47 protein-coding genes and 2 tRNA genes (1 of these 49 running past the window's edge) are annotated in these 57,671 nt (G+C 66.0%); 16 read left to right on the top strand and 33 right to left on the bottom strand.

Features of this window, described 5'->3' with window-relative positions; translation table 11 throughout:
* Positions 1-61: 61 nt before the first annotated feature.
* The 21 genes from rnhB to AC3WJE_RS10015 form a co-directional block, all read right to left on the bottom strand.
* A complete protein-coding gene (gene rnhB, locus AC3WJE_RS09915; protein WP_493730626.1) occupies positions 62-697 on the bottom strand; it encodes a ribonuclease HII in 636 nt (211 codons plus the stop codon).
* Positions 694-2,001 carry a lipid-A-disaccharide synthase gene (lpxB, locus tag AC3WJE_RS09920; RefSeq protein ID WP_493730627.1) on the bottom strand — a complete coding sequence of 436 codons (1,308 nt, stop codon included), beginning with the start codon at positions 1,999-2,001 and terminating at the stop codon, positions 694-696. The genes rnhB and lpxB overlap by 4 nt, the downstream gene beginning before the upstream one ends.
* Positions 1,998-2,789 carry an acyl-ACP--UDP-N-acetylglucosamine O-acyltransferase gene (gene lpxA / locus AC3WJE_RS09925; protein WP_493730628.1) on the bottom strand — a complete coding sequence of 264 codons (792 nt, stop codon included), beginning with the start codon at positions 2,787-2,789 and terminating at the stop codon, positions 1,998-2,000. Before lpxA ends, lpxB begins: the two co-directional genes overlap by 4 nt.
* A 25-nt stretch (positions 2,790-2,814) precedes the next feature.
* On the bottom strand, positions 2,815-3,273 hold the full coding sequence (gene fabZ, locus AC3WJE_RS09930; RefSeq protein ID WP_493730629.1) for a 3-hydroxyacyl-ACP dehydratase FabZ: 459 nt from the start codon (positions 3,271-3,273) through the stop codon (positions 2,815-2,817).
* Complete coding sequence (lpxD, locus tag AC3WJE_RS09935; protein ID WP_493730630.1) at positions 3,270-4,292, bottom strand: UDP-3-O-(3-hydroxymyristoyl)glucosamine N-acyltransferase; 1,023 nt, start codon at positions 4,290-4,292, stop codon at positions 3,270-3,272. The genes fabZ and lpxD overlap by 4 nt, the downstream gene beginning before the upstream one ends.
* A 244-nt stretch (positions 4,293-4,536) precedes the next feature.
* Complete coding sequence (gene bamA / locus AC3WJE_RS09940) at positions 4,537-6,879, bottom strand: outer membrane protein assembly factor BamA (RefSeq protein ID WP_493730631.1); 2,343 nt, start codon at positions 6,877-6,879, stop codon at positions 4,537-4,539.
* Between the two features lie 158 nt (positions 6,880-7,037).
* Positions 7,038-8,393 carry an RIP metalloprotease RseP gene (rseP, locus tag AC3WJE_RS09945; protein WP_493730632.1) on the bottom strand — a complete coding sequence of 452 codons (1,356 nt, stop codon included), beginning with the start codon at positions 8,391-8,393 and terminating at the stop codon, positions 7,038-7,040.
* A 40-nt stretch (positions 8,394-8,433) separates the two neighbouring features.
* A complete protein-coding gene (locus AC3WJE_RS09950) occupies positions 8,434-9,606 on the bottom strand; it encodes a 1-deoxy-D-xylulose-5-phosphate reductoisomerase (RefSeq protein ID WP_493730633.1) in 1,173 nt (390 codons plus the stop codon).
* Positions 9,607-9,613: 7 nt separating this feature from the next.
* On the bottom strand, positions 9,614-10,468 hold the full coding sequence (locus AC3WJE_RS09955) for a phosphatidate cytidylyltransferase (RefSeq protein ID WP_493730634.1): 855 nt from the start codon (positions 10,466-10,468) through the stop codon (positions 9,614-9,616).
* Complete coding sequence (gene uppS, locus AC3WJE_RS09960; protein WP_493730635.1) at positions 10,465-11,226, bottom strand: polyprenyl diphosphate synthase; 762 nt, start codon at positions 11,224-11,226, stop codon at positions 10,465-10,467. Before uppS ends, AC3WJE_RS09955 begins: the two co-directional genes overlap by 4 nt.
* An 18-nt stretch (positions 11,227-11,244) precedes the next feature.
* Positions 11,245-11,802, bottom strand: coding sequence for a ribosome recycling factor (gene frr, locus AC3WJE_RS09965; protein WP_493730636.1), 558 nt, complete (start codon positions 11,800-11,802; stop codon positions 11,245-11,247).
* A 154-nt stretch (positions 11,803-11,956) separates the two neighbouring features.
* Positions 11,957-12,679, bottom strand: a complete 723-nt coding sequence (pyrH, locus tag AC3WJE_RS09970) for a UMP kinase (RefSeq protein WP_493730637.1) — start codon at positions 12,677-12,679, stop codon at positions 11,957-11,959.
* A gap of 124 nt (positions 12,680-12,803) precedes the next feature.
* Entirely contained in the window at positions 12,804-14,309 is a 1,506-nt protein-coding gene (locus tag AC3WJE_RS09975) for a sensor domain-containing diguanylate cyclase (protein WP_493730638.1), read from the bottom strand.
* 126 nt (positions 14,310-14,435) lie between these two features.
* Positions 14,436-15,311, bottom strand: a complete 876-nt coding sequence (gene tsf / locus AC3WJE_RS09980; RefSeq protein WP_493730639.1) for a translation elongation factor Ts — start codon at positions 15,309-15,311, stop codon at positions 14,436-14,438.
* 138 nt (positions 15,312-15,449) lie between these two features.
* Positions 15,450-16,247 (bottom strand): 30S ribosomal protein S2, encoded by a 798-nt coding sequence (gene rpsB / locus AC3WJE_RS09985; protein ID WP_493730640.1) that lies wholly within the window; start codon positions 16,245-16,247, stop codon positions 15,450-15,452.
* Between the two features lie 247 nt (positions 16,248-16,494).
* Positions 16,495-17,178 (bottom strand): fimbrial biogenesis chaperone, encoded by a 684-nt coding sequence (locus AC3WJE_RS09990; protein WP_493730641.1) that lies wholly within the window; start codon positions 17,176-17,178, stop codon positions 16,495-16,497.
* Between the two features lie 33 nt (positions 17,179-17,211).
* Positions 17,212-17,481 (bottom strand): hypothetical protein, encoded by a 270-nt coding sequence (locus tag AC3WJE_RS09995; protein WP_493730642.1) that lies wholly within the window; start codon positions 17,479-17,481, stop codon positions 17,212-17,214.
* A 91-nt stretch (positions 17,482-17,572) separates the two neighbouring features.
* Positions 17,573-18,586, bottom strand: coding sequence for a Csu type fimbrial protein (locus AC3WJE_RS10000; protein ID WP_493730643.1), 1,014 nt, complete (start codon positions 18,584-18,586; stop codon positions 17,573-17,575).
* On the bottom strand, positions 18,583-20,877 hold the full coding sequence (locus AC3WJE_RS10005) for a fimbria/pilus outer membrane usher protein (RefSeq protein WP_493730644.1): 2,295 nt from the start codon (positions 20,875-20,877) through the stop codon (positions 18,583-18,585). Before AC3WJE_RS10005 ends, AC3WJE_RS10000 begins: the two co-directional genes overlap by 4 nt.
* Positions 20,878-20,962: 85 nt before the next feature.
* Positions 20,963-21,730 (bottom strand): fimbrial biogenesis chaperone, encoded by a 768-nt coding sequence (locus AC3WJE_RS10010; RefSeq protein WP_493730645.1) that lies wholly within the window; start codon positions 21,728-21,730, stop codon positions 20,963-20,965.
* 26 nt (positions 21,731-21,756) lie between these two features.
* Positions 21,757-22,281, bottom strand: a complete 525-nt coding sequence (locus AC3WJE_RS10015) for a Csu type fimbrial protein (RefSeq protein WP_493730646.1) — start codon at positions 22,279-22,281, stop codon at positions 21,757-21,759.
* Positions 22,282-22,508: 227 nt separating this feature from the next.
* Here AC3WJE_RS10015 and map point away from each other — a divergent pair, with 227 nt between their 5' ends.
* The 5 genes from map to dapE all read left to right on the top strand — a co-directional run bounded on the left by map (position 22,509) and on the right by dapE (position 28,542).
* On the top strand, positions 22,509-23,285 hold the full coding sequence (gene map / locus AC3WJE_RS10020) for a type I methionyl aminopeptidase (RefSeq protein ID WP_493730647.1): 777 nt from the start codon (positions 22,509-22,511) through the stop codon (positions 23,283-23,285).
* The gene (locus AC3WJE_RS10025; RefSeq protein ID WP_493730648.1) at positions 23,282-25,894 is read left to right on the top strand and encodes a [protein-PII] uridylyltransferase; all 2,613 of its coding nucleotides are present in this window, start codon (positions 23,282-23,284) and stop codon (positions 25,892-25,894) included. The genes map and AC3WJE_RS10025 overlap by 4 nt, the downstream gene beginning before the upstream one ends.
* Before the next feature lie 20 nt (positions 25,895-25,914).
* Positions 25,915-26,913, top strand: coding sequence for a 2,3,4,5-tetrahydropyridine-2,6-dicarboxylate N-succinyltransferase (gene dapD, locus AC3WJE_RS10030; protein WP_493730649.1), 999 nt, complete (start codon positions 25,915-25,917; stop codon positions 26,911-26,913).
* Positions 26,914-26,962: 49 nt separating this feature from the next.
* Positions 26,963-27,319 (top strand): arsenate reductase, encoded by a 357-nt coding sequence (locus tag AC3WJE_RS10035; RefSeq protein ID WP_493730650.1) that lies wholly within the window; start codon positions 26,963-26,965, stop codon positions 27,317-27,319.
* Between the two features lie 95 nt (positions 27,320-27,414).
* A complete protein-coding gene (dapE, locus tag AC3WJE_RS10040; RefSeq protein ID WP_493730651.1) occupies positions 27,415-28,542 on the top strand; it encodes a succinyl-diaminopimelate desuccinylase in 1,128 nt (375 codons plus the stop codon).
* Between the two features lie 4 nt (positions 28,543-28,546).
* Here the strand turns inward: dapE and AC3WJE_RS10045 are convergent, their stop codons facing one another.
* On the bottom strand, positions 28,547-29,230 hold the full coding sequence (locus AC3WJE_RS10045; RefSeq protein ID WP_493730652.1) for a pentapeptide repeat-containing protein: 684 nt from the start codon (positions 29,228-29,230) through the stop codon (positions 28,547-28,549).
* Between the two features lie 443 nt (positions 29,231-29,673).
* Between AC3WJE_RS10045 and asnB the strand changes: the two genes are divergently transcribed.
* The gene (gene asnB / locus AC3WJE_RS10050; protein WP_493730653.1) at positions 29,674-31,389 is read left to right on the top strand and encodes an asparagine synthase B; all 1,716 of its coding nucleotides are present in this window, start codon (positions 29,674-29,676) and stop codon (positions 31,387-31,389) included.
* A gap of 197 nt (positions 31,390-31,586) precedes the next feature.
* Here asnB and AC3WJE_RS10055 read toward each other — a convergent pair whose 3' ends face one another.
* Both AC3WJE_RS10055 and AC3WJE_RS10060 read right to left on the bottom strand, forming a co-directional pair.
* Entirely contained in the window at positions 31,587-32,600 is a 1,014-nt protein-coding gene (locus tag AC3WJE_RS10055) for a right-handed parallel beta-helix repeat-containing protein (RefSeq protein WP_493730654.1), read from the bottom strand.
* A gap of 272 nt (positions 32,601-32,872) precedes the next feature.
* Positions 32,873-35,251, bottom strand: coding sequence for a penicillin acylase family protein (locus tag AC3WJE_RS10060; protein ID WP_493730655.1), 2,379 nt, complete (start codon positions 35,249-35,251; stop codon positions 32,873-32,875).
* Between the two features lie 158 nt (positions 35,252-35,409).
* Here AC3WJE_RS10060 and bfr point away from each other — a divergent pair, with 158 nt between their 5' ends.
* Positions 35,410-35,895: a bacterioferritin gene (gene bfr, locus AC3WJE_RS10065; RefSeq protein ID WP_493730656.1), complete on the top strand. Its 486-nt coding sequence runs from the start codon at positions 35,410-35,412 to the stop codon at positions 35,893-35,895.
* A 150-nt stretch (positions 35,896-36,045) separates the two neighbouring features.
* On the opposite strand, the gene parC is transcribed toward bfr, so the two are convergent.
* Both parC and AC3WJE_RS10075 read right to left on the bottom strand, forming a co-directional pair.
* Positions 36,046-38,289, bottom strand: coding sequence for a DNA topoisomerase IV subunit A (parC, locus tag AC3WJE_RS10070; protein WP_493730657.1), 2,244 nt, complete (start codon positions 38,287-38,289; stop codon positions 36,046-36,048).
* Between the two features lie 66 nt (positions 38,290-38,355).
* Positions 38,356-39,216: a helix-turn-helix domain-containing protein gene (locus tag AC3WJE_RS10075; RefSeq protein WP_493730658.1), complete on the bottom strand. Its 861-nt coding sequence runs from the start codon at positions 39,214-39,216 to the stop codon at positions 38,356-38,358.
* A 137-nt stretch (positions 39,217-39,353) separates the two neighbouring features.
* Here AC3WJE_RS10075 and AC3WJE_RS10080 point away from each other — a divergent pair, with 137 nt between their 5' ends.
* From AC3WJE_RS10080 to AC3WJE_RS10100, 5 genes are read left to right on the top strand one after another with little or no spacing between them, the layout of a single operon-like run.
* Complete coding sequence (locus AC3WJE_RS10080; protein WP_493730659.1) at positions 39,354-39,800, top strand: MarR family winged helix-turn-helix transcriptional regulator; 447 nt, start codon at positions 39,354-39,356, stop codon at positions 39,798-39,800.
* A gap of 26 nt (positions 39,801-39,826) precedes the next feature.
* On the top strand, positions 39,827-41,293 hold the full coding sequence (locus AC3WJE_RS10085) for an efflux transporter outer membrane subunit (protein ID WP_493730660.1): 1,467 nt from the start codon (positions 39,827-39,829) through the stop codon (positions 41,291-41,293).
* Positions 41,294-41,304: 11 nt separating this feature from the next.
* Positions 41,305-42,495 (top strand): HlyD family secretion protein, encoded by a 1,191-nt coding sequence (locus AC3WJE_RS10090; RefSeq protein WP_493730661.1) that lies wholly within the window; start codon positions 41,305-41,307, stop codon positions 42,493-42,495.
* 8 nt (positions 42,496-42,503) lie between these two features.
* On the top strand, positions 42,504-44,075 hold the full coding sequence (locus tag AC3WJE_RS10095; protein ID WP_493730662.1) for a DHA2 family efflux MFS transporter permease subunit: 1,572 nt from the start codon (positions 42,504-42,506) through the stop codon (positions 44,073-44,075).
* Between the two features lies 1 nt (position 44,076).
* The gene (locus AC3WJE_RS10100) at positions 44,077-44,571 is read left to right on the top strand and encodes a GNAT family N-acetyltransferase (protein WP_493730663.1); all 495 of its coding nucleotides are present in this window, start codon (positions 44,077-44,079) and stop codon (positions 44,569-44,571) included.
* Positions 44,572-44,699: 128 nt separating this feature from the next.
* On the opposite strand, the gene AC3WJE_RS10105 is transcribed toward AC3WJE_RS10100, so the two are convergent.
* Positions 44,700-45,194 (bottom strand): lipocalin-like domain-containing protein, encoded by a 495-nt coding sequence (locus tag AC3WJE_RS10105; RefSeq protein WP_493730664.1) that lies wholly within the window; start codon positions 45,192-45,194, stop codon positions 44,700-44,702.
* Between the two features lie 240 nt (positions 45,195-45,434).
* Positions 45,435-45,521: transfer RNA gene (locus tag AC3WJE_RS10110), tRNA-Leu, on the bottom strand.
* Between the two features lie 153 nt (positions 45,522-45,674).
* Here AC3WJE_RS10110 and AC3WJE_RS10115 point away from each other — a divergent pair.
* A complete protein-coding gene (locus AC3WJE_RS10115) occupies positions 45,675-47,165 on the top strand; it encodes a GDSL-type esterase/lipase family protein (protein WP_493730665.1) in 1,491 nt (496 codons plus the stop codon).
* Here the strand turns inward: AC3WJE_RS10115 and AC3WJE_RS10120 are convergent.
* The 3 genes from AC3WJE_RS10120 to AC3WJE_RS10130 all read right to left on the bottom strand — a co-directional run bounded on the left by AC3WJE_RS10120 (position 47,149) and on the right by AC3WJE_RS10130 (position 51,463).
* Positions 47,149-48,180, bottom strand: a complete 1,032-nt coding sequence (locus AC3WJE_RS10120; RefSeq protein WP_493730666.1) for a response regulator — start codon at positions 48,178-48,180, stop codon at positions 47,149-47,151. The genes AC3WJE_RS10115 and AC3WJE_RS10120 overlap by 17 nt on opposite strands.
* A gap of 13 nt (positions 48,181-48,193) precedes the next feature.
* Positions 48,194-51,112: an MHYT domain-containing protein gene (locus AC3WJE_RS10125; protein ID WP_493730667.1), complete on the bottom strand. Its 2,919-nt coding sequence runs from the start codon at positions 51,110-51,112 to the stop codon at positions 48,194-48,196.
* A gap of 266 nt (positions 51,113-51,378) precedes the next feature.
* Positions 51,379-51,463: transfer RNA gene (locus AC3WJE_RS10130), tRNA-Leu, on the bottom strand.
* Positions 51,464-51,556: 93 nt separating this feature from the next.
* Here AC3WJE_RS10130 and rnr point away from each other — a divergent pair.
* From rnr to rlmB, 3 genes are all read left to right on the top strand, one after another.
* Positions 51,557-54,049, top strand: a complete 2,493-nt coding sequence (gene rnr / locus AC3WJE_RS10135) for a ribonuclease R (protein WP_493730668.1) — start codon at positions 51,557-51,559, stop codon at positions 54,047-54,049.
* 29 nt (positions 54,050-54,078) lie between these two features.
* Positions 54,079-54,543 carry a GFA family protein gene (locus tag AC3WJE_RS10140; RefSeq protein ID WP_493730669.1) on the top strand — a complete coding sequence of 155 codons (465 nt, stop codon included), beginning with the start codon at positions 54,079-54,081 and terminating at the stop codon, positions 54,541-54,543.
* A 205-nt stretch (positions 54,544-54,748) separates the two neighbouring features.
* Positions 54,749-55,495 carry a 23S rRNA (guanosine(2251)-2'-O)-methyltransferase RlmB gene (gene rlmB / locus AC3WJE_RS10145; protein ID WP_493730670.1) on the top strand — a complete coding sequence of 249 codons (747 nt, stop codon included), beginning with the start codon at positions 54,749-54,751 and terminating at the stop codon, positions 55,493-55,495.
* A gap of 230 nt (positions 55,496-55,725) precedes the next feature.
* Here rlmB and AC3WJE_RS10150 read toward each other — a convergent pair whose 3' ends face one another.
* The gene (locus tag AC3WJE_RS10150; RefSeq protein ID WP_493730671.1) at positions 55,726-57,147 is read right to left on the bottom strand and encodes an efflux transporter outer membrane subunit; all 1,422 of its coding nucleotides are present in this window, start codon (positions 57,145-57,147) and stop codon (positions 55,726-55,728) included.
* Positions 57,144-57,671 carry the final stretch of a MacB family efflux pump subunit gene (locus AC3WJE_RS10155; protein ID WP_493730672.1) on the bottom strand. It continues 1,428 nt past the right edge of the window, so 528 of the gene's 1,956 nt are visible here — the last part of the coding sequence; the start codon falls outside the window, past its right edge; the stop codon is at positions 57,144-57,146. Before AC3WJE_RS10155 ends, AC3WJE_RS10150 begins: the two co-directional genes overlap by 4 nt.

A 57,671-nucleotide genomic window follows, 5' to 3' on the forward strand; every position in this document is an offset into this window, starting at 1 on the left:
GTCAGATGGGGATAAGAGACAGGGGCTTACCGGTAAAGCCCCATCGCGGCTGAAGCCGCTCCTACGGGGCTACTCCCAGGCAATCGCGTACTGGCGCGAAACTGCGCCGATGCTCAGGGCAGGGGCCGTGCGTGCGCAATGCGCGCAAGTGGGCCGGCGTGCCGTAGCCCTTGTGCTGGTCGAAGCCGTATTCCGGATGGCGCTGGTGCAGTTCGTGCATGTAGCGGTCGCGGGTGACCTTGGCGACGATCGAGGCCGCCATGATCGCGCGATCGAGTGCGTCGCCGCCGACCAGCGCCTCGGCCGGGCAGGGCAGCGCCTTGGGCACGCGGTTGCCGTCGATCCGGGCGTATCCGGCCACATGCGCAACGCCTTCCACCGCGCGACGCATGCCGAGCATGGTCGCCTGGAAGATGTTGAGGCGGTCGATCTCCTCCACCGTTATCAGCACCACGCTCCAGGCGAGCGCGCGTTCGACGATGCGGGGATAGAGCGCTTCGCGGCGTTCGGCGCTGAGCTGTTTGGAATCGTCCAGTCCGTTGATGCGTGGCTTGGATGGATCGAACACCACCGCTGCTACCGCGACCGGGCCAGCCAATGGGCCGCGACCGGCTTCGTCTACGCCGGCGTAGAGCAGGGATTCGGGATTGGGAATTGGGGATTCGTTGAACAGCGAGTAGCTGGTGGGGGATTTCATCGCGACTTCTCTTGCGAATCCCCACTCCCGAATCCCGAATCCCGTTGCTGCACCAGCAGCTCCCCCACCGCTTCGGCCGCGCGCGCGGAGGCGTCGCGGCGCAGTTCCGCATGCAGTCGCAGGTACTTGGGCTGCAACCGGGCAACGTCTTCGGGGTGTTCGAACCAGTTCAGCACCGCCGCCGCCAGTTGCTCGGGCGTGCAGTCATCCTGCATCAGCTCCGGCGCCAGATCCTCGCCTGCCAGAATGTTGGGCAGCGCGAAGCGGTCGACCTTGATCAGCTTCAGCGCCTTGACGATGCGGTAGGTCAACGGCGCGACCTTGTAGCCGACCACCATCGGGCGCTTGACCAGCATCGCTTCCAGCGTGGCGGTGCCGGACGCGAGCAGCACCACGTCGGCGGCGATCATCGCGGTGCGCGCCTGGCCGTCGAGGATGTGCGAGTTCAACACCGGCAGCGCCGAGCGCGACAACTGTTCGGCGATCAGCGACCTGCAGCCGGGATTGGCGGCCGGGATCAGTACCTGCAAACCAGGCAGTTTCTCGGCCACCTGCCAGGCGGCTGCAAGGAACGTGTCGCCCAGGCGGTTGATCTCGCCATGGCGGCTGCCAGGCAGGAGCGCCAGCACCGGACTGGATGAAGACAACCCGAGCGTGGCGCGTGCCGCGTCGCGGTCGACCTGGTAGGAAATCGCATCGGCCATCGGGTGGCCGACGAAGCGTGCGTCCACGCCGTGGCGGTGATAGATCGCCGGCTCCATCGGGAACAGGCACAGCACCATGTCCGCGCTGGCACCGATCTTCTCGGCGCGCTTTTCCTTCCATGCCCACACCGATGGGCTGACGTAGTGCACGGTGCGCACGCCGCGCTGCTTGAGCCAGCGCTCGACCGGGAGGTTGAAGTCCGGTGCGTCGATACCGATGAACACATCCGGCTGCCAGGCCAATGCACGCTCGCGGAACTCGCGACGCAACTTCAACAGGCGCGGCAGATGCCGCAGCACTTCGACCAGCCCCATCAGCGACAGTTCGCTGGCGTCGAACCAGGTCTCGCAGCCGGCATTGCGCATGGCATCGCCGCCGATGCCGGCGAATTCGGCATCGGGATAACGCTTGCGCAATTCCTCTATCAGCCCGGCACCGAGCAGGTCGCCGGAGGTTTCACCGGCGAGCAGTGCTACGCGCAGCGGCGCTGCGCGGGGATTCGGGATTTGGGATTCGGGATTCGCAACCAAGCCATCGTTCGGGCCGCTGCCGGCGCCGTTACGAATCCCCAATCCCGAATCCCGAATCCCGACGCTCATCGCAACAACGGCCGCTCGGTGTGCTCGATGAACTCAAGCATGTTGCGCACATCCTCGCTGTTGCGCGCCTGGTCGGCCAGTTCCTGCTTGGCTTCGGCCAGCGGCAGGCCGGCCACGTACAGCGTGCGGTAGGCGCGCTTGATCGCGGCGATGCGCTCGGGCGAGAAGCCGCGACGCTTGAGGCCTTCGCTGTTGATGCCGCGCGGGCGGCCGAGCGAGTCGGTGCCGACCATCGTGAACGGCGGCACGTCGCCATTGGTCAGTGCGCCCATGCCGAGGAAGGCGTGCGAGCCGATCCGGCAGAACTGGTGGGCGCCCGAGAAGCCGCTGATGATCACCCAGTCGCCGACCACGACATGACCAGCCAGCGTGGTGTTGTTGGAGAACACGCAGTGATTGCCGACATGGCAGTCATGGGCGACATGGGTGTAGGCCAGCATCCAGTTGTCGTTGCCGATCGTGGTGATGCCGCCGCCGCCACTGGTGCCGCGGTTGATCGTGACGAACTCGCGGATCAGGTTGTTGTCGCCGATCACCAGCTCGGTGCGCTCACCGGCGAACTTCTTGTCCTGCGGTTCGCCACCGATCGCCGCGTGGCCGATCACGCGATTGTTGCGGCCGATGCGGGTCGGGCCATGCACACTGCAATGCGGACCGATCTGCGTGCCTTCGCCGATCTCGACATCCGCACCGATGATGGTGAAGGCGCCCACGCGGACATCGGCCGCCAGCTTGGCCGACGGATCGATGACGGCGGTGGGATGGATCAGGGGGGTATCGTTGCTCATCGTTCCTCCAGATACGCTCAGGCACTCAGCCCTTGGCGCCGGCGCACATCACTTCGGCACTGGCGACCACTTCGCCGTCCACCTTGGCCTCGCCGTAATACCAGCCCATGTTGCGGATCAGCCGTTTCATCTGCACGTCCAGGATCAACACGTCGCCGGGCACGACCTGCTTGTTGAAGCGCGCATTGTCGACCTTGACCATGTAGAACAGCGTGGACTCCGCATCGCGGTCCAGGCACAGCTGGGTCATCACGCCGCCGGCCTGCGCCAGCGCTTCGATGATCAGCACGCCAGGCATGACCGGCCGGGTCGGGAAATGGCCCTGGAAGAACGGCTCGTTGATGCTCACGTTCTTCTGCGCCACGATGCGGCGGGCTTCCCGGTCCAGTTCCAGCACCCGGTCCACCAGCAGAAACGGGTAGCGGTGCGGAAGCAGTTCTTGAATGCGGGTGACGTCGATTGGCAACTGCAGCGTATCGTTCATTCTTTCTCCTTGCCCACAGCCAGAATGCGCCGGGCAAGGGCATCGAGCTGCTTGAAGCGCGCAGCGTTCTTACGCCACGTACGGTTGTCGGTAAGCGGGGTTCCGGACGAATATTCGCCCGGCTCGTGGATGGAATTGCGCACCACCGATTTGCCGGTGATGATGACCTTGTCGCAGATTTCCAGATGGCCAACCACGCCGACGTGGCCGCCGAGCAAGCAGTAGCGGCCGATCCTGGCGCTGCCGGCAATGCCGGTGCAGCCGGCGATCGCGGTATGTGCGCCGATGCGGCAGTTGTGGGCGATCTGCACCAGGTTGTCGATGCGCACGTCCTCTTCGAGCACGGTGTCTTCCAGCGCACCGCGATCGATGCAGCTGTTGGCACCGATCTCGCAGTCGTCGCCGATCACCACGCCGCCAAGCTGCGGCACCTTGATCCAGCGGCCGGCGTCCATCGCCAGGCCGAAGCCGTCGGCACCGAGCACCGCGCCGGGGTGCACGCGCACGCGCTTGCCCAGCCGCACGCGGGTGACCAGGGTGACGCGTGCGATCAGTTCCGTACCGTCGCCGACCACACAGTCCTCGCCGATCACGCTGCCGGTGCCGACGATGCAGCCGTCGCCGATCACGCTGCGCGCGCCGATGCTGACGAAGGCGCCGATATGCGCGGTAGGCGAGACAGTGGCGCTCGGGTCGATGCTCGCCATCGGGTGGACACCGGCCTCGCGTGCCGGTGGCACGTCGAACAGCGCGGAGATCTTGGCGAAGGTGGTGTAGGGATCTTTCGCGATCAGCGCGGTGCCCGGCGCAGCCTCGGCGTCATCGGCACGCAGCACCACGATCGAGGCCTGGCTGTCGGCGAGCTGCGCACGGTAGCGCGGATTGGCCAGGAAGCTGAGCTGGCCGGTACCGGCCTGGGCCAGGGTGGCGACACCGTGGATGGCCACGCCGCCGTCGCCGTGCACCTGCAGGCCGAAGCGCTCGGCGATGTCCTGAGCGGTATAGGTAGGAGTATTCACGCCGGGATTCTACTGTGCGCGGGGATAGCGGTCATGCTGCGTGGTGCGAACGGGTACGGCACGGGCTGGATGTCCCATCCGTGCAGCTGGCGGTCGACGAAATGGAAAAAAGCCCCCTTTAGTAAAGGGGGCGCGCCGACAGGCGCGGGGATTTGGCAAGCCAAGACGCGGGACCCATGCGCCCTGCTTCTCGGGCGTATGGGCCGGCGGGGGGCGAGGTCCCCGCCGGGCGCCGGGCAGTTCGCTAGAACTGCCCGCCAAAGGTGAACTGCAGGCGTTCGATCTCGTCGCCGTCTTCCTTCTTGAGCGGGAACGCGTAGCTGATCGAGATCGGGCCGACCGGCGCGCGCCACAGCAGGGCGATACCGGTGGAGACGCGAAGATCGCTGGCGCTGAAGTTGCTCCAGCCGTCGTAGACGTTGCCGTAGTCGACGAACGCGGAAACACGCGCCGACGGGCTGTCGAACAGCTTCGGGAAATACATTTCGAACGAGCCGACCGTCTTGACCGAGCCACCCAGCGGCTGACCCTTGCTGTAGTAGTAGGTCGCTTCCGAACGCGGGCCGAGCGTGTTGTCTTCGAAGCCGCGCACGGAGTTGGTGCCGCCGGCGTAGAAGTTCTCGAAGAACGGCAGGCCGGAGGCGGTCACGTGGCGGACCAGGTTGGTTCCGTCGCAGGTTTCGGCGGTGAAGACGGAATCCACTGTCTCACCGCAGATATCGCGCGAGTAGGTCTTGCCGTAACCTCCGCCGTAGCCCAGGTCCAGACGCGAGTTCAGCACGATCGACGGGATGATCGGCCAGTACTTGGAGAACGAGTAGGTGAGCTTGTAGTACTCCGCCGTCGAGCCAGGCAGCGCCACTTCCGCGCCCAGGCGCTGATAGGTACCGCGGGTCGGCATGAAGTAGTCGTTACGGGTGTCGCGCGCCCAGCCCACCTCGGTCCGCCAGGTATGGAAGGTCTTCTGGCCGACCGCGTCGATGTAATTGATGATCGCGGTCGGCGTGTAGCCGGCGTAGGTGGTGATCTGGTTGCTGTCGATGCCGAACATCACCGAGAACGCATCGTTCTCGGTGATCGGAATGCCGAAGATCGCCTGCGCCGAGCCCTTCTTGCTGTTGTACTGCGCGGCGTTGTAGTCGGAGTAGTCCAGCTTCTGCCACGCCAGGTTGTAGCCCAGCGAGATGCCGTCGTCGGTGAAGAACGGATTGGTGTAGGAGAACGAGTAGCGGTCCTGGTAGCTGCTGCGCGAGGCTTCCACCGACACGCGGTTGCCGCCGCCGAGGAAGTTGTTCTGCGACAGCTGCACCGAGGTGGTCACGCCGTAGGTCTGCGAGTAACCCAGGCCGATCTGGAAGCTGCCCGAGGTGGTCTCCTTGACGTTGTAGACCACGTCGACCTGGTCGTTGCTGCCCGGCACGGCCGGCGTTTCGACGTTGACGGTCTCGAAGTAGCCCAGGCGCTGCAGGCGGATCTTGGAGCGGTCGATCGCCGCCTGCGAATACCAGGTGTTCTCGAACTGGCGCATCTCACGACGCAACACCTCGTCGGAGGTGCGGGAGTTGCCCTTGAAGATGATCCGGCGCACGGTGACGCGTGGACCCGGCACGACCTGCAGGTTGACCGCGACGGTGCGGTGCTCGCGGTCGGGAACCGGAATCGGGTTGACCTTGGCGAAGGCATAGCCGACGTTGGCCAGGGTGTTGGTGATCGCGTCCGAGCTGTACTCGAGCAGGGCGCGCGAGAAGATGTCGCCGGCCTTGGGGATCACCAGCTTCTCGACGTCTGCCTGCGGCAGCACGGTGTCGCCGGTGACCTTGATCTCCGAGATCTTGTAGCGCTCGCCTTCGGTGACGCCGGCGCTGATGAACATGTCGCGCTTGTCGGAGCTGATCGCGACCTGCGTGGAATCGATGTTGAAGTCGATATAGCCACGGTCCAGGTACCAGGAGTTGAGCTTTTCCAGGTCGCCGGACATCTTTTCCTTGGAGTACTGGTCATCGCGGCTGTACCACGACTTCCAGTTGTGCTCCTTGGACTCCCACTGGTCGGTGATGTCCTTGTCCAGGAACTTGTCGGTGCCGACCAGGTTGACGTGGCGGATCTTGGCCGCCTTGCCTTCCTTGATCGCGATCGCCACGTCCACGCGGTTGCGGTCCAGCGGACTTACCGTCGGGGTGATCTGGACGTTGTACTTGCCGCGGTTGTTGTACTGACGGGTCAGCTCCTGGGTGACGCGGTCCAGGCTCAGGCGGTCGAAGGTGCCGCCCTCGCTCAGGCCGATGTCGCTCAGGCCCTTGAGCAGTTCCTCGGACTTGATGTCCTTGTTGCCGGTCACGGTCAGCTTGTTGATCGCCGGACGCTCCTTGACCGTGATCACCAGGATGCTGCCCTGGCGGTCGAGCTGCACGTCCTCGAAGAAGCCGGTGCGGTACAACGCACGGATCGACTCGGCCACCTTGGAATCGTCGACGGAGTCGCCACGATTGACCGGAAGGTAGGTGAAGACGGTGCCGGAGGAAATGCGCTGCAGGCCGTCGACGCGAATATCGCTGGCGACGAAGGGCTCGGCCGCGACCGCGAGCATAGGCAGGCTCAGGCCGGTGGAAAGGGCTAGAGCGAGGAGGCGGCGAGTGGGAAATCTCGTCATGTCACATCCGGTTGAAGTCGAATTCGTGGGTTGCAGGTTGCCGGCGTATGACGACGACATGAGGGGCTTGTGTTCTTTTGCAGCAGGTTTTTTCGTCACGGGACCTGGCCGAGGATGTCGTTGTAGAACGCCAACCCCATCAGCCCGGCGAGCACCGCCAGGCCCGCGTATTGCCCGGCGGCCATGGCTCGCTCACTGAGCGGGCTGCCCTTGACCAACTCGATAAGGTAATACAGCAGGTGTCCCCCGTCCAAGATCGGGATCGGGAGCAGGTTGACGATCGCCAGGCTCAGCGACAGCAGGGCGAGGAAGTACAGGAACCAATCCACGCCGCGCTTGGCCGAGGCGTTGGCGACCTTGGCGATGGTGATCGGGCCGGAAATGTTCTTGACCGAGGCATGCCCGGTCAGCATGCGCCGGATCATGCCGAGCGAGTCGCCGGCCAGGCGGCCGGTCTCGCGGATCGCCGCCGGCACCGCGGCGAACACGCCGTACTGCAGGCGGGCGTCGTAGGGCGGGGCCGCCCCGCGCCCCAGCGCGATGCCGATCCGGTAGGCCGGCTGGCCATCGGTGCCGGCTTCGCGGGTCGGCAGCAGTTCCAGTGCCAGCCGGTCGCCGTTGCGCTCGACCTCGATCATGCCCTGACCACCACGCTCACCCAGCGTCTGGATCTGCGGGGCGACCTGGTCGGATGAATCCACCGGGTGGCCGTCGATCGCGACAATCCGGTCCCCTGGCTTGAGCACGCCATCGGCAGCCGAACCGGGGACGATCTCGGAAACCTGCGCCGGCTGGTTCATGAATTGCCAGCTGAAACCCGCCAGTTCCGGCGCGCGCTGCTCGGAGAAGCCGGCCGGCAGCTGCGACATGCGCACGGTGACGGCCCGCTCGCCACCATCGGCGTCGACCGCCTGGACGCGCACGTCGCGCTGGTCCATCGCGGCGGTGGTCAGCAACATGCTGGTGTCGGCCCAACTGGTCACGGTGCGGCCATCGACCGATTGCACGCGGTCACCCGACCTCAGCCCGGCTTGCGCGGCCAGGCCTTCGACATGGCCGAGCGTGGCCGAATAGTCCTGCTTGCCGATCACGAACATCGCCCACAGCAGCAGCATGCACAGCAGCAGGTTGGCGATCGGGCCGGCCGCGACGATCGCGATCCGCTGCCAGACGTTCTTGCCATTGAAGGCCATCGCGCGTTCGGCCGGATGCACGTTGCCTTCGCGCTCGTCGAGCATCTTGACGTAGCCGCCGAGCGGGATCGCGGCGATCGCGAACTCGGTGCCATGGCGGTCGCGGCGCAACCACAGCGGGCGGCCAAAGCCGACCGAGAAGCGCAGCACCTTCACGCCACAGCGGTGCGCGACCCAGAAATGGCCGAATTCGTGAAACGTCACCAGCACGCCCAAGCTGACGATCATCCACCAGATGGATCCGAGCAGGTCACTCATGGGTGGCGGCCGTGGAAGGGCAAGTGCAAGGGCATCGGGCTCAATGGCGGGCGAGGGCTGCTTCGGTCACCTGGCGGGCCTGGGCATCCACTGCCAACAGGTGTTCCAGCGTATCCGCATTTTCCCCGGGAAGCGTGGAGAGCGCGTGCTCGACCAACGCAGGGATAGCTAGGAAACCGATCCGGCCCTGAAGAAAGGCTGAAACCGCGACTTCGTTGGCAGCGTTCAGGATCGCCGGCGCGCAACCGCCGGCATTCATGGCATCCCATGCCAATTTAAGGCAGGGAAAGGCATCCAGATCGGGGGCTTCGAAGTCCAGTCGTCCCTGCTGGCGCAGGTCCAGACCGGCCACGCCGGAACCGATCCGTTCCGGCCACGCCAGGCCCACTGCCAGGGTGGTGCGCATGTCGGGCAGGCCGAGCTGGGCCAGGGTGGAGCCATCGACGAACTCGACCAGCGAATGCACCAGGCTCTGCGGGTGCACCAGCACTTCGATGCGCGAGGCTTCCAACCCGAACAGGTGGTGGGCTTCGATGACTTCCAGGCCCTTGTTCATCAGGGTGGCCGAATCGACCGAGATCTTCGGGCCCATCGACCACTTCGGATGGGCCACGGCCTGGGCCGGTGTCACCTGCGCCAGCTCGGCACGGCTGCGGCCACGGAACGGGCCGCCGGAAGCGGTCAGGACAACCTTGCGCACCCCGCGACCGGCGTCGCACGAGTTCAGGCATTGGAAGATCGCGCTGTGTTCGCTGTCGATCGGGATGATCTCGCAGCCGGCCGTGGCGGCGGTGCGCATCAGCAGCTCGCCAGCGAGCACCAGCGATTCCTTGTTGGCCAGCAGCAGGCGCTTGCCGGCGCGCGCGGCAGCGAGCGTGGAAGGCAGTCCGGCGGCACCGACGATCGCCGCGATCACGGTGTCGCAGGCGTCGCTGCCGGCCAGTTCGATCAGTGCGTCCTGGCCGGCGTGTGGCTGGATGTCCAGGCCGGCTTCGCGCAGGCCATGGCGCAGCGCCTGGAACAGATCGGGATTGGCGATCACGGCGTGATCGGGGCGATGCTTGCGGCACAGTTCGATCAGTTCATCGACCTTGCTGCCCGCCGCCAGCACGCTGGCGCGCAGGCGTTGCGGATGGCGCGCGATCACATCCAGCGCGGAGGCGCCGATCGAACCGGTGGCGCCGAATACGGCGACCTGACGAAGGGAACTCACGGCCATCTCAGAAACCCAGGATTTCCTTGCCGAGCGCGAACACCGGCAGCGCGGCGAGCACGCCATCGATCCGGTCCAGTACGCCGCCGTGGCCGGGGATCACGTTGCCGGAGTCCTTGGCGCCGGCGTGGCGCTTGAGCAGGCTTTCGAACAGATCGCCCAGCACCGAGGCCAGCACCGCCACCGCCGCGACCAACAGCAGGCGCGGCAGGTAGGCAATCGGGAGGCCGGCGAGCAGGCCGAACACGGTGGCGACCGCCAGGCCAGCCAGCAGGCCGCCGATCACGCCTTCGATGGTCTTGTTCGGGCTGATCCGCGGCGCCAGCTTGTGGCGGCCGAAGTGGCGGCCGGCGAAATAGGCACCGGAATCCGCCGCCCACACCATGGTCAGTGCGGTCAGCAGCCACAGGTGATCCCGCAGCGAGGCGGCGCCATCGAACGCATCGCGCGTGCCCAGGTGCAACAGCAACAGCGCCGACCAGGCGGGGATCACCGCGAGCGTGCCGGCGGCAAGCTTGAGTACACCGGCACCGCTGTCGCCGGGGTTGGCGCCGAAGTTGAAGAAGCGCAGCCACAGCAGGGCCAGCAGCCACCATCCCACGCCAATCAGCACGGCGATCTGGAACAGCACGGCCGAGCCGGCCGAAGCCCACACCAGCAGCACCATCAGCAGCAGGTTCAGGACCAGCAGCACGGTGCGCGGCAGGGTGTCGTCGAGCCCGGACAGCTTGAGCCATTCCCACAGCCCGGTCAGGAACACGATGGCGGCCAGCGCCGCCAGCCAGTCGGTGCGCAGGAACAGGATCGCGCAGATGGCGACCGGCGCCATGATCAGTGCAGCGATGACGCGGGTCTTGGTCATGCGGAAGAGCTCTCGGTCGCGTGCGTGGCGATCTGTGCGCTGGTCAGGCCGAAGCGACGCTCGCGTCCGGCGAAGTCGTCCAGCGCCTGCTGGAACACGTCGGCATCGAAATCAGGCCACAGCGTCTCGGTGAACCAGAGTTCGGCGTAGGCGAGCTGCCAGAGCAGGAAGTTGCTGATGCGGGTATCGCCGCCGGTGCGGATGAACAGATCCGGCGGTGGCAGGTCAGATAGCGCAACGCGCTGGGCAAGCCGTGTTTCGTCGATCTGCTCCGGTGCCAGCCGGCCAGCGGCCACGTCCTCGGCCAGCGCACGCGCGGCCAGGGCGATGTCCTGGCGCCCGCCGTAACTGGCGGCGATCGACAACACCAGGCGCTGGTTGCCGGCGGTGGCGGTTTCCGCACGCTGCATGCGTTCGCCGATGTTCGCGGCGAAACGCGTGCGGTCGCCGATGAAACGCACCTGCACGCCGCGCCGGTGCAGCTCATCGACCTCGCGATCGAGTGCATGCATGAACAGCTTCATCAGTGCGTCGACTTCATCCTGCGGCCGGCCCCAGTTCTCGCTGGAGAACGCGAACAAGGTCAGCGCCTGGATGCCTTTCTCGAGGCAGGTGTCGATGGTGCGATTGACCGCACGCGCACCGGCACGATGCCCGATCATGCGCGGGCGACGTCGACGCTGCGCCCAGCGCCCATTACCATCCATGACGATGGCAATGTGACGGGGCAACTGCGGGGATGCTTCGGAGTCGGACATGGCTGTGATCAACGAGGATCAGACTGCCATCAGTTCCTGTTCCTTGCCCTTGACCACGTCATCGACATCCTTGATCGCCTTGTCGGTGATCTTCTGGATGTCTTCCTCGCTGCGACGCACCTCGTCCTCGGTGATCGCCTTGTCCTTGAGCAGGTCCTTGACCTTCTGGTTGGCATCGCGGCGGATGTTGCGGATGGCGACCTTGGTCTCTTCGCCTTCGCCGTGCACGACCTTGGCCAGCTCCTTGCGGCGCTCCTCGGTCAGGGCCGGCAGGTTGAGGCGGATGGTGGTGCCGGCGGTGTTCGGAGTCAGGCCCAGATCGGAGGCGAGCAGCGCCTTCTCGATCACGCCGACCATGGCCTTGTCCCACGGGCTGATCACCAGCGAGCGCGCGTCGGAGACCGACACGGCGGCAACCTGCGAGAGCGGGACGTCACTGCCGTAGGCACTGACCCGGATGGTGTCGACCAGGCCGGTCGAAGCGCGTCCGGTACGCACTTTGACCAGGGTATGGCGCAGGGCCTCGATGCTCTTGACCATGCGGGATTGAGCGTCTTGTTTGATTTCGTTGAGCATCGCCGGAGTCCGTGTGGAGCTGAATCGGGCGATTATAGCCGGGACCCGGGACCCGGGACCGGGGACCCGGGAAAAAACGCGGCTGTGCGCTGCGGCGTTGAAGCCGCGGTTCACCTGGCTTTCCGGGTCCCGAGTCCCCGGTCCCGGCATCTCCTCAGCTACGGCCCTTGACCAGCGTGCCGATCGCCTCGCCGCGCAGGATGCGCAGCAACACGCCCGGCTGGCTCATGTCGAAGATGCGCAGTGGCAGGTCGCTGTCGCGGGCCAGCGCGAAGGCGGCGGTGTCCATCACCTCCAGCCCCTGCTTGATGACCTCGTCGTAGCTGAGGCTGTCGTACTTGACCGCGTCGCTGTGCTTCTTCGGATCCTTGTTGTAGACGCCGTCGACCTTGGTCGCCTTCAGCAGCAGATCCGCGCCGATCTCGATCGCGCGCAGCGCCGCGCCCGAGTCGGTGGTGAAGAACGGGTTGCCGGTGCCGGCGGCGAAGATCGCCAGGCGGCCCTTTTCGAGGTGGCGGATCGCGCGGCGGCGGATGAAATCCTCGCAGACGTCGTTGATCTTGAGCGCGCTCATCACCCGCACCTTGGCGCCGAGCTTTTCGAGCGCGTCCTGCATCGCCAGTGCGTTGATGACGGTGGCGAGCATGCCCATCTGGTCGCCGGTGACCCGGTCCATGCCGCCTGCGGCCAAGCCGGCGCCGCGGAAGATGTTGCCGCCGCCGATCACCAGCGCGACTTCCGCGCCGGCCTGCTGCGCCTCGATCACCTCATGGGCGAGGCGGTTGATCACCTTCGGGTCGATGCCATAGTCCTCGTCTCCCATCAGCGCCTCCCCGGAAAGCTTGAGAAGGATGCGGCGATAGGCAAGTTCGGACATGGGATACCTCGGGAGTGGGGACGGCAAACGGCGCAAATTCTAGCGGATGCGCACAGGCCCGAGATGTAAATTTTTCCTTAGACGGCGAATCGGGCCGTGGATCGACACGTTTGCGGTGATGCTCTCAGCTTCCGACCGTGCTGGGCTCGACGCCATACACGTTGACCTGGTTGCGACCGCGATGCTTGGAGCGGTACAGCACTTCGTCGGCGGCCTTGAGCAGGCTTTCCACGTTTTCGAAGTTCAGGCCGTCGCCCTGGGTCGCCAGGCCGGCCGAAAAGGTGATGTGAAGCGGGCCACCGGCGGACTGGGCCATGGGCGAGCGCGAGGTCTCCGCCAGCACCCGCTGCAGCACCGCCTGTGCGGCGGCCAGCGGGGTATTCGGCAGGATCACCAGGAATTCCTCGCCGCCATAGCGCGCGATGACATCGCTGCTGCGCATCATGCGCTGCAAGGTGTGCGCGAAGTTGCGCAGCACCTCGTCACCGACCAGATGGCCGTGTGCATCGTTGACGCGCTTGAAATCGTCCAGATCGATGAAGGCCAGCGACAGCGGCCAGTCGTGGCGATTGGCGATCTCGAATTCCTGCTCCAGCCGCGGATGCAACTGGTGGCGGTTGTAGACGCCGGTGAGCGCGTCGCGACTGGCCTGTTCGGCGAAGTGGCGGACGCGGTTCTCCGACTCGTCGGCCTGCCGGCGCGCATCGGCCAGTTCCTGCAGCTCGCGCAGGCCACGCAGCGATGCCAGTTCGCGAGCCTGCTCGAAGATCGCCTCGACATGTCCCGGGTGCGGAACCTTGACTTCGAACAGCGCGCTGATGTCCGGCAGCGATTCGCCGATCCGCTCGATCACCTTCTCGAAGCGCTCCGCGTCAAGCGGGAGCACGTCCTTGACCAGGGCGAATGCGGCATCGCGTGCCTGCACCGGGTCGTCGGACAGCCAGATGTCGGCGACAGGGCCGGACAGCGCCACGCAGGCGGCGAACGGGTCGTTCGCATCGGCAGGTGCCTCGCTGCGGGCGATGGCCTTGCACAGGTATTCGGGGAGATTCCACTCGCTGGCCAGCCAGCCGCCGACCACCGCGTGGTCGCAGCCCAGGACCGCACGCTCGGTCTCGATCAGCGTGGTGTTGTCGATCGCGCCTTCCAGCAGGGGCGCGTAGAGGCTGGGATTGGCTTTCAGCAGCGCCAGGATGCCGATGTCCTGCAGCAGCCCGGCCAGCAGCAACTCCTCGGGCTTGCGCAGGCCGCGCGCCTGTCCGAGCACCCGGCAGGCCAGGGCGGTGATGACGCTGCGGCGCCAGACGCGCTCGTGCAGCGGATGCGTTCCGAACGCGTTGTGCAGGTCCTGCACCATCGAAAAGCCCAGCGCGAGACTGAGGGTGGCGTTGAGGCCCAGCATCGCCAGCGCTTGACCCAGGTTCTCGACGCGACGACGGCTTGCGTACAGCGGTGAATTGGCCACTCGCATCATGCGGGCACTGAGCGCCATGTCCATGGCGATCACGTCCGCGGTGCTGGTCATGTCGGCATCCGGATTCTGGGCCAGCTCGATGATGCGCAACGCGACGCCCGGGGGCGAAGGCAGGTTGCGACAGTAGGCCAGTGCAGCCTGGAGTTCTGGTGGCATTCTCGTATTTTGTCGCGGTTCAGCCGAAAGTACAGTATCAAAGTATTGCCGGACGATGATGCCGGTGGCCGGAAAGAAAAAAGCCGCGGCGGGCCGCGGCTTTTTTGCTGTAACCGACCGGTCGGATCAGACCTGCATCGCCTTGGCGACTTCGGCGGCGTAATCCTCGACCACCTTCTCGATGCCTTCGCCGACCACCAGGCGCTGGTAGCCGCTCACGTCGGCGCCGGCAGCCTTGACCACCTGCTCGACCGACTTGTCGCTGTCCAGCACGTACGGCTGGCCGTACAGGGTGACTTCGTTGACGATCTTGTTGATCTTGCCGCTGATGATCTTTTCCAGGATCTCGGCCGGCTTGGACTTGTCCTTCTCGGACATCTTGGCCAGTTCGATTTCCTTTTCCTTGGCGACGAACTCGGCCGGCACATCGGCGGCCTTGTTGTGCGGCGGATTCATCGCGGCGACGTGCATCGCCAGGCCACGAGCCAGCTCGGCATCGCCGCCGACCAGCTCGACCAGCACGCCGATCTTGCCGCCATGGATGTAGGCGGCCACGTTGTTGGCGCCTTCGACGCGGGCCAGGCGACGGATCTGGATGTTCTCGCCCAGCTTGGCGACGGCGGCGGCGCGGGCTTCCTCGACGGTCTCGCCGGAGGGCAGCTTGGCGCTCTTGAGGGCTTCCGCGTCGGCGGCGCCAGAGTTCAGCGCGGCCTGGGCGATCGCATCGGCGAAGGCGATGAAGTTCTCGTCCTTGGCGACGAAGTCGGTCTCGGAGTTGATCTCGACCAGCACGGCCTTGCCGCCGGCCTGGGCAGCGACGACGCGGCCTTCGGCGGCGACGCGGTCAGCCTTCTTGTCGGCCTTGGCCAGGCCCGACTTGCGCAGCGCCTCGGCGGCAGCGTCGATGTTGCCGGCACTCTCGGTGAGTGCCTTCTTGCATTCCATCATGCCGGCGCCGGTGCGCTCGCGCAGTTCCTTGACCAGGGAAGCAGTGATTTCCACGGAATTACCTCGTATGCGGTGTGTAGGGCGGGGCGTGGCCCGCCAACAGGTATTCGATCCGGCCTGGCGAGGACGGGCCGGTGGCCCGTCTGCCGGAGGGGCGGCCACGCAGCATGGCGTGACCGCATGGCAGGCCGATTACTCGGCGGCTGCCTCGTCCTTCTTGCCCTTGCGGGCCGGGGCGCGGCGGGCTGCCTTGGCTTCGTCGGAAGCTTCGGCGAACTCTTCCTCGCGGACCGAGGCCGAGTTCGGAGCGGCAGCCTTGCCTTCCAGGACGGCGTCGGCGGCGGCGCGGGCGTACAGCTGCACGGCGCGGATGGCGTCGTCGTTGCCCGGGATCGCGTAGTCGACCAGGGCCGGGTCGTAGTTGGTGTCGACCACGGCGATGACCGGGATGCCCAGCTTCTTGGCTTCCTTGATCGCGATGTCCTCATGACCGATGTCGATCACGAAGATCGCGTCGGGCAGGCGGTTCATTTCCTTGATGCCGCCCAGCGAGGCTTCCAGCTTGTCGCGCTCGCGGCGCAGGCCCAGCACTTCGTGCTTGACCAGCTTCTCGAAGGTGCCGTCGGTCTCGGCCGACTCCAGTTCCTTCAGGCGCGCAACCGACTGCTTGACGGTGCGGAAGTTGGTCAGCGTGCCGCCCAGCCAGCGCTGGGTCATGTACGGCTGGCCGCAACGCTCGGCTTCTTCCTTGATGGAATCGCGTGCGCTGCGCTTGGTGCCCAGGAACAGGATGGTGCCGCGCTTCTGCGCGACGCTCGAGAGGAAGTTCATCGCGTCGTTGAACAGCGGAACGGTCTTCTCGAGGTTGATGATGTGGATCTTGCCGCGGGCGCCGAAGATGTACGGAGCCATCTTGGGGTTCCAGTAGCGGGTCTGGTGGCCGAAGTGGACGCCGGCTTCCAGCATCTGACGCATGGTGACTTGGGGCATTGCGATAACTCCTGAAAAGGAACCGCCGCGCATTCATGTAAGCGCGGTCCGCCTTGAGGGGCGGGGGTTCCGGGGTTGGGCCTCCCTGTCGCTTCCGTGTCCGAACCCCTTGCGGGGCACCCCGGTACGGATGTGGGCGGCAGGTGTGGATTCGCCGATGACGTCCGGCGTGGACGGTCCGCCAAGCAGGCGAACCGGAGAATCATACCGGTCGATGCCGGCTCAGGCAAATCTGCATGGGCCGGCATCAGGGTTGGGCAGCGGTAATCTCGCGTTCGCCTTGCCCGTTCAGGTCGGCCATGAAGCGCCCGCCGGCATAATCATCTGCCCGTGCCGGCAGTATCCAGCTACGTGTGCTCCCTGGCAGCACATAGCCTGCCAGGCCGGGTTGCAGGTGCTGGCGATGGCCGTCGGCGGATACAAACGTCAGTTCTTCCAGGCGTGCATGTTGTGGGCCGGCATTGTGCAGGTACAACCTTGGTGTGGCTTGGGTCTCCAGCCGCAGGTATAGCCGCGGGGGCGCCGGCAGCGTCGTCGGCAGCACGAACACCGGGGCCGAGTAGCGCAGGCGGGGCTTTGCGGTTCCGGTGGGCAATTCACTGACGATCAGCCGATAACTGCGTTCGGTTTGTGCCGGTGGGGTGGTCAGCCGCACCAGCCGCAGGCGCTGGTGCGCACCCGGCGGCAATACAAAACGGCTGGGGCTGACCGCCAAATCCCGGGCCGGTTGCAACTGCTCGTCATCGTCCTGCTGATGCCATGCATACAGCTCAGCTTCGGCGGACCAGGGATGGGTACCGTTGTTGACCAGATCGATGGTCGCCTGGAGTTCGTCGGCCGGCACCTGCACGCTGACTGGGCTGATTTGGATCGAGTCCGGTGAGTCGGCCGCGGAACTGAGCGGATAACCGATCGCTGCCAGCCAAAGCATCGCCGATAGCATGGCAGGCCCGGGACGCATCGCTCAGAACGTATAGGTAACGAAGGTGCGCTCGGCCTCGGCGTCCTTGTCGGTGGGGGTCAGGGCCGTGACCTGGGGAGGTGGGCTCGATGCAACATCCATAGCATCCATGCCCGGATTCCGCGCCGGCAGCGTGCCGCAGGAGGATGGTGGAGCGGCAGCTTGCAGTGACAGCACGCAGCTGTGGACCAGCCGCAGCCGGACCTGCAACTGGGTTTGTTCGTTTCCGGAAGCGGCGAAGGAGGTGGCCAGAATGACCAGGGTCAACGACATGGCCAAGGCTGGGCGAAGCATGCAATAACCGGGCAGGAGCTGGAGGGATGGCTTCTCCGGTTATCGGCCACGCCGGGTGCTTCTTCAGCAATCAATATGTGATCGTGACCGTGACGACGTCGCTGTAGCTGCCGGCGGCGGGGTTCTGCACAGGCACCTGGCCATACACGGTGACGGTCTGGGCCCCACCGGTACCTGTGCCGGGGGCTGTGTCGGTACCGATCGTGTTGCCCCAGCGCAAGCTGTGGGCATTGTCCCGGTACAGCTCGTAAGTGACGTAGTTGCTGCCTTGTCGCATGCGTCGCACGTTGCCATTGGCGTTCTGGCCGTTGTCCAGGCCGATGTTCCAGGCGGTGAGGTTCGTGCAGGTCAGGCCAATGTGGGTGGTGCCCGCGATGGCGCTGGCGATGCCGGCGGAGGTGACCTGGCCAAAGTCCAGGTTGCTGGTCACATAGGTATCGCAATGGGGCGCGACGTTGGCGGTGACGGTCAGGGGAAATGCGCTGCTGGCGGTCTTGGTGCCGGTGATGGCGGTAGTGCAATTGGTCGGGTAGCTCGTGTTGCCGATGATGCTCTCGTTGTAGGCATAGTTGAGCACGGCGGCGGCACCGGTAAAGCTGCTGCTGTAGCTGCCGACCGAGAAGCTCTGCGTGGCCGGTATCCGTCCGTACAGGGTCACGGACTGGGATTGAGAGCCGCCGATCAGCGGTACCGGATAGGCGAAATCCAGCGTCAGCGGCGTGGGGATGGTGGTGTTGCCGAGCGCGCCCCATATCTGGGTGCGCGCGGCGTCGATGTAAAGCTGGTATTGCGTGGTGTTGCCGGCGGCGCTGGACATCCGCCGGGGGGCGAAGCTGCCCACCCCGCCGCTGCCATCGCCCAGACCCAGGCACAGGCGCACCCGCGCGGTACCCAGCACCGCCAGCGCGGTGGTGCTGCAGGTGATGGAAAAGCTCACGCTGCTATCGGTGTTCGAGCTCGAGCTGGCCGTGCCGAAGGCCAATGTGGCGCTTTGCACTGTGCAGGTGGTGTTGGCGCGTGCCGGTCCGGGACATGCCCACAATCCCGCCAGCATGATGAGCAGCAGGAGGCCGGGATGGTTCATGGCGTCTCCTGGAGACAGGGCAATGGGCCCAGTCTCGGCAACTCGCCAGCATCGGGCGGATAGTCGAACCGCGCGACGCAGGCAGCATCCTTGGTTTGCACGTCCAGGATGTTGTGAGCCTGCAGCGTGTCCAGGTAGGTCTCTCCGTCATAGCCGACCAGTACCGTGTCCGCACTGCCGCGCAGACGTACCTCGCTGCCGGGTGGCAACGGTTGTCCGTTGGCGTCGTGCAGTACCAGCAGCGCTGCACGTACGCTTTTGATCTCGAAATCCACGCGCACGCCGGCTTTCTGGCGTGGGGTGGCGTCGGCTTCGACCCGTGTTACCCGCACATTGGCCGGCAGATCCCATGTGTCGATCGTCAGGCGGTTGCGCTGCCACGAGCGCAACGGCGTCACCAGGAGTACGCCGTCGGCGTTGGTGACGCCGATCGGGCGATTCTCCAGCCGGACCGGAACGCCAGGCCAACCGCCCGTGTCCACCAGGGCGAAGGCGTCATTGATGTCGCGCGCGGCGAAGACGTGACCGCCCATCCACACCAGACTGCCGCTGGCGTCGGCGTAGGCATAGCCCTGGCCGGCCTGGTTGGCGATTCCGACGGAGTAGCGGCCCACGTTGCCAAGCCACCCCAGCTCGGCCAGTCCACCATTGCCATCGCCCGCGCGTGCCTGCAGGCGCCAGCCGTATCCGCCGACGTCACCATCACCGGGAAGCGGGCGTGACAGATCGGCGACCAGCGCCTGTTGATCACCATTGCGCTGCAACGCCAGGTTGGCCTGACGCTCGTCGCCAAGAGCGGCTGAGAATGCGAGATAGATGCTGCGATCCTGCGATCGTTCCAGGTTCTGGCTCATCGACAGGCTGCCCGCCCAGTTCCCCGCAAGGGCGCGCGACCAGAACAGGCTGGCATAGCGCGAACGCATTCCGTCGGGGTATTTGAGGTTGACATAGCTGGTGCTGAACGAGCCGGCAAACTCGGAATTCACTCCGAACGTCGCGAAATCGCTGGCTTGTGCAGGCAGGAGCCCTTGCAGCGCACTGAGGTCGCGAAAATCACCGTGGCTGCGCTGGGTGCCGATGCTTGCGCTGAAGCGGCGACTGTTCCATTGATAGCCGAGGGCGAACTGGCCGCCGTCCATGGCATGCAGGCTGCTGTGCGCATAGGCAGCGTTGAGCACGCCGCCGCTTTCGCCAAGCAACCAGGCCGCGCCCGCGCCTGCCAAGGCCAGGCCGCCGCCGCCCTCGGCATGCGCCTCGACGGTGGTCGAGTCGCTGATGCCGCGGCGCAGGCTGGCACTTGCCACGGGGCGCGAATCGTAGGCGAACGAGCGTATCCCGAATGCCTTGCGCAACCAGCCGGTCTCGATCGACCAGTCCGACTCTCCGGCGGCGAGCAGGCGGCTGGTGCCGTACAGGGGGAAGTCCAGGGTCTGCACCCGGCCGTAGGCGTCGGTCAGCACAATCTGTGCGTTGCCCGCCCCGCTGATCGCCGGCTGGCTGGCGAGCTGGAACGGCCCGGCCGGTACTTCGCCGCTGTATTGGCGCAGACCCTCGACATACAGTTCCACGTTCGAAGGCAGCGCAGCTTCGCCAAGGAAGCCTGGTGTAGGCGTGATGATGCGATAGGGCTGCAGGGCGAAGTTGCGCCTGATCTGTATGCCCCCCATGCGCATGCTGCGCGACCAGTCGAGTGAGCCGCTGTAAACGTCGCCGATGCCCAGGCTCACCGCCGACTTCGGGAAGTCGAATTGCCAGGTGGTGTCCAGACGCACGTACTCATGGCGCCAGCCGCTACGGGTTGCGTCACGCACGGCCTGGTTGATCCCGGTATGGGTCAGTGTCCCATTGCCGATTCCGAACAGCCGCAATTCGCTGCCCAACACCACGCTGTCGGTTCCGCCTGTGTGATTGGCATACAGGTCGTAGTTGACAAGTGCACCCGGCGAGGCGGTGGCCTCGGGGGCGGCCTGGGAGGATTCGCCAAGCTGGGTCGGGGCCAGGCTCAGTAGCGACCACGGTGCCTGCAGCCTCAATTGCTGCTGCGCGACGTCGTAGTCGATGTGGATGCCTTCGAAGCTCTCCAATGCCAGCCACTGTTCGGCGGCGTGGTCGGACACGATGAAACCGATGTCGCGCAGCGTGGCGACCTGCGCCTGCAGGTGCCCGTCGCGTTCGAGGAACAGCCGCAGGCCACGTTGACGCTGGTTCAGGCTGACTTCCAGATACAGGTACAGGTTCTGTCCTCTGAGTTGCTGCGCCTGCATCGGCATGGGCAGGTCGGCTGCGTCCATCCCCCCATTGCGGGATGGAAGATCGATTCCGGAGGCGGTGACGGCCGGCGCCAGAAAGCTCGCCAGAAGCATCAGCAGCCAAGCCTCAGGGGGAGGTCGCGGGCAGCAACGGGCGTTGTGCCGCTTCACCATTGATCCTCGCCAGCAAGGTGGCCGCGCTCAGATGCGCCAGGGGCCGTGTCAGCGTCCAGCGCATGGTCTGGCCGGCTAGGACATAGCCCACCAATCCATTTTTCACGGGGAGCGGGCCGGCGGGGCCCTCCAGTGCCAGATCGGCGATCTGGGCGTGTCCAGTACCGCGATTGCGCACCTCCAGCACGGCATGTCCATCGGCATCTGGCAGCAGCCTGGCCTGCAAGTCGGATCGTGGAATTTCCTGTCGTTCCTGAGGTGTCAGGAATATCGGTACCGAGTAGCGCAGCACGAACTGCATGCCACGCTCGTTCGGATCGAAGCGCGGCAATTCGTCGATCACGATGCGGTAGGCGGTTTCGGCGTCGGACGGCGCCGGCACGGCACGCACGACTCGCATCAGTTGACGTTGGCCGGCGCCCAGTTCGCTCATCGGTGGGCTTACCAGCAGATCCTGGGTGGGTTGCAGGTCGTCATGGCCGTTGTCCTGGCGCCAGCGGTAGATGCGTGCCTGCACCTTCACCGGCGCGTCGCCGCTGTTGGTGAGCCAGAGGCCGTCGGCGCGCTGGCTCTCGCCCAGGGTCATGGACGTGGGGGCCACCTGCAGGCTGGCAGCCATGGCCGGCTGCATCCCCATCCACCACATCAGCACGCCCAGATACAGGCGGCAGCCCTGCCAGGCTCCGCCAGCCCGCCGTGTGCGCGAGGTTGTGGAGCGCATCCCGACGCTCATGGGCGGTCCTTGCGTCAGTAGGTGATGGTCGCGGTGACCGTATCCTGGTAGCTGCCGGCAGCCGCATTGGCCAAGCTTGCATTGGCCACACGACCGTAGACCGGGTAGGCCTGGATGAGGCCGGTGCCGGTGCCAGACGCCGCCTGGTTACCTGCCGTGTTGCCCCAGATCTGACTGCGGGCCGTGTCCTGGTACAACTGATATGGAACGAAGTTGTTGGTGGTGACGGCTGCATTGGTGTTGATCATGCGGCGGGTGGTGACGTCGTTGGCCGTGGCGGCGTTGATGCCCGCATTCAGCGAAATCGTATAGGGCGTCAGTGCCGTGCATTGGGCCGTGACACTACCGGTAGCGTCGGTGTTGGTAGTGGTGGTGGAGGGAATCGTGCCGAAATCGACATTGGTGGCCGCGGCCGCAGTGATCGTGCATGCCTTGGTGATGACGATGAGGACGTTGAACGTGGTGGTGTCGGCGGCTTGAACCTGGCCGATGCCGCCTGCCAGGCTTGCTGCGATCAGGGCAGTGAGTGCGGGACGCATTGGCAATCTCCCGTGGCCAAAGGCACTGGGTACGTGCGGAAACCAGCTCATTCACGCGTATTGCGGGCCTTGTATATAGCGCCCCGGGTGCAGGCCCCGTGAGGGTGGGGTAACCCCCTCAAGTTCATGGGATTGGCGGCGGCAATCGTCGGGCGGACGGGCTGGCGGTGGCGGTGGCAGGCAAAAGATCGCGTTCAGATTCAGCCCCGATCGGCGATAATGTCCCCATGACCGTCAATCTCAAGACCCCCGAAGAAATCGAGAAGATGCGCATCGCCGGCCGCCTGGCCGCCGAGGTGCTCGACATCGTGGCCGAGCATGTGAAGCCTGGCGTGACCACCGCCGAGCTCGACCGCATCTGCCACGACCACATCGTCAACGTACAGGGCACGATCCCGGCCAACGTCGGCTACCGGGGTTACCCCAAGACGGTATGCACGTCGGTCAACAACGTCATCTGCCATGGCATCCCCAATGAGGGCAAGGTCCTCAAGGAAGGCGACATCGTCAACATCGATGTCACCGTGATCAAGGACGGCTGGCATGGCGACACCAGCCGCATGTATTACGTCGGCACGCCGTCGGTGATGGCCAGGCGCCTGGTCGAGGTGACCTACGAGGCGATGTGGCGCGGCATCCGCGCGGTCAAGCCGGGCGCGACTCTCGGCGATGTTGGCAACGCGATCCAGCAATACGCCGAGGCCGAGCGCTTCAGCGTGGTGCGCGAGTACTGCGGCCACGGCATCGGCAAGGTCTATCACGACGAACCGCAGGTGCTGCACTACGGCCGTGCCGGTGAAGGCCTGGTGCTCAAGCCGGGCATGACCTTCACGATCGAGCCGATGATCAACGAAGGCACGCGTTACACCCGGGTGCTGCCGGATGGCTGGACCGTGGTTACCAAGGACCGCAAGCTCTCGGCGCAGTGGGAGCACATGATTGCCGTCACCGAGGACGGCGTGGACGTGCTGACGCTGTCGCCCAGCGATACCGGACACGCGTGAACAGGCCGGCGACGGCGGGGCCCTCCGGTACCGATATCGCCGGCGATGGCGAATGGGCGGCGCAGGCGCGCCAGTCGCTTGCCCATACCGATGGCCGGCTGGGCCGGCGCTTCGATCAGGCTGACGACATCGACCGTCTGGTCGCGCTGCGCGCGCGGACGGTCGATGAATTGATCCGCGATGCATGGTCGCGCTGCGTTCCGGCCGATGCCGGCCTGTCGCTGCATGCGGTCGGCGGCTACGGGCGCGGTGAACTGTTCCCGCGCTCGGACATCGATCTGCTGGTGCTCGGCGCACCGGACCAACAGACCCTCCACGAACAGGCGCTGGCGCGGCTGTTCGCGCTGCTGTGGGACGCGGGACTGCCGGTCAGCCATGCGGTGCGCTCGCCGGAGCAGTGCACGCAGGCGGCCGAGGACCAGACCGTGTTGACCGCATTGATCGAATCACGGCCGCTGGTGGCTGATGCCGCCGCGCGGGCGGCGCTTGCCGATGCGGTCGCGCCGGAACGGGTCTGGCCGCCGCGCGAGTTCTTCCTGATCAAGCGTGAGGAATTGCAGGCGCGGCATCAACGCTTCGGCGATACCGCCGACAACCTGGAGCCCGACATCAAGGAGGGACCGGGCGGCCTGCGCGATCTGCACACGCTGGGCTGGATGGCATTGCGCACATTCGGCGTGCACGACCTGGATGCGCTGGTCGGTCTGGGGCATCTCGGCCCGGACGAAGCCGCCGCGCTGCGCCGCGAGCGCCGCGAACTGGCGCGCCTGCGCTTCGGCCTGCATCTGGTCGCCAACCGGCCGGAAGAACGGCTGCGGTTCGATTACCAGAAAGCGCTGGCACAGCGGCTGGGCTTCCACGACGACCCGGAGAACCTGGGGGTCGAGAAGATGATGCAGCGCTTCTACCGCAGTGCGGCGATCGTGCGCCGGATCAGTGATCGCATGCTGCAGCGTTTCGAGGAGCAGTTCGACGGAGAGGCGCCGCCGCAGCCGCTGGGCGAGGGTTTCTCGCTGCGGCGCGGCTATCTGTCGGCAGACCAGCCGGGCTGGCCCAACCGCGACGTGCTGCAGGTGTTCGCGCTGTTCGCGACCTGGGCCGCGAACGGCGAGGTGCGCGGCCTGCACTCGTTGACCGCACGCGCATTGGCGGAAGTGTTGCGGGTGCTGCCGGCTTACACCGCGGCCTCACTGCAGGCGCGCGAGGCCTTCATGGCGTTGCTGCGTGGGCCGCGCGCGGTGGAGACGCTGACCCGGATGGCGCGGCTCGGCGTGCTCGGGCAATGGATCCCGGCGTTCGCCAAGGTGTCCGGGCGAATGCAGTTCGACCTGTTCCATGTGTACACGGTCGATCAGCACACGTTGATGGTGTTGCGCAATCTCGCGCAGTTCGCCAGCAGTCGTTCCGACGAGCGTTTCTCGATCGCGCACGAGGTATGGCCGCGCCTGCGCAAGCCGGAATTGATGCTGCTGGCGGGCCTGTTCCACGACATCGCCAAGGGGCGCGGTGGCGACCACTCCGAACTCGGTGCGGTGGACGCGCGCGAATTCTGCGTGGCGCATGCACTCAGCGAGAGCGATACCGAGCTGGTCGCATGGCTGGTCGAGCAGCATCTGCGCATGTCGGTGACCGCGCAGAAGCAGGACATCTCCGATTCGGGCGTGATCCATCGTTTCGCCTCGCTGGTGGGCAGCCGCGAGCGCCTGGACTATCTGTATCTGCTGACCTGTGCCGATATCGCCGGTACCAGCCCCAAGCTCTGGAACACCTGGAAGGACCGGCTGCTGGCCGATCTGTACTTCGCGGCCCGGCGCGCGCTGCGCGAGGGTCTGGAGAATCCACCACCGCGCGAGGAACGCCTGCGCGAGGCGCGTGAATCCACGCGCGTGCTGCTGCATGTGCAGGGCGTGGCCGACGACGTCATCGATCGCCAGTTCGCCGGCATGCCCGAGGAGTGCTTCCTGCGCTTCCGGCCTGCGCAGTTGGCCTGGCAGGCGATGTCGCTGATCGAGGTGGAGATCGGCGGCACGCTGGTGAAGGCGCGCCGCGCCGCGCCCGACAACGACGCGCTGGAAGTGTTCGTGTACTCGCCCGATCGCGACGGCCTGTTCGCCGCGATCGTGACCACGCTGGACCGCAAGGGCTACGGCATCCATCGCGCACGCGTGCTCGATGCGCCAAACGGGGCGATCTTCGATACCTTCGAGGTGTTGCCGGCCGATGCCTATGCCGAGCCCGATCCGGATCGTCTTGCGGCGGCGCTGGCGCAGGTGCTGGCTGGCGATCTGGCCAACGTGCGTACCTCGCGCCGGGTGGTGCCGCGGCAGTTGCGGCATTTCCGCTTTGCGCCACGCGTTGAATTCAAGGATTCCACGGACGGCAGCCGCACCCGGCTCAGCCTGGTCGCGCCGGACCGTCCCGGCCTGCTGGCCGATGTCGCGCAGGTTCTGCGCAGTCAGCACCTGCGCGTCCACGATGCGCGCATCGCCACGTTCGGCGAACGTGCCGAGGATCAGTTCCTGATCACCGACGAGCACGATCGTCCGTTGCCCGATCTTTCCCGCCAGGCCCTGCACGATGCGTTGCAGGCCTGTCTCGACCCCCAATAAACACGCTGGAGATTTTCCTGATGGCTACCAAGCCCACGTCCAAGAAGCCCGCCGCGAAGAAGCCTGCCGTCGCCAAGAAGGCGGCGAAGGTTGTCACCAGGACGGTACCCAAGAGCGCGGCACCCAAGTCGGAAGACCATGCCGAGCACGCGGCGCGTCGCAGCCTGCGCAAGCCGCCGGCGCCCGGTGTGGCCGAGTTGAAGTTCGGTATCGAGAGCGCGTTCGAACGTCGCGCGATGTTGACCATGGATGAGATCGAGGGCTCCACCAAGGGCATGGTGAACAGCGTCATCGACGGTCTGGAAAGCGGCGAGTTCCGCGTCGCCGAGCCGGACGGCCATGGTGGCTGGAAGGTCAACGAGTGGTTGAAGAAGGCGGTGCTGCTGTACTTCCGCGTCAACGACATGGCGGTGGTGGATGCCCGCCCAGCGCCGTTCTGGGACAAGGTCGAGGCGCGTTTCGCCGGTTTTGACGAGGCCAAGTTCCGCGCTGCCGGCGTGCGCGTGGTGCCGGGGGCGGTGGCGCGTCGCGGCAGCTATTTCGGCAAGGACGTGGTGCTGATGCCGAGCTTCACCAACATCGGCGCCCACGTGGGCGAGGGCACGATGGTCGATACCTGGGCCACGGTCGGTTCCTGCGCGCAGATCGGCAAGCATTGCCACTTGTCCGGCGGTGCCGGTATTGGCGGCGTGCTGGAACCGCTGCAGGCCAGCCCGACCATCATCGAGGACCATTGCTTCATCGGTGCACGCTCGGAAGTGGTCGAGGGCGTGGTGGTCGGCCATCACAGCGTGATCGGCATGGGCGTGTTCATCGGCCAGAGCACCCGCATCTACAACCGCGCCACCGGCGAGATCAGCTACGGCTACGTGCCGCCGTACAGCGTGGTGGTATCCGGGCAGTTGCCGTCCAAGGACGGCACGCACTCGCTGTACTGCGCGGTGATCGTCAAGCAGGTCGATGCGAAGACGCGCAGCAAGACCAGTGTCAATGACCTGCTGCGTGGGTTGGCGGATTGATTCGCTTCTCCCGATCAGAGGGGCTGATGCAATTGCTTAGAGAAACCGCATGACCACGATCTACGGCTTGAAGAACTGCGACACCTGCAAGAAGGCGACCAAGTGGCTCGACCGCTTCGGCGTGGCCTACACGTTCGTCGACTATCGCGACCACAAGCCCGACCCGGAGACGCTGGTCGAGTGGGCCGGCAAGGCCGGCGGTTTCGATGCGCTGATCAACAAGTCCTCGACCACCTGGCGTCAGCTGCCGGACGGCCGCAAGCAGCCGGGCAGCGAGGCCGAGTGGAAGCTGCTGTTGCGCGAGTATCCGCAGTTGGTGCGTCGTCCGGTGGTGGTGAAGGATGACGGCGGTTTCAGCCAGGGCTTTTCCGACAACGGCTTCCAGAAGCTGTTCGGCGGAAGCTGACGACCACCGCACGATTCACCGCGGCCTTCATCCGGCGCTTTGCCCCAGCTTCTCCCGCAGGCGGGAGAAGCAACTCACTGAATGATGGAAAGACCATGAGCGACGTCCTCGATCTCACCTGCGACCTGATCGCGCGCGCCTCGGTGACGCCGGAGGACGCCGGTTGCCAGGCGCTGATCGCCGGACGACTGGCGCAGGCCGGCTTCGCCTGCGAGCACCTGCGCTTCGGTGAGGTCGACAACCTCTGGGCCACGCATGGCCATGGCGCACCGGTGCTGGTGCTGCTCGGCCACACCGATGTGGTACCGCCGGGGCCGGTCGAGGCCTGGGCAAGTGATCCGTTCGCGCCGCAGATCCGCGACGGCGTGCTGTACGGGCGTGGTGCGGCTGACATGAAGAGCGGTGTCGCGGCATTCGTAATTGCTGCCGAACAATTCGTCGCCGCGCACCCGGATCACCCCGGCACGCTGGCGGTGTTGTTGACCTCGGATGAGGAAGGCGATGCGGTCGATGGCGTGCGCCGTGTGGCTGCGCTGTTCCGCGAGCGTGGCGAACGCATCGACTGGTGCATCACCGGTGAGCCGTCCTCGACCGAGACGCTGGGCGATCTGCTGCGGGTTGGCCGTCGCGGCAGCCTGTCAGGCACGTTGACGGTGAAGGGCGTGCAGGGCCACGTCGCCTATCCGCACAAGGCGCGCAATCCGATCCATCTGGCCGCGCCGGCGCTGGCCGAACTGACCGCGCGGCATTGGGACGACGGCTATGAAAGCTTTCCGCCGACCAACCTGCAGGTGTCCAACATCCATGCCGGAACCGGCGCCAACAACGTGATCCCCGGCGAACTGCAGGTGCTGTTCAACCTGCGTTACAACCCGCACTGGGATGCGCCGAAGCTTGAAGCGGAAATCGCCGCGTTGCTGGACCGTCATGGCCTGGACTACGCATTGAAGTGGCATCGCAGCGGCGAGCCGTTCTACACGCCGGAAGGCACGCTGCGCAGCGTCGCCCGCGAAGTGCTGGGCGAATTCGCCGGTGCGCCACCGGAGGAAAGCACCGGTGGGGGCACCTCGGATGCGCGCTTCATCGCGCCGCTCGGCGCCCAGTGCATCGAGGTGGGGCCGGTCAACGCCAGCATCCACCAGATCGACGAGCACGTGCGTGTCGCTGATCTGGAAGCGTTGCCGGCGCTGTATCGGCGTTTGATCGAGCGCCTGCTGGCCTGAAAGCTCAGGTCACGACCAGGCCGAACGCGGCGAGCGCTGCGGCAGCTTGGCGGTGCGAGATCAGTGCCTTTTTGAAGTGCTTCGCGTCCATCACGTTGAGCCCGCTGATGTCCGTATCGCGCAGGTCCGCACCTTCGAAACGGGTCAGGCGGGTCTGCGCGTTGCGCAGGCTGCCGCCTCTGAACACGGCATCGCGGAAGTCGCAGCCGGACAGGTCGGCATCCGAGAAGTCCATTCCGTCCAGTTGCGCCTTGCGGAAGGACAGGCCGCGCAGGTCCGCGCTGACCATCAGGCAGTCGCGGAACTCCAATGCCCAGCCGGTCACTTCCTGCAGATGAGCCCCGGTCAGCTTGCAGTCCTGGAACTGCACCGAGGACAGCGTGGCGCGCCGCCAATGACTGTTGTTGAGGTCGCAATGGACAAAGCGCGCATCGCTCAGATGCACCGAACTGAAGTCGCATTGCCCGCCACGGCAACGCGTCCACCGGGTCTCCTCCAGCGATGCGGCCTGCCAGTGTGCGCTGGCGATCGAGCAGTGGTTGAACTGAAAGCCGTCCATGTCCAATCGCGAGAAATCACCGCCGTCGAACGTGCAGGCCTCGAACACCGCTGCGCGCGGATGCGCGGCGATGATCGTCTGCATGCGTTCGCGGGTGATGGATTCGTCGCGAAAACTGGCGGTGGACATGATGCGGAAACCTGCGGGGACGACAGCTCATTCTGGTCGAGAACGGCAACCCGGTGCAGTCTTGATAAGGAGGGTGGTTGTGTGGACAGCGCATTGCGGAAAGGCAGGCGGTGGCGCCGGGCCGTGCTCGCCTGCGCGGTCGCCGAGTCGGTTGCCATCGCAACAGTTGCGCCGCCGGGAAAAGCCGGTTAGGGTCGGTTCCATGCTTACGTTCCTGGCCGCCGCCATCAACAATAACCGCAATAATCTGCGCGCGAATAATCGTGCGCGGCCGATGCGGGTCTGCGACTAGGCGAAAGCAACAAACAAGCGCCCAGTGACCAGAAAACCCGCATCGGCCGATGCGGGTTTTTTTGTTGCCTGGGTTTCGAGGTGCCGGCGTTCGGTATGGCCGGCCGAAGTTTCCAGACACGTGCAGTCCCCACAACCCAGGAGTTTTTCCCATGTGTTCCATCTTCGGTATTTTCGGTCTGCAACCCGGTGACGACCCACAGGCCTTGCGTCGCCAGGCATTGGAGTGTTCGCAGCGGCAGCGCCATCGCGGTCCGGACTGGAGCGGCGTGTATATCGACGATGGCGTGATCCTGGTGCACGAGCGCCTGGCGATCGTCGATCCGGCCGGCGGTTCGCAGCCGTTGCTGTCCGAGGATGGTGAGCTGGCGCTGGCAGTGAACGGCGAGATCTACAACCATGTCGCGCTGAAGGGCGAGCTGAAGCTGCCTTACGCATTCCAGACCGGCTCGGATTGCGAGGTGATCAACGCCTTGTATCGCGAGGATGAGCCGGCCTCCTATCTCAACCGCCTCAACGGTATCTTCGCATTCGCGTTGTGGGACAAGGCCAAGGGGCGGGTGATCATTGCCCGCGATCCGATCGGCGTGGTGCCGCTGTACTGGGGCCACGACAAGGAGGGCCGCCTGCGCGTGGCTTCGGAGATGAAGTCGCTGGCCGATACCTGCGCCGACGTGGCGCAATTTCCGCCGGGTCATTACTACGACAGCGCACTGGATGACGGCAGTGGCGCAAGCTCGGCCCTGCGCAAGTATTACGAGCGGCCCTGGCGTGACTACGACGCGGTCGAGGGCGTGCAGAGCGCGCCGCAGGAGCTGCGCGAGGCGTTCGAGGCGGCCGTGCATCGCCAGTTGATGACCGACGTGCCCTACGGCGTGCTGCTGTCGGGCGGTCTGGACTCCTCGCTGGTCGCGGCAGTCGCCGCGCGCTATGCGCGTCATCGCATCGAGGACAACGACAAGACCGAGGCCTGGTGGCCGCGCCTGCACTCCTTCGCGATCGGTTTGAAGGGCTCGCCGGATCTGGCCGCCGCGGAGATCGCGGCGAAGGCGCTGGGCACCGTGCACCACGGCTTCGAGTACACCTTCGAGGAAGGCCTGGATGCGCTGCCGGAAGTGATCCGCCACATCGAGACCTACGACGTCACCACGATCCGCGCCTCCACGCCGATGTTCCTGCTGGCGCGCCGGATCAAGGCGATGGGCGTGAAGATGGTGCTGTCTGGCGAGGGCAGTGACGAGATCTTTGGCGGCTATCTGTATTTCCACAAGGCGCCGAACGCGCGTGAGTTCCACGAGGAACTGGTGCGCAAGCTCGACGCGCTCAACAACTACGACTGCCTGCGCGCCAACAAGTCGATGATGGCCTGGGGCGTGGAGCCGCGCGTGCCGTTCCTGGACCGCGAGTTCCTCGACGTGGCGATGCGGATAGATGCCAAGTACAAGATGATCGACAAGACCAGCAAGGGCCCGCAGCGGATGGAGAAGGGCGTGCTGCGCGAGGCCTTCGACGGCTACCTGCCCGAGTCGATCCTGTGGCGGCAGAAGGAGCAGTTCAGCGACGGCGTCGGCTACGGCTGGATCGACGGGCTGAAGGCGCAGGCCGAGGCGCATGTCTCCGATCGCGAGCTGGCTGCGGCCGACAAGCGTTTTCCGGTCAACCCGCCGCAGACCAAGGAGGCGTACTACTACCGCAGCCTGTTCGAGCAGTTCTATCCGTCGCCGGCTGCGGCCGAGACGGTGCCGGGTGGCAAGTCGATCGCCTGCTCCTCGCCAGCGGCGATCGCGTGGGATGCCAGCTTCGCCAAGATGGCCGATCCGTCGGGTCGTGCCGTGGCGGGTGTGCATGAGCAGGCGTTGGCTTCGTGAGATGACTCGTGGGAAGGTTGTCGCGGAATCGGTTCGCGGCAGCCTTGTCGAGAAGGTCTGTTCTCGGATCACGTGACTTTGTGGGAGGGACTTCAGTCCCGACAGGGTTTACCGGTAAAGCCTGTCGGGACTGAAGTCCCTCCCACACTCCCACATTCAAGTACGCAGTCCGACAAGTGCGCAGCCCGAGCGACGTTCTACTCGCTATGCACGCATTCGCCGTAAACCTCCACCGGCGGATTGAACCCGGATGCATCGGTCTGGTTGTTGCGCCAGACATTCTGTTTGAAGTCCGCGGACTTGCAGTTGGCAGCGCGGTCCGCACCGATCGTGAACGTGTACGGGCTGCCCTTGAACACGTTGTGCTCGAACAGGTTGTCCTGGCTCATGCTGTTGTCCCAGCACAGCACTTCCGGGGTGCGGTAGCGGATCGAACAGGCCAGGAACACGCCGGCTGATTTGTTGCCGGTGAACTGGTTGTCGATGATGCGATTGCGGCGTGCGTCGGCGAGGTAGATGCCCTGGCTGCCGTTGCGTTCGAGCCGGTTGCCGCGGATCTCGCTGTCCTCCAGATGCTCGGTGGTGATGCCGGCGGCGACGTTGTCGTGGATGTAGTTGTCGAGCAGCTGTACCCGTGCGGTGCGGTTGAACGACACACCGTCCCAGTCAGCGCCGGAGACGTCGTTGTGTTCGAACACCAGATCGTGGCTGTCGCGTTCGCTGAGCAGGCAGGCGCTGCGGCAGTTGCTGGCTTTCAGCCCCGACAGGCGAATGTGGTCGCCGGAACGGATCACCACCGCGCTGTTGCTCAGGTAGGGATGCTCCGGCATGAATTCGTGTTCGGCACGGCCGCCGATCAATTGCAGGTCGGCGAGGGTGACGTTGCTGATGCGAGTGGCCGGTACTTCGTGCAGGTGATCGCCGATGACCAGCAAGGGCTGCTGTACGCCGTCGGTCATGCGCAGCACCGTGTCGTGGCCGCTCCCGCGCAGGGTGAAGCCACTGCGCTGGATCGACAGCAGTCCCTTGAGCGGGTAATTGCCCTTGGCCAGGCATAGCGTGGCGGAGGCGCCGCCTGGTGCGCGGTCGATCGCTTGCTGCAGGTCGTCGCCGGGAGAGGCGTGAGCGGTGCAGGCAGGATCATCGGCGGGCGCGGCATGCACACCGGTTGCTGCCAGCAGCAGGGAGGAGAGCAGGATGGTTCGGATCATGGAGCGGTTGTCGTGGAGGGGCTGCTGCACATGGTGATCAGGGAGGGGCTGAACCCGCGCCGTCATTCCCGCGAAAGCGGGAATCCATGGACGTCGAGCTAGTACAAACAACGTCCTTGGATTCCCGCTTTCGCGGGAATGACGAACAGAGCGGGCCCGGCTTAGTGTCGCTGTTCCCGAGTGAGGTTCCCGCGCACGCGATCGTTCGCGTGGCGCGTGTTCACATGCGATTGCAGTGCGTGCAGACCGTTTTCACGCGGCCTGCGGCAGCTTCATTGCGGACGCAGGGTCAACGTATAGCGCGCCGGGCCCGGCAGGAACGGCGTGGCGCGTCCTTGTGCCCAGTCCTCGTGGCCCGAGCCCCAGAACGGCGACAGCGGGTGTCCGCTCTGGCCGCCCGGCATGTGCACGATGCCGTCGGCCTCATGGCCAGGCGAGACCACCATGCGTTCGGATGCGCCAAATGCCTGCGCCTGCACGCGCGGCATGTCGCGGTCACCGGGCAACTGCTCGGCCGGCATGCACAGCAGCGGTTTGGCGAAGGCGGGCAGCGCGCGTGAGACCGGGTGGCAGATCGCGGTGGTATTGCGTTCGCCCCAGGTGCGGTCGGATAGCGAGGGGCCCTGTGCGGCGAGGTCTTTTTCCAATGCGCGGGCGACATCGGCAAGCAATGCATCCCAGCTCGGGTACGGTGGCGGCAGCAGATTCGCCGGGCGCTCGCTCAGCAATGGCCAGGCCACGCCTTCCAGCTGGGCCAGTCGCGGCGGCACATAGGCATCGCCGAGCTTGGCTTTTGCCGGCGCGAGCAGGCCGGCCTCGATCGCATCCAGCAGCATCCCGCGAAACCCGCGCGCGATCCGGTAGCTGACCGAATCCACGGAGGCGCGACCGTCCCAGTGGCGGGTGGCCGCTTCAAGTCGCCGCAGCGCGGGGTCATCGCTGTGCTCGACGACCTGCCGCAGCAGCTTCCACCAACGCTCCATCAATATCGCGCGATCATCGAGCTGGATCGCCAGCAGATCCTTTTCGGTGAAGCGGTCCTTGGTGAACAGGTCGTCGCGGATCTGGCGTGCACGTGCGCCCAGGTCGTAGCCGCCGTTGCCGACGACGGCGAGTGTTTCGTCATCGACGATGCGGTTGTTGGCGGTCCACAGGCGGTGCGTTGTCGGATCGACCAGTGCCGGGGCGCGGTCGGTGATCAACGGCCATGGCGTGCAGGGTGCGCCGATCACTGCACCAACCGCGGGCTTCACGTCCGGAACGAGCGCCGGGCCGAAGGCGTCCGGTGTACAGCCGGCGGCACGATCCGGGCGTGCGCCGATCAGCCGCCAGCCGATGCGACCGCTGCTGTCGGCGAGCATCAGGTTCTGCGCAGGGATGCCGGCACGGTCGGCGACGGCGAAGGCTTCGTCGAGATTGCCGGCGCGCGCCATGTCGATGAAGTCGAGCCTCACCGCGCCCGGCAGTTGCGCGGCCCAGCGCAGCGCCAGCAGGCTGCCGTCAGGATCAGTGTCGACGATCGGTCCCCATGCGGTTTCGCGTACCGGCAGCGTCACTGCCTGCGCGCCGGCGATGCGGATCGTCTCGTCGTGCGTGGTCACCGTGCCGGACGCGACAGCGGCGGGAACGCGGGCGAAGTCGGCGGTGTCGATGTAGCTGTTGGTGAAGCCCCAGGCGACATGGCCGTTGCTGCCGACGATCACGCCCGGAATGCCGGGCAGGGTGAAGCCGGTGACGTCGACCTTGCCACCCGGCGCTTTCGGGTCGGGGTAGCGCAGCCGCGCGCGGAACCAGATGTTGGGTGAGCGCAGCGCGAGATGCATGTCGTCGGCGACGATCGCACGGCCATCTGCAGTGAGCGTGCCGTCGATCGCGAAGTTGTTGCTGCCGACGAAGTTCTGCTCGGGTGCGATCGCCGTCGCAGCGGCATTGCCGCCCAACGTGCGCAGGTCCAGGGTTGCCGCATCGGGCAGTGGCGCGTTCCCGTGGGATTGCCCGAAGAGCGGTGCATCCCACTCGGAACCATCGTGAGCGATCAACGCAAACAGCGCCGGCGGCACCACGCTGCGGATACGCGCCAACGCCAGTTCGCGCTGGTTGCGCGGGTCCTGCAGGTCGGCGTACATCGCCAGGCCGACCAGCACCGAGTCGTCCAGGCTCCAGGCGCGGGGGCTTTGTCGCAGCAGCACATAGGCCCAGGGACGCACCCGCAGCTTGCCCAGGCCGGCATTGACGCCCTCGCGATAGGCGGTCAGTACCTGCCCCTGATCGCCCAGCGATTGCGGCAGCTGTGCATGGACACGCGCGCGCAACCGGTGCACGCGCATCTGCTTGTCGATATCGAGTGCGGCCGGTCCGAACAGTTCGGCCAGTTCGCCGGCCGGGGAGCGCCGCATCAGGTCCATCTCGAAGAAGCGTTCCTGTGCATGCACGTAACCGAGCGCGCGCATCGCGTCGGCCTCGCTGGCCGCGTCGATGGTGACCATGCCGAGTGCATCGCGCTCGATCTTCACCGGCGCGGCCAGTCCGGGCAGGGGCTGTTCGCCACGCAGGAAGGGCAGGCTGCCGCGCAGGGTCAGGTAGACGGTCAGCACGATGGCCAACACCAGCACGACGAGCGCCAGCAGCAGCCGGCCCAGCAGTTTGCGCATGCGACATTCCCCTGATGGTTGGCGATGTTTGCGGCTGATCGTATCCGTTCCGGATGGCAGGCGGGCGACACCGGCATGCAACTGAAACTGATTCCGATTAGATCATCGCCGTTCCGGATCAGGCACCATGCGCCCCGTTGATCCCACGGAGATCCCCCATGAAAGGCCATGCCGACGTCGTCGAGTACCTCAAGCAGCTGCTGCGCGGCGAGCTTGCAGCCCGCGACCAGTACTTCATCCATTCGCGCCGCTATGAGGACCAGGGCCTGATGGCGTTGTACACGCGCATCAACCACGAGATGGAGGAAGAGACCGAACACGCCGACGCGCTGCTGCGACGCATCCTGTTCCTGGAAGGGGATCCGGACATGCGCCCGCTGCCGTTCGAGCCGGGCAAGACCGTGGTCGAGATGCTGGAGAAGGATCTGCAGGTCGAGTACGAAGTGCGCGCCAACCTGGCCGCCGGCATGAAGCTGTGCGAAGAGCACGGCGACTACGTCAGCCGCGACATCCTGCTCAAGCAGTTGCAGGACACCGAGGAAGACCACGCCTGGTGGCTGGAGCAGCAGCTCGGCCTGATCAAGCGGATTGGTTTGGAGCTTTACCAGGTTTCGAAGCTCGGCGAGGGCGGCGTTTCGGCATAACTGGGCCGCTATCTCTTGTGGGAGGGGCTTCAGCCCTGACGGCTTCTCCGGAAGGCCGTCGGGGCTGAAGCCCCTCCCACAGGAAGCAAGTCCACCGCAATAAAAAAGGCCGCTCACATGAGCGGCCTTTTTCTTTGCGTTACATGGACGTCATTCGACGGCCAGGCCGTCCACCTTCTGCCAACCCCTCGGCAGCAGATGTCCACGCGTGGCGCGCGCACCCAGGTAGCCGTCCAGATCCTTGAACGACAGGTTCATGGTGCGCTGGCCGCTGCGCACCAGCAGGGTATTGCCCGGCGACACCGCGGCCACCGCGACCACGCGCTCGGTGGCGAGCTTGGCTTTGGGGATCTCGATGATCTTGTTGCCCTTGCCCTTGTCGAGTTCCGGCAGCTCGGTGGCCGGAATCGCCAGCAGGTTGCCGGCGCTGGTCACGGCGATGATGCGATCGGTCGCGGGATTGGCCACCAGGGCCGGCGACAGCACGCTCGCGCCGGTGCTGAGGTTGAGCATCGCCTTGCCGGCCTTGTTGCGGCCGGTCAGGTTCTCGAAGCGGGTCACGAAGCCGTAACCGTGCGTGGAGGCGAGCACGTAGCGGGTGTCGTTGTCACCGCTGGCGATGGCCTGGAACGACGCGCCGGCCGCCGGCGAGAAACGACCGGTCAGCGGCTCGCCATTGCCGCGCGCGGACGGCAGGGTGTGCACGGCGGTGGAGTAGGCGCGACCTTCCGAATCGAGGAAGGCGACCTGCTGGGTGCTGCGGCTGCGTACCGCGGCCAGCAGCGCGTCACCGTCGCGATAGGACAGGCCGGCGGGGTCCACATCGTGACCCTTGGCCGCGCGGATCCAGCCCTTCTCCGACAGCACCACCGTCATCGGTTCGCTAGGCACCAGCTCGGTCTCGTCGATCGCCTGCGCGGCGCCACGCTGCACCAGCGGTGACAGGCGCGCATCGCCGAACTTCTTGGCATCGGCGGTCAGCTCGTCCCTGATCAGCTTCTTCAGCTTGGCCGGGCTGCCCAGGATCGCGAGCAGCTGTTCGCGTTCTTTCTCCAGTGCTTCCTGCTCGCCGCGGATCTTCATTTCTTCCAGGCGCGCCAACTGGCGCAGCTTGGTTTCGAGGATGTACTCGGTCTGCTCCTCCGACAGTCCGAAGCGCGCCATCAGCACCGCCTTGGGCTCGTCCTCGGTACGGATGATGTGGATCACCTCGTCGAGGTTGAGGAAAGCCACCAGCAGGCCTTCCAGCAGGTGCAGGCGACGTTCGACCTTCTGCAGGCGGTGGTTCAGCCGGCGGGTGACCGTACTGCTGCGGAAGCTCAGCCACTCGGTCAGCAACTGCTTGAGGTTCTTGACCTGCGGCCGGCCATCCAGGCCGATGATGTTGAGGTTGACCCGGTAGCTCTTTTCCAGATCGGTGGTCGCGAACAGGTGGCCCATCAACAGCTCGGCGTCGACGCGGTTGGAGCGCGGGATCAGCACCACGCGCACCGGGTTCTCGTGGTCGGATTCGTCGCGGATGTCTTCCAGCCAAGGCAGCTTCTTGGCGCGCATCTGCGCGGCGATCTGCTCGATCACCTTCGACGGCGAGACCTGGAACGGCAGCGCGTTGACGACGATGTTGGCGTTCTCGCGCACGAACGTGCCGCGGGCGCGCACGCTGCCGTAGCCGGTCTCGTAGATCGCGCGCAGGTCGGCGGCCGGGGTGATGATCTCGGCGGTGGTCGGGTAGTCCGGGCCGCGCACGTGTTCGCACAGATCGGCGACGCTGGCCGACGGGTCGTCGAGCAGGCGGATCAACGCGCTGACGATCTCGTTGAGATTGTGCGGTGGCACGTCGGTGGCCATGCCGACCGCAATGCCGGTGGTGCCGTTGAGCAGCAGGTGCGGCAGGCGCGCCGGCAGCCAGGTCGGCTCTTCGAGGGTGCCGTCGAAGTTCGGGGTCCAGTCGGTCGTGCCCTGGCCGAGCTCGCCCAGCAGCACCTCGGCGATCGGGGTCAGCTTGGACTCGGTGTAGCGCATGGCCGCGAACGACTTGGGGTCGTCCGACGAGCCGAAGTTGCCCTGGCCCTCGATCAGCGGATAGCGATACGAGAACGGCTGCGCCATCAGCACCAGTGCTTCGTAACAGGCCGAGTCGCCATGCGGGTGGTACTTGCCGATCACGTCGCCGACGGTGCGCGCGGATTTCTTCGGCTTGGCACCGGCATTCAGGCCCAGCTCGCTCATCGAATAGATGATGCGGCGCTGCACCGGCTTGAGCCCGTCGCCGAGGAACGGCAGGGCGCGGTCCAGCACCACGTACATGGAATAGTCGAGGTAGGCGCGCTCGGCGTACTCGCGCAGCGGCAGTTGTTCGAAGCCGTGGAAGGTGGGGCGGGTGAGATCGGTCATTGCGTGGGTGATACCTGCTCTGGGTGGGCGTGAGCGCGAGAGGGCGCGACGTCCGAAGGGGCTCGATTATCCGGATGCGGCCAGGGATGCCAAGCGCGGCGGTGGCGCGGCGTGCTGCCGGGTACGTTGCAGGTAACGACCGGGCGGCACGCCATAGTGGCGGGCGAACACGGTCACGAAGGCGCTGGCGCTGCTGTAGCCAAGCTGATGGGCGATCGCACCGACCGGCTGGTCGGCATGCAGCAGCCGCAACGATTCGGCCAGCCGCGCCTGCTGCCGCCATTGCCCGAAGCTGATGCCGGTTTCGGCGCGGAAGTGCCGGCTCAGGCTGCGTGGGGACAACCCCGCCCAGTGTGCCCAGTATTCGAGGCTCTGGGCGTCGGCGGGTGCGGCGATCAGGCGCGAGACGATGCGCAGCAGCCGGCGGTCCTGCGGCATCGGCAGGTACAGCGCCTGCAACGGGGCTTCGGCCAGTTCGTCGAGCAGTACCGCCGCCAACCGCTGCAGGCGAGGGGCAACCAGTTCCTCCGGCGAGTGCCCGAGCAGGCGCAGGGTCAGCCCCTGGATCAGCTGGCTGATGCCGAGCACGCCGGGATGGTCGGGCAGACAGGCGCTGGCCGCGGGAGTGGGCAGCAATCCCCAGCCCCGGATCGTGCCCGAGACGCTGACGGTGTGCAGCTCGCCGGGCGGTATCCAGCCGGCGCATCCGGGGGGCAGGGACAAGTCGCCCCGGCGGGTGCGGGCGGTCAGCAGCCCTGACTCGACGCAGATCAATTGGCCACGCACGTGGCTGTGCCAGTCGACTTCCTGTGACAGCCCACGCTCGCTGCAGACGCGGAATGGCAGCAGCGGTGGCCCGTCGGGACATTCGAACCAGCTGTATAGCGCCGGATCGATCGGTGAATCTGGCGGGATCTTGGTGTCCATTGTCTAGATTGTATTACCGGGCCAGTGAGGGCCAGGGCGAAGATACGCCGCTCCGACGCAATAGTGGGACGCAGTATTTGTTTTCATCCGGGATATTTGCGTTGACAAATATTTTTTCCGGAACAAAATATCGGCCCATGATCTGCCCCCTCCCTGACAACCAGCCGACCTTCGGATTGCTGCTGAGGCAGGTCCGTGACGGCCTGGTACGCCATCTCGACATCGAAATGAAGTACGAGCTGCCAGAGTTCGGTTTCAGCCACTACATCGGCCTCAAGGTGCTTGCAGCCAAATCCCCGTGTACCGCCAACGAGCTGGCACAGGCGCTGGAGCAGACGCCGAGCGCCATCACCCGGCTGCTGGACAAGCTCGAAGCGATCGGCGCGGTGCGTCGCGAGCCGCATGCGCAGGACCGGCGCGCGCTGCAGATCGTGATGACCGAACAGGGGCGTGAACTGTATGAGCGACTGAAGCAGCGCGGCGACCGGGTCATGGAGTTCGCCCTGCGCGATCTCTCGCCGGAAGAACGCGACAACCTCACCCACCTCCTGATCCGAGTACGCGACTCACTCAATTCGCCATGAATCCAGACCTTTCCACAATGACGCGCATGTGGCGTCCTGCTGCGGTGTCGATGCTGGCCCTGGCCCTGGCGGCTTGCGCCAGCAGCCGCGGGTTGGCGCCGGAAGGCCGCCTGCTGGACGCAGCCGATGTCCATTCCGAAAAGACCCTGTCCGGCGTCGCGCTGAGCCCGGCCGGTTGGCCGAGCCGTGACTGGTGGCGGGCGCTGGGGGATTCCCAGCTCGATGCCCTGGTCGCCGAAGGCCTGCAGGGCAGTCCGAACCTGGCCGCGGCCGAGGCGCGCCTGCATCAGGCCCAGGCCCAGGCCAGCGCGAGCAATGCCGAGCGCAAGCCGAAGCTGACGGCCTCCGGCGGCTACACCGGCCTGCAATTGCCTGAATCGATGGTCGGCGACGAACTGGGCGGCAGCTATGCCGGCAGTAGCCAGCTGGTAGCCGACTTCAGCTACGGCTTCGACCTGTGGGGCGGCAAACGCGCCGCCTGGGAGGCCGCGGTAGGGCAGGTGCATGCGGCGCAGGTCGATACCCAGGCGGCGCGGCTCGAACTGTCCTCGGCGATCGTCGAGGCCTACGCCCAGCTTGGCCAGGCCTGGCAGATGCTCGACGTCGCCAACGGCGAGCTGACGCGTTCGCAGAAGGCACTCGATCTGACCCGCCAGCGCCGCAGCGCCGGCATCGACAGTGACCTGCAATTGCGTCAGGCCGAGTCGCGCGTGCCGGCCGCGCAGCAGCAGGTGCAGGAAGTGCAGCAGCAGATCGACGAGGCCCGCAATGCGCTGGCCGCGTTGCTGGGGCAGGGGCCGGATCGCGGCCTGACCATCGAGCGCCCGCAGCTGTCGGCGCTGGCGCTGCAGCTGCCGAGCGTGTTGCCGGCCGACCTGCTGGGCCGTCGTCCCGATGTGGTTGCCGCGCGCTGGCGCGTGGAGGCGGCCAGCAAGGACATCGCTTCGGCCAGGACCAAGTTCTATCCGAGCCTCAACCTGATCGTGCTGGGTGGCGTGGTCAACAAGGAAGTCACCGATCTGTTCAAGAGCGGCTCGGTGCTCGGCGTGGTGGCGCCGGCGCTGAGCCTGCCGATCTTCGACGGTGGCAAGCTGCGCGCCAATCTGGCCGGCAAAGACGCGGCCTACGATCTGGCCGTTGCCGACTACAACCAGAAAGTGGTCGGTGCGTTGCGCGAGGTCGCCGACCAGGTCAACGCGATGCGCTCGCTGGATGCGCAGGTGAACTCCCAGGCGCAGGCACTGGCGACCGCGACGTCCGCCTATGACCTGTCGCAGCAGCGCTACAGCGCCGGCATCGGCAGCTACCTCGACGTGCTGAGTGTGCAGCAGCAACTGCTGACCGCGCAGCAACGCACGGCCACGCTGCAATCACAACAGATCCTGGCATCGGTGAAGTTGCGCCGCGCCCTCGGCGGTGGCTTCGCGCCCGAGTCCGCCGAAGGCGATACGGCCGTCACCGATCCCGCCACTTCCGATTCCAAGCATTCCTGAGAGCATCTCCCATGAGTCAGACTCCCTCCGCTTCTCCTTCGACGGACAACGCCGCTGCGCCGAGCCGCCGCGGCAAGCTGCTGCGCATCGTCGCGGTACTGGTGATTGTGCTGCTGGCGGCCGTGGCCATCTGGTACTTCCTGTATGGCCGTTGGTTCGAGGAAACCGACGACGCCTATGTGCAGGGCAACCAGGTGCAGATCACGCCACTGATCGGCGGTACCGTGGTCAGCATCGGTGCCGATGACGGCATGCGTGTGGAGCGCGGCCAGTTGCTGGTGCAGCTGGATCCGTCCGATACCCAGGTCGCACTGCAGCAGGCCGAGGCGAATCTTGCCAAGACCGTGCGTCAGGTGCGTGGCCTGTACCGCAGCGTCGAAGGCGCGCAGGCCGATCTGGCCGCGCGTCAGGTCACCTTGCAGCGCGCGCGTTCTGACTTCGATCGTCGCAAGAACCTTGCCGCGAGCGGTGCGATCTCCAACGAGGAGCTGGCGCATGCCCGCGACGAGTTGGCCGCCGCCGAGGCCGCGGTCAGCGGCTCGCGCGAGACCGTGGAGCGCAACCGCGCGCTGGTCGACGACACCGTCGTCGCCACGCAGCCGGACGTGCAGGCTGCCGCCGCGCAGTTGCGTCAGGCTTTCCTCAATCACGCCCGCAGCGGGATCGTCGCGCCGGTGTCCGGCTACGTGGCGCGTCGCGCCGTGCAGGTCGGCCAGCGCGTGCAGCCGGGGGCGGTGCTGATGGCGGTGGTACCGCTGGAGCAGGTCTGGATCGAGGCCAACTTCAAGGAAACCCAGCTCAAGCACATGCGCCTGGGCCAGGAAGTCGAGCTGCGCTCGGACCTGTACGGGCGTGGCGTGACCTACAAGGGCCAGGTGCAGAGCCTGGGCCTGGGCACCGGCTCTGCGTTCTCGCTGCTGCCGGCGCAGAACGCCAGCGGCAACTGGATCAAGATCGTGCAGCGCGTGCCGGTGCGCATCGCGATCGACGCCAAGCAGTTGGCGGAGAATCCGCTGCGGATCGGTCTGTCGATGAAGGTCGAGGTCAACCTGCACGACCAGAAGGGCACCGTGCTGCCGACGCAGGCGGCCAAGGGTGTGCTGTTCGATACCGATGTGTATGCCGAGCAGCTGCGGGAGGCCGATGACGACATCCATCGCATCATCCAGGCCAACCTGCCGTCGCAGGCCCAGGCGGGCTGAGCAACAGCATGTCCTCCCAAGCTCCCGCAGCGCCGGCGGCACCGGCGCCTGCCGCCGGTTTCAAACCGGCCAGCGTGGCGTTGTGCACGGTCGGCCTGGCGATGGCGTCGTTCATGCAGGTGCTGGACACGACCATCGCCAACGTCTCGCTGCCGACCATCGCCGGCAACCTCGGCGCCAGTTCGCAGCAGGCGACCTGGGTCATCACCTCGTTCGCGGTCAGCAATGCGATCGCGCTGCCGCTGACCGGCTGGCTCAGCCGCCGTTTCGGCGAGACCAAGCTGTTCATCTGGTCGACGCTGGCCTTCACCATCGCCTCGCTGCTGTGCGGTCTGGCGCAGAGCATGGGCATGCTGGTGGTCTCGCGCGCACTGCAGGGTTTCGTGTGCGGGCCGATGTACCCGATCACCCAGAGCCTGCTGGTGTCGATCTATCCGCGCGAGAAACGCGGGCAGGCACTCGCATTGCTGGCGATGATCACCGTGGTCGCGCCGATCGCGGGGCCGATCCTCGGTGGCTGGATCACCGACAACTACAGTTGGGAATGGATCTTCCTGATCAACGTTCCGCTGGGCATCATCGCCAGCACGATTGTCGGGGCGCAGTTGCGCAATCGGCCCGAGCCGATCGAGCGGCCGAAGATGGACTACATGGGCCTGATCCTGCTGGTGGTCGGCGTCGGCTCGCTGCAGGTCGTGCTCGACCTCGGCAACGATGAGGACTGGTTCAATTCCGGCAAGATCGTCGTGTTGAGCTGTGTTGCCGCGGTGGCGCTGGTGGTGTTCGTGATCTGGGAACTGACCGACAAGGATCCGATCGTCGATCTGCGCCTGTTCCGGCATCGCAACTTCCGCGCTGGCACGATGGCGCTGATCGTGGCTTACGCTGCGTTCTTCAGCGTCAGCCTGCTGATCCCGCAGTGGTTGCAGCGCGACATGGGCTATACCGCGATCTGGGCCGGCATGGCGACCGCGCCGATCGGCATCCTGCCGGTGTTGCTGACACCGTTCGTCGGCAAGTATGCGTTGCGCTTCGACCTGCGCATGGTGGCTTCGATCGCCTTCGTGTTCCTGTCGTTCACCAGCTTCTACCGTTCCAATTTCAATCTGCAGGTGGATTTCAACCACATCGCGACGATCCAGTTGATCATGGGTGTCGGCGTGGCGCTGTTCTTCATGCCGATGCTGCAGATCCTGTTGTCGGACCTGGATGGACGCGAGATCGCGGCGGGTTCGGGTCTGGCGACATTCCTGCGCACGCTGGGCGGCAGCTTCGCCGCTTCGCTGACCACCTATCTGTGGTCGCGCCGGACCGTGGAGCATCATGCCCAGTTGACCGAACACATCTCACCTTATGACCCGGGCATCGTCGATCAGGTCAGCGCGATGGGGCAGGGCGACCTGCAACGTGGGGCGGCGTTCCTCAACAACATGATCAACCACCAGGCCTCGCAGATGGGCTTCAACGACATCTTCTACATGCTGGGCTGGACGTTCCTGCTGATCATCGGGTTCCTGTGGCTGGCCAAGCCGCCGTTCGGCGCGGGTGCGGGAAGCGCGGCGTCGGCCGGAGGACATTGATGTGGGCGAGCGCACCAGGCTTTACCGGCCACAGGATCGCGATGCCTGCATCGGTTTGTTCGAAGGCAACGTGCCGGAATACTTCGATGAATCGGAGCGGCAGGATTTCCTGACGTTGCTGGATGGCTTCAAAGGCACCTATATGGTGATCGAGGACGTGGCCGCTGGCCACTTGCTGGCATGTGGTGGCTATGAGGCGGACAGGGAAGATCCGACCATCGCTCATCTGTGCTGGGGCATGGTGCGCCGTGATGCGCACCGGCGTGGCCTGGGCCGGCGCTTGTTGCAGGAGCGGTTGCGTCGCATTGCAGCGCAGCCGCGCTTTGCACGGGTGATGATCGAAACCACTCAGTACAGCCGTGCGTTCTTCGAACGCCACGGGTTTGTTGCAGGTTATGTCCGCGCCGATGGTTTTGCGCCGGGTTTCGATCTGGTGGAGATGGCTCTGGGCCTGCACAAGCTCCGGAACGCGATCGGTGTCCATCGAGTGGCGTAAGACTTTCACCGGCCCAGTGTGGGCATGGTGATGGGTTCGCCGCGATAAAAAACGCCGGTCAATAGACCGGCGTTCTTGCGATGCATGTTTGCTGGAATCGCGCGGGATCAAATTCGCCGCAACCGCGGTTACTTGTCGCGCTCGAAGCTGATGATCGAGCGCGTGGTGCCCGGCCAGTTCGGCATCTGCCGCCAGGGCGTCAGCACTTCCAGGCGATCGCCTTCGAGATGGAACTCACGACATTGCGTGGTGCCGACCCATTCGGGATTCCATGCCGCCTCGACGTCGGTGCACCACTGGTTGCCCTCGGTCCGCTCGGTCCCGGTATAGGCCACCAGGGTGTTGAGCAGGGCGGCCTTCTCGGCATCGCTTGCCCCGTTCTTTCTGCCTTCGCCGGTCAGCACGAAGGCCACCCGGTGATCGGCGGTGAAGATCACGCGCCCGCTCGGGTGTTCGCCCATGGCTGGAATCTTCTTCATCGTGTCCTTGGATTCGACCTGGTAGCTGGTCAGTCGCCATGAGCCGGTCAACGGCGACCCCTCCGCCTGTGCGGCGCCGGATACCGCCGTTGCCATCGCAAGTGCGGCAATGGCCGCCTTCGAGGACTTTTTCATCTTGATCATTCAGAGCTTCTCGATATTGGGTGATCCGTCCCCTGATCCATGGCGTTTCCGGAAACCTGGGGCGTGGCTATGTCGCGGGCAGTAGATTTGCCCGAGGCCGTGTGAATTTATGGGGAACGGTGCTCCACCGGGTGACGACACCGGGGATTTGTGACGGCAGCACGTTAAGAAAAGATGGGCTGGCCGGAACGTCGGGCATGAAAAAACCCGCTTGCGCGGGTCTGATCATTTTCTGAGTCGTGGTGCCCAGGAGAGGACTCGAACCTCCACGAAGTTGCCCCCGCTAGCACCTGAAGCTAGTGCGTCTACCAATTCCGCCACCTGGGCGACTCAGGAGGCGAATTTTGGCGTGCGTGGAACCTCATGTCAAGTCTTCATGTCGGCCCGGTATGGGTTCCTTGTCGAGCGCACACCGGCCTGTCCACAATCGCCGCTTCGTGTCGGAGGAGGGGTTCGATGATGCCGTGCTGGAAATGGGGAATGCGGGGTGCCCATGCGCTGGTCCTGGTGCTGCTGGCAGGGCTCGGTGTGGCGGGGAATGCGCTGGCCGCGGACGATCTGCCGGTGACGGCGCTGCCGGCGGATCGCCTCGGCGAGACCTGGTGGGCGCAGCGCCATCGCGACGTGCTCGAGCAGGTGCGTGCGCATCCGGACGCGCCGCTGTTGCTGATCGGCGATTCGATCACCCAGAACTACGAGAAGGCCAGCCCGCCCGACGAGGATTTTCTGTCGACCTGGCAGACGTTCTACGGTGCACGCGGCGCGCTCAACCTGGGCTTCAGCGGCGACGGCACGCAGCATGTGCTGTGGCGGCTCAACCACGGCGAGGTCGATGGGCTGCATCCCAAGGTCGCGGTGCTGCTGATCGGCACCAACAACACCGGATGGCTCAAGCAGAGCACCGAGCAGACCCAGCTCGGCATCGATGCGGTGGTGGCGACGCTGGAACAGAAGCTGCCGGACACCCACATCCTGCTGCTCGGGCTGCTGCCCAGTGATGTGTCGGCCGACAAGACCCGCGCCGATGCGGAGGTCAACCGCTACCTGGCCGAACGCTACGGTGACAACCCGCGCGTGAGCTATCTCGATATCGGCTCGATCTTCATGCGCGATGGCCGGCTCGATACCACGCGCTTCTACGACACGCGATTCAATCCGCCGGCAGGGGCGCTGCATCCGGACACGATCGGCCAGCGGATGATGGCCGAGGCGATCGAACCGACCCTGGCACGGCTGCTCGGTGGGCCGCCGCGCGTGCCGATGGCGCAGTTGGGTACATCGTTCAATACCGGGCTGATCCCGGTGCCATGGCTGGAGCAGGATTCGTATGACTGGTATGCGCGTCATCGCGGCGCGCTGGCGGCTGCGCGCGCGTCGAAGCCGCAGGTGGTGATGATCGGTGACTCGATCACCCATTTCTGGAGTGGAACGCCGCGTGGCGTGCGCGCGAGCGGGCCGGAATCGTGGCATTGGCTGTACGGCGCACGCCCGGTGCTCAACCTGGGCTTTGGCTGGGATCGCACCCAGAACGTGTTGTGGCGCATCCGTCAGGGCGAACTGGATGGGCTCGATCCACAGTGGGTGGTCATCAACATCGGCACCAACAATCTCGCCGGCACCGGGCAGGCGCGCACCACTACGCCGCAGGAAACCGCCGAAGGCGTGCAGGCGATCGTTACCCAGGTGCGCCAGCGGCTACCGAAGGCCAAGGTGGTGCTGATGGGCATCTTCCCGCGCGGACGTCATGCCGATGACGCGTTGCGTGCGCCTATCAGCGAGACCAACCGGCTGCTGGCCGCGCGTTACGCCCGTGATCCGGCTGTGCGCTGGCTGGATGTCGGGGCGCGCTTCGTGCAACCGGATGGCACCTTGCCCGAGGCGCTGTTCCCGGATACCACCCATCCCAACGAGGCCGGCTACCGCATCTGGGCGCAGGCCTTGCGCGAGGCGGGTATCACGTCATCGCCGTAGCGCGGGGAGCCGTCGTGACGACGGGGGTGCTCCAGTGTTCGCGGATCTGCAGGATGTCCGGCAGCAGGTCCAGGAACGCGGTGACCAGTTCCGGGTCGAAGTGGGCACCGCTTTCGCGCCGGATCAGTTCGATCGCCTGTTCGACCGACCAGGCCTGTTTGTACGGACGCACGCTGGTGAGTGCGTCGAACACGTCGGCCACCGCGATCACCCGCGCCACGTGCGGGATGTCCTCGCCGGCCAGGCCGTTCGGGTAGCCGCTGCCGTTCCATTTCTCGTGGTGATGGAGCGCAATGGTGGCGGCCATACGCAGCAGCCCGGACGGATGCTCGCCGATGATGCGTGCACCGATGGCGGTGTGCTTGCGCATCACCGCCCATTCGTCGGTGGTCAGCGGGCCGGGTTTCTGCAGGATCGAATCGGGGATGCCGATCTTGCCGATGTCGTGCATCGGCGCGGCGTGCAGCAGGTCCTCGGCGGCGGCCGGGCCATAACCTACCGCCAGTGCCAGCGCTTTTGCGTAGTGGCTCATGCGCACCACGTGCAGGCCGGTTTCGGCGTCCTTGTATTTGGCCGCCATGCCGAGGCGCTGCACGATCTGCAGGCGGGTCTCGCGCAGTTCGCGTGCCTGCACCAGCGACAGGTGCGTGCGCACGCGGGCCCTGACGATGCTGGGGTTGAAGGGCTTGCCGATGTAGTCGACCGCGCCCAGTTCCAGGCCGCGCTCCTCGTTGTCGGCCTCGGACAGCGCGGTGACGAAGATCACCGGGATCGTGGCGGTATGGGGATTCTGTTTGAGCTGCGCGCAGACCTCATAGCCGGAAGTGCCGGGCATCATGATGTCGAGCAGGATCAGGTCCGGCCGTTCGGCATGGACCAGTTCCAGCGCACGGCTGCCGTCCTTGGCGAACAGCAATCGGTAGTGATCCTGCAGGGTATGCCGCAGCACCTGCAGGTTGGCCGGCTCGTCGTCGACCAGCAGCAGGGTGGGGCGCGGGTCCTTCAGGGCGTGCATGCGTTACTCCGGATCATGGCTCGCGCGTGTCGAGCAGGTGCTGCAACAGGTGCTGGGCCTGGTCGAACTCGAAGCTTTCCACTGCGCTCCTGAGGGCGCGGCTGTGGAGTGCGTTGTCCTGTTCCAGGCCGGCGCAGATCGCGGCCAGCAGGGCGTCGTCGAGTTCGTTGCGGGCCAGGCGTACCTGCAGTTCGCGGATGGCGGCCGGCAGCGAGGCGGGTGCTTCGACTGCATCGGGGGTGATTGGCGGAGCAGGGCGGGCGCGCAGTTCGGTGGCGGCCTCGCTCAGCATCTTCCGTAGTTGCGCGATGCGTGGCAGTGCCTGCTCGCGTTGTTCCGAACGCGCCAGGGCTTCCAGTTCGCGGGCCAACGTGGCCACGCCAGGCAACGCCAGATTGCCTGCCGCGCCGTGGATGCCGTGCAGGCTGGCCAGCGTGGTATCCCAATCGATCTCGACCTGAGCGGGATCGGGAAGTGGATGGCGTGCATCGACCTCGGCGAGGAAGCGCTCCAGGGCGTTGCCCAGGCGTCGTTCGTTGCCCCACAGCGACGCACCGGCCCGCCAGTCGATCATGCTGGCAGGCAGGCTGGTCGTGGCGGTGGCGCTGGACGAAGCGGGCGCGGGCACATGCAGCACCTGGGCGATCTCGGACAGCAGCTTGGCGGCATCCAGCGGCTTGACCGCGAAGCCGTTCATGCCGGCCTTGTGCGCGGCGCGGCGATCCTCGGCCATGACGCTGGCGGTCAGCGCGATCACCGGCGTCGGCGGCCGGCCCTGGACCTGCTCGTAGCTGCGGATGCGGCGCGTGGCCTCCAGGCCGTCGGTGCCGGGCATGTGCACGTCCATCAGCACCACGTCGAAGCGACCGGCCATGTACTTGCGCAGGGCCTCCTGACCGTCGAGCGCGGTGGTTACCTGGTGTCCGCCTTGCTGCAGCAGCAATCGCACCAGTTCAAGGTTCTGCGGGACATCGTCGGCGACCAGTACGTGCAGGGCTGGCAGTGTCTGGATGGTGGTTTCCGGCTGGGCCACTTCCGGCATGCGGCCGACCGGCAGCGGCAGGCGCACGTGGAACGTGCTGCCGTGGCCGGGTTCGCTTTCGACCTCGATGCGGCCGTCCATCAGTTCGACCAGTTGGCGCGCGATCGTGGTGCCCAGGCCGGTGCCGCCGAAGCGGCGACTGATCGATGCATCAGCCTGGGTGAACGGAGCGAAGATCGAGGCGACCTGTTTGGCCGTCATGCCGATGCCGGTATCGCGTACCTGCACGTGCACCACGCCCTGTTCGTAGGCGAACGTGACCTCCACGCCGCCGCGCTCGGTGAACTTGATCGCGTTGCCGACCAGGTTGGTCAGCACCTGCAGCACGCGCAGCGGGTCGCCGCGGAAGTGCTCGGGCATCTGCTCCGGGTAATGCGTGGTCAGGCTCAGTTGTCTGCTCTGCGCGCTCAGCCGCAGCGAGGCTTCGATCTGCAGCGCCAGGCTCTTGAGCGAGAAGTCGATGCTTTCGAGTGCGACCCGGCCCTTTTCCATCTTGGTCGTGTCGAGGATGTCGTTGAGCAGCCCCAGCAGCGAGCGCGAGGACTGCCGCACGGTATTCAGATGGTTGCGCTGGAGCGGGCTCAGCTCGCCCTGCAACAGCAGCTCGGTGAAGCCGATGATCGAGTTCATCGGCGTGCGGATCTCATGACTCATGTTGGCCAGGAAGGTGCTCTTGGCCGCGGCGGCGCGCTCGGCGCGCTCGGCGGTCTCGCGCAGCGAGGCTTCCAGCGCATGGCGGTCGGTGATGTCGGTGACGAAGCCGACGAACAACTGTTCCTTCGGCAGGTCGACCCGACCGACCGCCAGTCGCATCGGCATCAGGCTGCCGTCCTTGCGCAGGCCCATGACCTCGCGCCCGGAGCCGATGATCTTCGGCACGCCCGAGGCCAGGTAGTTGCGCAGGTAGTCGTCGTGGCGCGAGCTGTCCGGCTCGGGCATCAGCATCTGGATGTTGCGGCCCTGCACCTCGGCGGCGCTCCAGCCGAACAGTCGCTCAGCCGAATGGCTGAATTCCTGGATCCGGCCGCGGCTGTCGATGGTGATGATGCCGTCCACCGCGGTGTCCAGGATCGAGCGCAGGCGCAGCTTGCCTTCCTCCATCTTGTGGTACAGCTCGCGGATGCGGATCAGGCCATTGACCGCCGAGACCAGCACGGTCGCGGTAACGGTGAAGGCCGACAATGCGATCGATGCGAACACGGCGTCGAACTGCGGGCCGCTCGCGGTGGCGTCCGGTGTACCGACGAAGCGCGCCGCCGCCATGCCGACGTAATGCATGGCGGCAATCGCCAGGCCCATGACCAGCCCGCTGATCAGCAACCGCGGCAGCGGCCCCAGCAGGGTCTGGCTCAGGCCGAAGCGCAGCCAGAGCGCGAGTGTGGACAGCGCCACCGCGACCACGATCGACAGCGCGAACGTGGCCGGGTCGTAGCGCAGCAGCGCACTCATCCGCATCGCCGCCATGCCGCTGTAGTGCATCGCGCCGATGCCCAGCCCGACCACCACGCCGCCGATCAGCAACTGGTAATGCGATGCGTGGGGACGCGAAAGCAGATGCAGCGCCAGCCAGGATGCGCCCAGGCTCGGCAGGATCGACAGCAGCGTCAGCGGAACCTGGTAATCGACCTGGGTGCACAGCTGGAATGCCAGCATGCCGACGAAGTGCATCGACCAGATGCCGCCGCCGAGTGCGACCGCGCCGGTCGCAACCGCGACGTGCTTATGCTTCGGCCGGTGTGACTTGCGCGCGATATGCGCCGTCTGCAACGCCATCGTCGCCGAGAACACCGACACGAACAGCGACAGCACGACCAGGCCGGGCGAGTACGTCCCTTGCAGGTAGGAGGCCGGGGACGAGGGGGCGATGAAGATGTTCCCCAGTCCGTTCATGCGGCACCCTTTTTCGTGCCGACGGCGAGCGCTTCCCAAGCGGGGGAAAAGGAGAAAAAGATCAAGAGAGCGTCGTGGCAAGAACAGAGAAAGGGGCGCCGACTATATCGGCTGTCCTGCCGAATCATTGAATGCAGGATGACGAAGCGCTCGGCAGTGGGCGCGTCCGCGGCTCGCGGCGGGTGTCACGGCGTCCTGCCGTTGTCGCCCCTCAAACGCAGAAAACCCCGCCAGAGCGGGGTTTTTCGGCTTGAAGCTTGAAGCCTTGGTGCCCAGGAGAGGACTCGAACCTCCACGGTTTTACCCGCTAGTACCTGAAACTAGTGCGTCTACCAATTCCGCCACCTGGGCAGGTGGGCCGCGAATTCTGGAGGTGAACGCGGGATCTGTCAATGCCTTCGGTATGAACGGTACGCATGCAGGCACGCGGGTACCATGGTGCCAATGAAGAACAAGACCCCAGGCACCGGCAAGGCGCCCCGCAAGCACGCGACGAAGCAGGCCGCGTCCCCGAAATCAGCTGGCAAGAAGGTCGCCAAGCGCGCATTGCCCGCGTGGATGCCGGAATCGCTCACCGGCGGTCCTGCCGGAAAACCGGCCAAGGGAGCGTCCGCTGCCGGCAAGCCGCGCGGCAACAGGCCGCCGGCCGCCGCCTCCGCGCCGCGCAAACCGGCAGGCGCGCCGCCGCCGGCCGGTGGTTTCCAGGATCCGCATGCCGCACGCGAGGCCGAGCGCTACGCCGAGCCGATCGCCAGCCGCGAGGCGATCCTGGAGTTGCTGGAAAGCTGCGAGGGGCCGCAGACCGCCGAGGAGATCGCCGCGCACCTGAGCTTGCAGGACCGCATCGATGTGTTGGGCCGCCGGCTCGGCGCGATGGTGCGTGACGGCCAGCTGGTGCAGAACCGGCGTGGCGGTTTCGCCCCGGTGCGGCACACCAGCCTGATTGCCGGCACGGTGATCGCCAATCCGGAGGGCTTCGGCTTCCTCAAGCCTGAAGAAGGCGGTGACGATCTGTTCCTGCCGCCGTTCGAGATGCGCAAGGTGATGCACGGCGACCGCGCGCTCGCCAACGTCACCGGCATCGATCGGCGCGGCCGCCGCGAGGGTTCGATCGCACGCGTGCTGGAGCGGCGCATGAGCCGGCTGATCGGCCGGTTCTTCTACGAGCTGGGCATCGCCTACGTCGAACCGGACGACAAGCGCGTGCAGCGCAACGTGCAGGTGCCGCCTGACGGCACCGGCGGCGCGAAGGAGGGGCAACTAGTGGTGTGCGAACTGGTCGCGCCGCCGGATGGCCGCCGCCCGCCGATCGGCAAGATCATCGCTGTGCTCGGCGACAAGCTGACCCCGTCGCTGATCGTCGAGACCGCCATCCACGGCCACAACCTGCCGTACGAATTCCCGCAGGAAGTGCTCAACGAGGCCGCGGCGGTGCCGTTGACGGTCGAGCCATCGATGCTCAGCCAGCGTGTGGACCTGCGGCAGATGCCGTTGGTGACCATCGATGGCGAGGACGCCAAGGATTTCGACGACGCGGTGTACTGCGAGCCGAACAAGGATGGGTTCCGCCTGGTGGTCGCGATCGCCGACGTGTCCAACTACGTGCGTCCCGGCACGCCGCTGGATGATGAGGCGCAGAAGCGTGCCACCTCGGTCTATTTCCCCGGTTTCGTGGTGCCTATGCTGCCGGAGACGCTGTCCAACGGCATCTGTTCGCTGATGCCCAAGGTCGACCGGATGTGCTTCGTCTGCGACATGCAGGTGGATCGGAAGGGCGAGGTGACCGGTTCGCGCTTCTACGAGGCGGTGATGAACTCGCATGCGCGCCTGACCTACACCCAGGTCTGGAAGGCGGTGGGCGAGGACGATGCCGAGGCCAAGTCGGTGATCGGGGCGCTGCTGCCGCAGGTGCAACACCTGCACCAGCTGTATCAAGTGCTGGCGAAGGCGCGTGCAGCGCGCGGCGCGATCGAGTTCGAATCCTCGGAAGTGCGCTTCGTGCTCGACAACCGTGGCGAGGTCACCCAGGCCGGGATGCTGGTGCGCAACGATGCGCACAAGCTGATCGAGGAATGCATGATCGCGGCCAACGTCGAGGCCGCGAAGTACCTGATCGGCGTGCACATCCCGGCGCCGTATCGTGACCATGCGCGGCCGCCGGAGCACAAGTTCGAGGACCTGCTGGAATTTCTCAAGGAGTTCAAGCTGAGCCTGCCGCCGTGGAGCAAGGTCAAGCCCGGCGACTACACCAAGCTGCTGAAGAAGGTGCGCGAGCGCCCGGATGCGGCGCTGCTGGAATCGGTGCTGCTGCGCAGCCAGAGCCTGGCGGTGTACTCGCCGGACAACAGCGGCCACTTCGGCCTGGCGCTGGAGGCGTACGCGCACTTCACCTCGCCGATCCGCCGTTATCCAGATTTGCTGGTGCATCGCGCGATCAAGTACGGCCTGACCGGCGGTCGCGCGGACAAGTACCTGTACACACCGCGCGAGATGGCGGCGCTGGCCTTGCAGTGCTCCGAGCGCGAGCGTCGCGCCGACGAGGCCGAGCGCGAGGTCGACGAGCGTTACCGCGCGGCGTGGATGGAGAAGCATGTAGGCGGCCAGTTCGATGGCGTGATCAGCGGCGTGACCAGCTTTGGGCTATTCGTCGAGCTGGAAGGTTCCAAGGTCAACGGCTTGGTCCACGTCACCCAGTTGCCGCAGGACTATTACCACTTCGACCCGATCCGCAAGACGCTGAGTGGCGAGCGCCGTGGCGTCGAGTACCGCTTGGGCGACCGCGTGCGCGTGCTGGTGCTCAAGGCCAGCATGGAGGAGCGCAAGATCGACTTCCGGCTGGTGGAACGGCTGGATGGCGAGGGCGCGGTGGTGAGCGATGTGCCGCCGCCACTGCCGCCGCGTGGTCAACCGGCCAAGCGCCCGAAGAAAAAGTATTGAGGCTCGGGAATGGATGACAGGCCCTAGGCATGGCTGACGAGTACAGCGGCGGTTGTCAGTGCGGCGCGGTGCGTTTCCACGTGCGCGGCACGCTCGCTGATGCCTCGATCTGCCATTGCCGGATGTGCCAGAAGGCGTTCGGCGCCTACTACGCGCCGCTGGTGTCGGTGCGTGGCGCCGAGTTCACCTGGACGCGCGGGGAGCCGAAACGCTTCGCCTCGTCCAACCTGGTCCAGCGCGGTTTCTGCGCCGAGTGCGGCACGCCGCTGACCTACGAGGCGCCGGACGGGATGGCGATCGCCGCGGGGGCGTTCGATGAACCGGCGCGGTTGCCGCCGACGCTCCAATATGGGCTGGAAGGCAAGCTGCCGTTCGTCGATGCGCTGCATGGGCTGCCGGGCACCCGTACCGAGGAGGACGTTGGGGCGCTGGAGTTTCTGGCGCAGATCGTGTCCCACCAGCATCCCGATCACGACACCGGGCGCTGGCCCTGACCTGGCTGCGTAGGAGCGGCTTCAGCCGCGCTATCGCATGAAGCAATGCTGCCGTCGAGAGTAGTTTGTGGGAGGGACTTCAGTCCCGACGGGCATTGCTGGAGAAGGCGTCGGGACTGAAGTCCCTCCCACAGAAGGCCGGTGCTGGCCGCAGCGACCGTCAGCGCCTACCATTTCCACCCCACCTTTTCCGGCGTTTCGCGCAATGAGCAAGAACAACCAGTGGATCGTCGGCGTCAACGCCGTCGCTTCCTCGATCGAGAACGACGCCGATAACGTCCGCGAGGTCCTGGTCGAGGCCGGCAGCAAGAATCCGCGCCTGACCGAGATCGAGGAGAACGCGCGCCGCAAGGGCATCGACGTGCGCCGGGTCAACACGCAGGCGCTGGACGGCGTCGGCGGCGGGGTGCGCCACCAGGGCGTGGCGGCGCGCTATGCCGCGGCGCAGACCTGGAACGAGAACGAGCTGGAAGGGCTGGTCGAGGCCGCCGGAGGCAAGGCGCTGCTGCTGGTGCTCGACGGCGTGCAGGACCCGCACAACCTCGGTGCCTGCCTGCGCAGTGCGGCTGCGGCTGGCGTCACCGCGGTGGTCATTCCGAAGGACAAGTCGGCCACGGTCAATGCGACTGTGCGCAAGACCTCGGCCGGTGCCGCCGATCGCATTCCGGTGGTGGCAGTGACCAACCTGGCACGCTGCCTGCGCGACCTGCAGAAGCTGGGCGTGTGGATCTATGGTCTGGCGGGCGAGGCGGACGGTTCGCTGTACGCGCTGGACCTGCGCGGCAACGTCGCGCTGGTGCTGGGCGGTGAGGCCGATGGCCTGCGTCGGCTGACCCGCGAGCATTGCGACCAACTGGTACGCATCCCGATGCCGGGCGAGATCGAGAGCCTGAATGTGTCGGTGGCTGCGGGTGTGACGTTGTTCGAAGCGGTGCGGCAGCGGTTGGGGTGAGTTGGGGAGGGGGATGGCTCGGTCCGTCATCCCCGCGCAGGCGGGGATCCATGGACGTACCCACGATGCCGGTTTGAACATGCGTGCTGTCGATTGGCGAAGCCATCCGTCCCGGAATCTGCCTCAGCTGGTCGAAAGTCCTTGGATCCCCGCTTTCGCGGGGATGACGAACTGAAGGAACGCCGGTAAGGCCCCAGCGCTTATCTGCTCCGATCCGCCCTGAAGTCGATCTACGACGAGGGGTTCGCGCTGCCCCCCAGCGCCTGATACAGCGTCACGTCATTGTCGAGCTGGTCGAGCCGGGCCTGCGCCAGTGACAGCTCGGATTCGCGCAGGGTCTGTTGCGCGTCCAGCCAGGTACGCAGGTCTGCGGCACCGGCGCGATAGCGCACTTCGTACATCCGTTCGATGTCACGCGCGGCCTGGTACGACTTGCGTGCCGATTCAACCTGCGCGCTGAGCTGTTCGCGTGCTGACAGTGCGTTGTCGACCTCGCCCAACGCGGTGTAGAGCGTGGTGCGGAACTGGGTCGCGGCAATCTCGTACTGGGTGCCGGCGATGTGGGTGTTGAGGCGTGCCTTGGCGATGTCCAGGAACGGCAGCGTCAGGCCGGCGCCGAGCGTGGCGACCGGGTTCTTGAGCACGTCCGACAACGCGGTGCTGCTGGAGCCGATCGAACCGGTCAGGCTCAGGGCGGGGTAGTAGCTGCGTGCGGTCGCCTTGATCTGCGCCAGCGACTCGCGCAGGCGCAGCTCGGCCGCGCGCAGGTCCGGGCGGCGTGCCAGCAGTTCGGCGGGTACGCCCGGCTCCAGTGCGGGGCTGGTGGCGGCATCCAGATCCTGCGGTTCGTCGGCTTGCGGCCAGGGGTGGCCGTCGAGCAGCACGGTGATCGCGTTGCGCACCTCCACGCGTTGCTGCAGCAACTGGCTCTGACTGGTGCGCTGGCTTTCCAGGTTCTGCTCGGCCTCGCGCATCTCCAGTCCAGAGACATGCCCGGCTCGGAACTGCACCTGCACCAGCTGCCGGGTCTTCTCCAGGCGCTGCAGGTTCTGTTCGCCGGCGGCGATGCTCTGGTTGAGATAGGCCAGCTGCCAGTAGTCGCTGCAGACTTCGCCGACCAGCGCCAGCGCGGTGTTCTCGCGGTCCTGATCGGTGGCCACCGCTTCCCAGCGGGCGACGTCGCGCTGGGCGCGCAGTTTGCCCCACAGGTCGATCTCCCAGCTCAGCGATGCGCTGGTGTTGTAGTCGCGAGTGAATGTGTCGTGGTAGTTGGTGGCGCGACTGGCAGAGCCACTGGCGCTACCACTGGCAGTCGGCCATAGGTCGGCTTCGGCCAGGCCGGCTTCCAGCCGCGCTTGACGCAGGGTCAGGCCGGCGGCGGCGAGATCGCTGTTGACGGCCAATGCCTGCTCGACCATGCGATCCAGGCGTGCATCGCCGAAGCCGCGCCACCAGGCATCGGCGGCAACGTCATGGGCGGGGTAGGTGGTCTGCAGCAGCAGCGTCTGATCGGGTGTGTTGCGCACGGCATCGCCACGGCCGTAGTCGGAGGCGACGGCGATCGGGTCGGCACGGTATTGGCCGGTGCTGACGCAGCCGGCCAACAGCACGGCGGCCAGCGCGGCGGAGAGGAGACGATGGGAAGGGTTCATTCGCGGGCCAGGGCGTCGACGGGATCGAGTTGGGCGGCATTGCGGGCCGGCAGGAAGCCGAAGATCACGCCGATCAGCGAGGAGCAGACGAAGGCGGCGACGATCGAGCCGGTCGAGAAGATCATGCTGAAGCTGCCGCCGGCGGCCTCGAACGCCCAGCCCAGCGCGAGCGCCAGCGCGACACCGAGCACGCCGCCGAACAAGCACACCAGCACGGCCTCGATCAGGAACTGCTGCATGATGTCGCTCTGGCGCGCGCCGACCGCCATGCGCACGCCGATCTCGCGGGTACGCTCGGTGACCGACACCAGCATGATGTTCATCACCCCGATGCCGCCGACCACCAGCGCGATCGCGGCGATCGCGCCGATCATCAAGGTCATCGTGCGGGTGGTCTTCTCGATCGTTTCGCGGATCTCGGCACTGTTGCTGAGGAAGAAATCCTCGCTGCCGTGACGCAGCTTGAGCAGGCGGGTGACCGCCTGCTCGGCCGCATCCATCGGCGTGTCGTCGGACACGCGCAC

The organism is Pseudomonas sp. GW821-FHT07E12 (assembly GCF_058986605.1).

Bases quoted from the DNA above. Each gene is read 5' to 3' on its own strand.
- rnhB (WP_493730626.1), bottom strand. From the start codon at position 697: ATGAAATCCCCCACCAGCTACTCGCTGTTCAACGAATCCCCAATTCCC.
- lpxB (WP_493730627.1), bottom strand. From the start codon at position 2,001: ATGAGCGTCGGGATTCGGGATTCGGGATTGGGGATTCGTAACGGCGCC.
- lpxA (WP_493730628.1), bottom strand. From the start codon at position 2,789: ATGAGCAACGATACCCCCCTGATCCATCCCACCGCCGTCATCGATCCG.
- fabZ (WP_493730629.1), bottom strand. From the start codon at position 3,273: ATGAACGATACGCTGCAGTTGCCAATCGACGTCACCCGCATTCAAGAA.
- bamA (WP_493730631.1), bottom strand. From the start codon at position 6,879: ATGCTCGCGGTCGCGGCCGAGCCCTTCGTCGCCAGCGATATTCGCGTC.
- rseP (WP_493730632.1), bottom strand. From the start codon at position 8,393: ATGAGTGACCTGCTCGGATCCATCTGGTGGATGATCGTCAGCTTGGGC.
- AC3WJE_RS09955 (WP_493730634.1), bottom strand. From the start codon at position 10,468: ATGACCAAGACCCGCGTCATCGCTGCACTGATCATGGCGCCGGTCGCC.
- uppS (WP_493730635.1), bottom strand. From the start codon at position 11,226: ATGTCCGACTCCGAAGCATCCCCGCAGTTGCCCCGTCACATTGCCATC.
- frr (WP_493730636.1), bottom strand. From the start codon at position 11,802: ATGCTCAACGAAATCAAACAAGACGCTCAATCCCGCATGGTCAAGAGC.
- pyrH (WP_493730637.1), bottom strand. From the start codon at position 12,679: ATGTCCGAACTTGCCTATCGCCGCATCCTTCTCAAGCTTTCCGGGGAG.
- AC3WJE_RS09975 (WP_493730638.1), bottom strand. From the start codon at position 14,309: ATGCCACCAGAACTCCAGGCTGCACTGGCCTACTGTCGCAACCTGCCT.
- rpsB (WP_493730640.1), bottom strand. From the start codon at position 16,247: ATGCCCCAAGTCACCATGCGTCAGATGCTGGAAGCCGGCGTCCACTTC.
- AC3WJE_RS09990 (WP_493730641.1), bottom strand. From the start codon at position 17,178: ATGCTTTGGCTGGCAGCGATCGGTTATCCGCTCAGTTCCGCGGCCGAC.
- AC3WJE_RS09995 (WP_493730642.1), bottom strand. From the start codon at position 17,481: ATGTCGTTGACCCTGGTCATTCTGGCCACCTCCTTCGCCGCTTCCGGA.
- AC3WJE_RS10000 (WP_493730643.1), bottom strand. From the start codon at position 18,586: ATGAACCATCCCGGCCTCCTGCTGCTCATCATGCTGGCGGGATTGTGG.
- AC3WJE_RS10005 (WP_493730644.1), bottom strand. From the start codon at position 20,877: ATGGACGCAGCCGACCTGCCCATGCCGATGCAGGCGCAGCAACTCAGA.
- AC3WJE_RS10010 (WP_493730645.1), bottom strand. From the start codon at position 21,730: ATGCGCTCCACAACCTCGCGCACACGGCGGGCTGGCGGAGCCTGGCAG.
- AC3WJE_RS10015 (WP_493730646.1), bottom strand. From the start codon at position 22,281: ATGCGTCCCGCACTCACTGCCCTGATCGCAGCAAGCCTGGCAGGCGGC.
- map (WP_493730647.1), top strand. From the start codon at position 22,509: ATGACCGTCAATCTCAAGACCCCCGAAGAAATCGAGAAGATGCGCATC.
- dapD (WP_493730649.1), top strand. From the start codon at position 25,915: ATGGCTACCAAGCCCACGTCCAAGAAGCCCGCCGCGAAGAAGCCTGCC.
- AC3WJE_RS10035 (WP_493730650.1), top strand. From the start codon at position 26,963: ATGACCACGATCTACGGCTTGAAGAACTGCGACACCTGCAAGAAGGCG.
- dapE (WP_493730651.1), top strand. From the start codon at position 27,415: ATGAGCGACGTCCTCGATCTCACCTGCGACCTGATCGCGCGCGCCTCG.
- AC3WJE_RS10045 (WP_493730652.1), bottom strand. From the start codon at position 29,230: ATGTCCACCGCCAGTTTTCGCGACGAATCCATCACCCGCGAACGCATG.
- asnB (WP_493730653.1), top strand. From the start codon at position 29,674: ATGTGTTCCATCTTCGGTATTTTCGGTCTGCAACCCGGTGACGACCCA.
- AC3WJE_RS10055 (WP_493730654.1), bottom strand. From the start codon at position 32,600: ATGATCCGAACCATCCTGCTCTCCTCCCTGCTGCTGGCAGCAACCGGT.
- AC3WJE_RS10060 (WP_493730655.1), bottom strand. From the start codon at position 35,251: ATGCGCAAACTGCTGGGCCGGCTGCTGCTGGCGCTCGTCGTGCTGGTG.
- bfr (WP_493730656.1), top strand. From the start codon at position 35,410: ATGAAAGGCCATGCCGACGTCGTCGAGTACCTCAAGCAGCTGCTGCGC.
- parC (WP_493730657.1), bottom strand. From the start codon at position 38,289: ATGACCGATCTCACCCGCCCCACCTTCCACGGCTTCGAACAACTGCCG.
- AC3WJE_RS10075 (WP_493730658.1), bottom strand. From the start codon at position 39,216: ATGGACACCAAGATCCCGCCAGATTCACCGATCGATCCGGCGCTATAC.
- AC3WJE_RS10080 (WP_493730659.1), top strand. From the start codon at position 39,354: ATGATCTGCCCCCTCCCTGACAACCAGCCGACCTTCGGATTGCTGCTG.
- AC3WJE_RS10085 (WP_493730660.1), top strand. From the start codon at position 39,827: ATGTGGCGTCCTGCTGCGGTGTCGATGCTGGCCCTGGCCCTGGCGGCT.
- AC3WJE_RS10090 (WP_493730661.1), top strand. From the start codon at position 41,305: ATGAGTCAGACTCCCTCCGCTTCTCCTTCGACGGACAACGCCGCTGCG.
- AC3WJE_RS10095 (WP_493730662.1), top strand. From the start codon at position 42,504: ATGTCCTCCCAAGCTCCCGCAGCGCCGGCGGCACCGGCGCCTGCCGCC.
- AC3WJE_RS10105 (WP_493730664.1), bottom strand. From the start codon at position 45,194: ATGATCAAGATGAAAAAGTCCTCGAAGGCGGCCATTGCCGCACTTGCG.
- AC3WJE_RS10115 (WP_493730665.1), top strand. From the start codon at position 45,675: ATGCGGGGTGCCCATGCGCTGGTCCTGGTGCTGCTGGCAGGGCTCGGT.
- AC3WJE_RS10120 (WP_493730666.1), bottom strand. From the start codon at position 48,180: ATGCACGCCCTGAAGGACCCGCGCCCCACCCTGCTGCTGGTCGACGAC.
- AC3WJE_RS10125 (WP_493730667.1), bottom strand. From the start codon at position 51,112: ATGAACGGACTGGGGAACATCTTCATCGCCCCCTCGTCCCCGGCCTCC.
- rnr (WP_493730668.1), top strand. From the start codon at position 51,557: ATGAAGAACAAGACCCCAGGCACCGGCAAGGCGCCCCGCAAGCACGCG.
- AC3WJE_RS10140 (WP_493730669.1), top strand. From the start codon at position 54,079: ATGGCTGACGAGTACAGCGGCGGTTGTCAGTGCGGCGCGGTGCGTTTC.
- rlmB (WP_493730670.1), top strand. From the start codon at position 54,749: ATGAGCAAGAACAACCAGTGGATCGTCGGCGTCAACGCCGTCGCTTCC.
- AC3WJE_RS10150 (WP_493730671.1), bottom strand. From the start codon at position 57,147: ATGAACCCTTCCCATCGTCTCCTCTCCGCCGCGCTGGCCGCCGTGCTG.